We start from the raw sequence: 57,671 nt of genomic DNA, 5'->3' as shown, positions 1-57,671 counted from the left end.
AAGCCCATCTTACCGCTGTAGGTACCGTCATCATCCTGGGTGACATAGCCGATGATGTATGGTGCAAAGGCACCCATTGGATACACACGCTGGATGGAGTCGGTAAATTCGATGCCGGGAAGGTTCAGAGCTTCAATGGCGTCCTTGGTATCCTTGGACAGGTTTCTGCCATCATTGCCAAGTTCGGTCTGATAGACGCCATCCTGGCTTAAATAGCCAAGCACTTTGTCATAGTCCATGCCAAGGATTTCCGAGAGCTGCTTTGCTGTACCTTCTTTGTCTTTGACATAAGCAGGATGGTTTTCATCTGTGGAGGGACGGGATGAGTCAAGGATGCAGACAATGTTATATGTATGATTGTCTTCGGCCAGGGTAACGCCGTCCTTGTCATAGATATCGCCGCGGGTAGCCATGATGGTCTCGGTGACGACATTGCTTGTATCACTGTAAACAGAAAGATCTGTCCCGGAGCGGAAATGGACTTTGCGCACAGATACCAAAAAAACATCGGAAATAAGCACTGCAAATGCTACCGATGTCACTGCGGCAATATGTCCGATCGTATTGGGAACTCTTCTGTTATGTCTGTTTCTTTTCCTTCTTGCCATGTAAAACTAATCTCCAGACGCCGCCTGGTCTGTGCTGGCAGAAATGGTAATGACACTGTTGGAATCGCTGGTCATGCCATTGCTGGACGCAATCTGATCCACGCGTTCCTTCTTTTCCAGTGTCTGGATATCGACTGCCACGGCATCATTCTGCGTCTGCAGAACAGCAGTTTCGGAATTCCGCTGCTGAATTCGTGTGCTCAGTTCGTTGTTATAAGAGCGCAGAAACAGAGAGGAAGCCAGATATGCAAGACCGGCCGTCACCAATAGTACCATTGAAAAGTTCAACAGGTTCAGCTTTCTTCTGCGTCTTGCGGTTTTTCTTGTCTTTCTGATCTTCTGCATCTCTCAAACACCTCGTATTCTTTCAATCACCCGCAGCTTTGCACTGTGGCTGCGGTGATTTTCTGCCAATTCCTGTTCATCTGCCACCACTGGTTTTTTATTTACCAGAAGGAAGGAGGCCTGCTCCATCTGATCAGCCTTCAGTGGAATTTTGGGCGCCACAAATGGAGCAGAGGACAAATCTTTAAAGGTCTTTTTCACCAGCCGGTCTTCCAGGGAGTGGAAAGTAATGACGGCGCAGCGGCCATGCACATTCAGCATGCCGCATGCCTCACGCAGACCCCGTTCCAGAGAATCCAGTTCGTCATTGACTTCAATCCGCAGAGCCTGAAATGTCTGCTTGGCGGGATGGCCCTTCTTGTGCAGTTCCTTTTCCGGAAGTGCGCTGCGGATGACATCGACCAGCTGGAAGGTTGTATCAATCGGTCCATCCTGCCGGCGGCGCTCAATCGCACGGGCAATCTGTACAGCATACCGTTCCTCACCGTATTCACGCAGAATGCGGACAAGTTCCTGGTATGGATATGTGTTGACAACCTGCCATGCATCTTTGGACTGTTCCTGGTCCATACGCATGTCCAGCCTTGCATCATAGCGGTAGCTGAAACCACGCGCGGGATCATCGAACTGCGGTGAGCTGACACCAAGGTCCATCATGACCCCATCCACATGTTCGATGCCATATCTGGAAAGTTCTTCCTGCATATAGCGGAAATCGTTGTGGATGAATGTCACTTTATCCAGAGCCTCTTTCAGGTTCTCTCTGGATTCGGCAATGGCCTGCTCATCCTTGTCAAATGCATACAGGTGTCCGGTTGTCAGTTTTGAGATCAAAAGGCCGGCATGCCCGCCTCTTCCCAGTGTGCCATCGACGTAGATGCCGTCTGGTTTCACATTGAGAAGATCAACGGTCTCATGAAGAAGTACGGAAACATGTTTCATACATCTTTCTCCAGGAACTGGGTGAGCTCTTCTGCATCTTCTTCGAAGGATACCGAAGCCTCTGCATTCTGCTTGTCCCAGTTTTCTTCAGACCAGATCTCAAAGTAGTCTGATACGCCAACGATGACGCAGGCTTTCTGAATGCCTGCACCGTCGATCAGATACTGTGGCAGCTGCAGTCTTCCCTGACTGTCAAGACTGCCTTCTATTGCCTGGGAGGTAATACTCCGGATGTAACGGCGGGCTTTCAGGTTTGTCCGGGGAAGCTTTGAAAGCTGGGCGATCTGATCGTCCCAGCTTTCCTGCGTATAAACCGCCAGACAGCCATCTAATCCCTTCGTAACATAAAAAGTGTCGCTTAGTGAATCCCTGAACTTTGCGGGAATAATCAATCTGTTTTTAGCATCGAGACAGTGCCTGTATTCACCGAGGAACGATGCCTTTCTCCCCACTTTCATCCACTTCGCTCCACTTTCTGACACAAGTATACCACTTTTACCTTCTGCAACAAGACACACAGGGAAATTTCACATTGTTTTATCTGAAAATTGTCAACGGAAATGCTCGGAAAGAAAAAAGTGCCCTGCCGTCAGGGCACAAAAAAAGGAAGATTGCTCTTCCCTGTTTTCAGAATGATTTACTCAGCAGCAGAAGCTGTCTCTTCATCCTTGCCAACCTTGCCGCAGGACGGGCAGGCATGATGAGGACGCTTCATGGCACCGCATACCGGGCACTTTACCAGTGTCGGTCTGTTCAGTACATAGTGAGTTCTTCTCTTATTCTTTCTTGTCTTGGAATTTCTTCTCTGCTGTACAGCCATCGTCCGTTACCTCCTGTTTATTCACTCTTGAATTCTTTCAGTTTGGCCAGACGCGGATCGATCCGATTCTTCCGGCTTTCCTGATACTCGGCTTCCGAGATTACCCGCCAGCCATCACCAGATGGGTAGGCATCCTCTTCCACTTCCGTCACAGAAATCGGCACTTCCAGCATGATTGCATCAATCACTGCCGGAAGAAGATCTATGACTTCATCCGTAACGACCCGGACATCTTCTTCATCAGTCTCCTCGAAGGAGTAGACTTCATGACTGTCTGTCTCCAGGGGAACCGCAATCTGTGCACCGGTAATTGCATCCGGCAGAAGCATATCGCCAGTCAGATGAATGTCACATTCAAACAATCCTGTTTCATCATCCAGCCAGCCGGTCCCGCTGATGTGAACATCACGGACGGCATTGATCAGCTTGTTCTCAGCAAATGCAGAATCATTAATTTCCACATCTTCATCAAACGAAACAGGGCTCTCATTCCGCTCCAGTTCTTCCCTAGTCCACTTCACGGCAGTTCTCCTCTATCGTTAACGCTCATCCATTATAGCAAAGCGTTTTTCAATGTCAACGAAATTTACTTGACACCCGAATCACCCTTTGTGCGCATGGATTCCAGGCAGAATACGATATCCTCATAGACTTTCTGTGCATCGGTTTCATGCAGGATTTCATGGCGCATATGCGGATACAGCTTTGTACTGATATGGGTGTATCCAGCCTGCTTCAACGTACTTACGGTAGAGGCAAAGCCTTCTTTGCCGCCAATGCACGGATCATCTTCGCCGGCAAACAAAGCAATTGGAAGATCCGGCTTTTTGACATGGTACAGTTTGACATTTCCCATCCGCTGCATGCCGTCCATCAGGTCCATATATCCCTGGATGGTAAATGGCTTGCCGCAGTCAGGATCATTGACATAGGACTGTACGTTATCCGTATTCCAGCTGAGCCAGTCCACTGGTGTCTTTGGATTTTCAATACCTTTGTTAAACCCACCGGTCATCAGTTTATCCAGTGTCTTGGAATGTCCCTTCTTACCTTTGTTCAGCCGGATGATGGCACCAATGGCCTTGGCCACGCCAACCGCACTGTTATAGCATGGTGCCCCGGTCAGGATCATGCCATCGATCATATCATCGTGATCCATTAGGAAGCATCTGCCGATCATTGTACCCATGGAATGTCCGAAGTAATAAACCGGTACATCCGGATATTCCTCTTTCAGTTTCCGGATACCGGTCACAGCGCTGTTGATCAGCACATCCCAGCCATTCTGATCGCCAAAATAGCCATAGGTGCCATCCTTGCGTGACTCCGGCCCGTGGCCTGGCAGATTATAGGTCATCACCACATAGCCATTCTGCTGCAGAAACTTTGCAAAGTCCTCATAGCGGGCCTGATGTTCCTGCATACCATGCACAACCAGTACTGTTCCCTTCACCGTTCCAGTTGGACGGTACACCACTGCATTTAATTCTTTTGCCATGATTCTTTTACCTCTGAAATTCTTTCTTACTGTTTATTTTAGTCTTGATGTAACCGGTTACAATTGTCATTAAAGTGCATTTGTCTGAATCTAAATCATGTTGCACTATTATGAAAAGACGGTATCATCACTTCCGTACAGATCAGAATATATAAGGAGAGAGCGTGATGAAGACTTGTGGCATTGTGGCAGAATACAATCCGTTTCATGCCGGCCATCAATGGCAGATTGAGCAGGCCAGGAAATTATCGGGGGCGGATGTCATCATTGCTGTGATGAGCGGCAATTTTGTGCAGCGCGGTGAGCCGGCTGTCATTGATAAATGGAAGCGTACAGAATGTGCATTGCGCAATGGCGTGGATGTTGTGATTGAGCTTCCTTATATTTATGCCACCCAGAGTGCTTCCCATTTTGCCAGCGGTGCCGTGGAGCTGCTGAAAATTGCGGGTGTGGATGCCATCTGCTTTGGTTCCGAATGCGGCAATCTGGAAAATCTGAAAGAGATTGCGGATACGCCTGTCAATCCTGATCATCTGCATGTGGCAATGGGCAAAGGCCTCTCCTTCCCGCGGGCTTATTCCCTTCTGACAAGTTCGATGGCACCCAATGATATCCTTGCCGTTTCCTATCTGAAAGCATTGCAGGGAACAGATATCGAACCCATTGTTGTGCAGCGCACCACTGGCTATCTGGATGATGCCATGGGGCCTGTTGCCAGTGCCTATGCCATCCGCAAGGCATTGTATGAACATCAGGATCTCCTTGGTTCCACGCCCATGGAACAGGATCTGAGGGATGCTGAGATTCCCTGGCCAGAGAAGTATTATCCGTATCTGCGCACCTTCCTTCTGACAAGTCACAGAGAGGATCTGGAAAGACTGTTTCTGTTTTCAGAAGGAATTGAGAATCATCTGGTATCACATGCAAAAGATTGTGATACTTATGATGCTTTCCTGGATGCCTGCACGAATTACCGCTATACAAGCGGACGGATCAGAAGAACGTGCCTGCAGGCGATGAATCAGGTAACCAAAGAAGAGGTAAAGAAGCTGTCGAAGATGGATACACTGCGTATCCTTGGCTTTAATGATATGGGCAGGCAATGGCTGCACAGTATGCGCAAGAAGGATGTGCGGATTTCTTCAAGATTTGCGGATGTGCCGTATCCCTGGCGGGTGATTGAATATCGTACTTCCCTGCTGTATACAAGTGTATTGTCAGAAAAGAAGCGGAAAGAGATTCTGGACAATGAGATCCGCGGTGCCCATTACATCAAAACAGAAGCATAAGAAAAGACCAGTTGAGCAATTCAGCTGGTCTTTTCATACTTACATTACTTTGTGAATCCATCCCTCAGGTGCTTCCACCGTGCCATTCTGGATGCCGGTGATGGTTTCATACAGTGCAGCGATATGCTTGCCTGCATGTTCCATGCCGGACGGGAATTCAATGACATCATCATGGTCGACGATTCTGCCTACCGGTGAGATGACAGCGGCTGTACCGCACAGGCCGCATTCAGCAAAGCCCTTGACTTCCTCGAATTTGACTGGTCTTTCATCGACTTCCATATGCAGATAGTGCTCGGCGATATAGACAACCGATCTTCTGGTGATGGAAGGCAGGATGGAATCGGACTTTGGTACGACAAGCTTGCCTTCACGGTCAACGAAGATGACATTGGAGCCGCCGGTTTCTTCAACATAGGTGCGGGTTGCCGGATCAAGATAGAGGTTCTCGGCAAAGCCGGCTGCATGGGCCATGACGCTTGCATGCAGGCTCATGGCATAGTTGAGGCCTGCCTTGACAGCACCGGTGCCTCTTGGCGCAGCTCTGTCAAAGTCAGATACCTGCAGGGCAATCGGAGTTGCCCCGCCCTTGTAGTAAGGGCCAACTGGTGTGGTGAAGATTCTGAACTGGTAGGTATCGGCTGGTTTGACGCCGATGACAACGCCGGTTGCAAATTCATATGGACGGATATACAGCGATGCACCGGAGCCGTATGGCGGCACCCAGTCCACATTTGCCTTTACAACCTGGTCAATAGCATCCCGGAATCTGTCCTTGGGGAACGGCGGCATTTCAATCCGCTTGGCCGAGTTGTAAATACGCTCGGCATTCAGATCAGGACGGAAGCATACAACCGATCCATCTTTCCATGTGTATGCCTTCAGTCCTTCGAATACCTGCTGGCAGTACTGCAGCATGCCGGCAGATTCATTCAGGACGACATTGGGGTCGCTTGTCAGAGTTCCCTCATCCCACTTTCCGTCTTTCCAGTTGGATACATAGCGGGCATCCGTTACCCGGTAATTGAAACCAATGTTTTTCCAGTCAAGATCTTTCTTTGCCATGCATATTCCTTCTTTCTATCAGGCAGCCTCTTTATTGCTGTCAGGATATTTACGCTCTGCAGGCGTGCGGCCTGTTTCCACGAGCGTCTTGATACATGTTACCGCGACGACAAGGCCAAGTACAATCAGGAATACAGCCATGATCAGCTGCATGCCATTGACAAGGAATACAGCGGTGCCAGCCATGTATGCCTTGACGTTGTTGATGACGTTGAGAACGATTGCTGTGAAGGTGACAGCCAGCATGGTTGCCATCGGTGCATAGAGCATCCAGCCCTTGCGGTTTGTTGCCTTGAGGAAGACGGCGATACCGATCAATACGAGGGCAGCGAGCATCTGGTTGGCAGCGCCGAACAGTGCCCAGATGTTCTGATAGCCGCCCAGGCAGAGGACATAGCCAAGTACCAGGGTAACGGTTGTAGCAACATAGCGGTTGGTGAGCAGTTTGCGCCATGCCGGCATTGTTTCCTCATCACCGGAGAAGAGTTCCTGGAAGCTGAGACGGCCGATTCTACCGACGGAGTCCAGTGTGGACAGAGCAAGTGCAGAGATGCACATGGTCATGAAGACATTGGCTACGCTTGTCGGGATACCGAACTTCTCAAGGAATCCGGCAACACCGGCGGAGAAGATCTGGAATGGTGTCATATCAGCAGGTACGGTGCCATTGACGGCAACGGCACCTACGACGATCAGGGAAACAACGCCAAGCAGTGTTTCGGTGACCATGGCGCCATAGCCAACCGGCAGCATGTCTTTTTCATTACTGATGGTCTTGGAGCTTGTGCCGGAGGATACCAGAGAATGGAATCCGGAGACAGCGCCGCAGGCAATGGTGACAAACAGAGTCGGGAACATATAGGACTTTGCACCGGTGGATGATGTGAGAACGAAGCCGTTGAAGGCGTTGAGCTTCATGGTCGGATGGCCGACGATGACGCCAAGGACACCGCCAAGGATCATGCCCAGCAGCATGAAGGTTGTCATATAATCACGCGGCTGCATGAGGATCCACATCGGCATAACTGCAGCGATGAAAAGATAAACCATGATGACAAGGTTCCACTGGGAAGCTGTCAGATAAGCCGGGAGTTTCATGCCGGCTGCGAACATGAAGACGATCAGGGCGATGGCAAGAACGAATCTGTGCCATTCCTTCATCTTGTTTCCGGCTGCTTTTTCAATGAGGCCGAAGACAATTGCGCAGACAACGAACAGAATGGAGATAGTAGCGGCAGCTGCACCGTTGAAGTTCTTTGTGACGGTGCCATCGCTTGCTTTCACGAAGCCATTGAATGTAGAAGATGTCATGGATGTGAAGGCAGCGATGACCAGGCAGCTGAACAGCCAGCAGAACAGTGTGAAGAACTGACGGCCTTTGCGCCCAATGTATTTTTCAATGACCATGCCAATGGATTTGCCATCATTCTTGACGGAGGCATACAGGGCACCAAAGTCCTGTACGGCGCCGAAGAAGACACCGCCGATCAACAGCCACAGCAGTACCGGAACCCAGCCGAAGACGGCTGCCAGAATGGGTCCCTGTACCGGTCCTGCACCGGCAATGGATGAGAACTGGTGTGCAAATACTGTCAGTCTGCTGGATGGGACATAATCTTCCCCATCATTGTGAACAACGGCAGGTGTGTCCGCTTTGGGATCGACACCCCATGTTTTGGCGAGCCATCGGCCATAAAACAAATAGCCACAGGCAAGTACGACAACTGCAAACAACAAAATGAATAAACTGTTCATACCCTCTACGTGATCCGTGTGTGTTCCGGATCTCCCCTTTCTGCACTAGAAAATGAGAAGGCGCAAAAAAGACTTTCGCCTCAGCATATTAAGCAAAGACGAAAGTCTGAACTTCCGCGGTACCACTTTGCGTTCCGCACTTGTGCGGCTGCTCTTCGCGTCCAACTACCATTGGACCCCCGGATAACGGCGGGTGCCGACCCTTTCCTACTCACTTTCGCTTTCAGGGGGCTGCTCACAGATGAGGCTGACAGACGCTTTCCCTGCTGCCCTTCCACCAACGGCAGCTCGCTTGAGGTACTCGTTAAGTCTGCAGTATGTTCTGTTCACTGCATCTCATTTCCTATGCGAAGATATTAGCTTTGCAAGTCATCTAAGTCAACACATTTTCAGTAACTTTTTAAATTATTTTCATGATCTTCAGAAACTATTTACATTTCTTACATTTGAGCGTTTTCATTGCTTGACATAAGAAAAAGCAGAGCTTTCACTCTGCTTACTCTTCCTCACTTGGAATTCTGACGTTGGAATAAACCTTGTTAACATCCTCAACATCATTGAGCATATCCATCAGCTTATGATAAGACTCAATATCTTCCGGATCGGTCAGCTCAACATACTCATTCGGCAGCATTGCTGTCTCGCATCTGGAGAATTCCACACCCGGAATCAGCTTTTCAATGGCATCCTGTGCCTTGCCGAAATCAGCGAATGTTGTCTTGACTGTCATGACACCGTCATCTACGCTCACATCCTGAACATCAACATCTGCTTCCATCAGTGCTTCCAGCATCTTATCCTCATCGGTATAAGGGAACTCGAAGATACCGTCGTTCTCATAGTTGTAAGATACACCGCCGGCATTGACAAGCTTGGCGCCGCGGCATCTGTTGAAACATGTCTTGACGTTGGTGTAGGAACGGTTTGTGTTGTCAGTCAGGCAATCAATGATTACCGTACTTCCACCAGGGCCAAATCCTTCATAGCGTGCCTCATCATAGTTCTCATCACTGCCGCCCTTTGCCTTTTCAATGGCTCTCTTGATGACGTCAGCCGGAACCTGATTGGACTTTGCTTCAGCAATCTTTCTTTTCAGTGTGAGGTTCATATCCGGGTCAGGAACACCACTCTTGGCTGCAATATACAGCTCTTTGCCAAACCTGGAATACAGCTTGGACTTGATCGCTGCCGTTTTAGCCATTGAGGCAGCGCGTACTTCATGTGCTCTTCCCATGTATACTTTCCTCCTGTTATTTTTTACCGAACCATTATATCACGCACTTTTTATATGGGAAGCATATTTGCATGTTCACCCAATGTTCAGCCCATGTCCACATATCAAAGAGATTTTTCTTCTATCATTAATGCACAACAGGAAGGAGGATCCTTATGGCAAACAGACTGTCAGCCGTGCTGGCTGTGCTTGTGCTGGCCGGATGTGCTTCGGTAGAGGCAGAAGATGAACCACAGAGCTATACCACCAGAAATGTCTATGGTACGGTTACGGCCATCAGCGGTAACGATCTGACGGTACAGAGTCAGCAGGATGGTACAGATTTCACCGTTTCCATGGACAGTTCTCTTGTCATCTATGAAGATAATGAGACGATCCTGCCTTCCCAGATTCAGATCAATGATGAGCTGCTGTGTACGTATACAGATGGTGAGCTGACTGTCATTGCAGTCATCAAAAAGGCTTCCTGATTGCTTTGTGCTACAATACAGACATAGAGGGCAGTAATGATATGTCAGTATATGTAATGAGTGATCTTCATGGCTGTAAGGATGAATTTGATCAAATGCTGAAGATCATTGATTTCACAGATTATGATGAACTGTGGATTGATGGTGATGTATGTGACCGGGGCAGGCATTCGATTGCCCTGCTGCAGGAAATCATGCACCATGACAATATGCATCTGATTTTTGGCAATCATGATGTCTGGCTGGCCCGCTACACCCAGGAACTGATCGATGCAAAGAAAGATTCGGCATCGGTTGATATGACCAATGATCTGCTGTGCTGGCTGCACTATAATGGCGGCTACAGGACAGCAGATGAATTCATGGATCTGTCTTTTCCGGAATGCTATGACATCAAGCTGTATCTGGAAGACAGGCTGCTGTACAAGTATCTTGATGTACACGGTAAAAAATTCCTGCTGCTGCATGCCGGCCTTTCCGAGGACTATATGCATGCGGACACAAGGCTGTCAGAAGTACCGGCTCAGATCCTGGTATGGACCCATGCTGAAATCGATGCCAATCCATTCCCGGACTGCACAATGATTCTCGGACATGTTCCAACCTTCATGTACCACCCGAAATATGACGGTAAGATCATCCATGGTAAAGATAATAAAACTATTCATATTGACTGCGGCTGTGTCTATGGCAGAACCCTTGGCTGCATCCGTCTGGATGACATGAAGGAATTCTATGTGCCAAGCACGTATCCTTATCTGCAGTATTATCCTGACAGCTATTTAAAAGAGTGCGGCATACAGCCGCACGCATCATCAAACGAATCAAACTGACTGTGATGCATGCCATCACAGCTTTTCTTTGGCCTGCATGTCAAGATAGACACGTACCGTAAATTTCTGCAGGATCTGAAAGTCAGCTTCACCATGGTACTTTTCCGCCATTGAGCGGATGGAACGGGTACCGGTGCCATAGGCGGGCCGCTTGCTGGAAAGAAACTGGCCGTTTTTCAGATGCACAGAAGAAGGATGATAGGGATTGCGGCAGGTAATCATCAACATTTCCCCGTGCACACCGGCATGGAAGGAAATCTCCCTTTTCCCTTTCAGCTTCTCACACCCTTCCACGGCATTTTCCAGAATGTTGCCGATGATCACGATCAGATCTGAATCTGCAATACTGCCACAGTCAGAAGGAATGTTCCCCTGAATCTCCAGGGTGATCTTTTTCTGCTGGCAGATGGCGGCATAATGCATCAGCAGTGCATTGACAGCATAGTTGTCACAATAGTGTGTCAGCTGGGAAGATGGTATTTCATTGGAGATTTTCTGCAGATAGTGTTCCAGAGCATCATAGTCCTGTACCTGCAGCATCTGCTGCATGAGCGCGACATGGTGGCGCAGATCATGGCGCTGCCGGCGCAGTTCTGCCTGGTTCTGCAGCATGATATCAGCCTTCTGTTTCTGCATCTCAATGGCATTGTTGACAAGATATACTTCATTGGCCAGCTCATCTGCCTTCATCTGCATCATAAAGGCATTTTTTGCCCTCAGCATGGCAATCATGGAGATCGCAACAACAAAGACAGACAGGGCAATCTCAAAAAGAGAGCGGGCAAGCTCTGTTCTGCCATCCGCATACAACACTGCCTGTGCGATCTCAGATAGCAGCAGGATAAATAAAGCGGTTGAAAACAGAATCTGCGGCATTTCCTTTGAAGAAACAGCTGCTTCAATCACAAAGCATACAGCAAGAGACAGAATCATAATATACAGCCGCTGGCATGGGATCATTGTCGCTGAAAGCGGAATGATATGCATCATGGCAGCGATGGCACAGCCAATTACCCAGATTTCTGCAGCAATTGCCAATAGTCCAATCCATTTCTGTCTCACTGGCTTAACCATGCTGTCTGCCAGAACTAGAACCGGCAGAATCATCAGATAAAAGCAGCAGTTTTTCAAAACATACATGAGAGTAGGCCGGCCAGCCAGATAGCAGATCATGGGATTTGCCGCCAGACAGAACAGTCCGCTCAGGATAAAAAGAATCCCCGGCCATCTGACAAGTTTTCCCCTTTCTGCCACTTTCAGAAAGAAAAAGGATGTGAAAAGAAGAAAGATGCCAATGGTCATAAAGGCAATGGAAACAAGTGCAGACAATCCATACCTGTGCATCAATGTATGCAGGATGGCATTCTGACTGCCCACAAGAAATGGTCTGATCTGTATCGGATGAAACGAGGAATCTGCTGTAAAAACAGCTTTGATTTGAGTATATCCATTTTCTTTTTCAGGCAGAGCAAGTGAATAGGAAGTACATGGTGTATCCCATCCGGATTTTTCCGGTTGCACGTTTGAAACAAGCTGTCCGTCCGCATAAATATTGAAGGATGTACCATCAGTACTGACATACAGATACTGATTGAATCTGGCAGGCACTGCAAAGGACAGAATGATGGTTTCTTCTTCATGAGAAGCACGCAGTGCTTCTGGCAGGTCAATGGAAACAGATGCTCCGCTGCGTACCATTCGAACCGATGAAATCTGTATGCTGGTTTCATCATGATACAAATCATCATCTGAGATGTGCCAAGCCACAATACCACAGACAAAGCCCAGCAGTAAAAGTACAGCAAGAATCCACGATACAATTTTACCTCCAGGCTTCATACGTGCTTCTCCAGGCTGGAAAACATGAAGTTCTTCCAGGCATTCTTCGCATCTTTCATGGATGTACGGCGTATGTAAACAGTGTCATCATTTGCCATGACAAAAACATTCAATTCATCATCAATTCGTTTCGCATGGGAAAGATTGACAATATAGCTTTGATGGCAGCGCAAAAACAAATCAGCAGGCAGTTCTTTCATCAGATCATCCAGACGCATCTGTACTTCCACATTCTCTCCGGAAGTCAGATGAAAGACGGTTGTACGGCTCTGGTGTTCAATATACAGAATATCATTCAGAAAGATGTGTTCCGTTTCAGCATGTGCTTTTACATCAATGGCAGGCCGCAGTGCTTTCTGCTTCATGGCAAATTCCAATACCTCATACACTTCCTTCTGTACAAGAGGCTTATGCAGATAACGGCCGACATGAAGCTTGTAGCCATCCAAGGCATGATCCAATGATGTTGTAATGAAGGCAGCAGGCGTATCAGGATCGATCTTGCGCACCTTTTCCAGGACTTCAACACCGCTCATACCATTCATATAGATATCCATCAGAATCAGATCATACTTACCGGGAAAGTAGGACTGCAGGAAAGATTCACCATCCTGAAAAGAGGTGATCTCACACGTAAAATTGCTTTTCTGAATTAATGCCAGTAAAGCATCATACTCCTGCGGTTCATTTTCACAGATACCTAAAACAAGTTTCTCACTTCCTGCCATACTTCTCACCCACCCAAAGTATAGCACCTGGCAGTCCTGTCCAAACCACCCTTTCGTACCTTCCGCCAACGAAAAAAGGCAGAGTGTGTTGCTCTGCCTCATTTACTTCCCAGGGGAACATTTTGTTGGGAAGCCCTTACTGCCGGGTATTGCAGTATGGGTTATCATCACTTTGATTCTTCTTTTCTCCGGCGAAGAATCAGCGCAATGAACAGTGCCAGAAGACTGGAGGAGCCAAGCCATACCCATGTCGTTACATCCGAGCTCACCCCAGTCTGGGGTGTCTTGGAAGAATTGGAAGGCTTGCCGCTGTCACTTGTATTCGGGACAGCAGGAACCGGACTAGGATCAGAGGACGGTGTCGGTGTAGGTGTTGAAGGTGTAGGAGATGGTGTAGGATCATCATCCGTACGCGGAACCGGTGGTTCATAAGTATTGTTGAACACTGCTCCATCTTCATCATAGGCAACCTCAATTTGAAGTGTGCCATCACCGTTATCGCTCACATTTACTGTAACTTTCTCTTCATGAGAGTCGTATACAATATTTCCATCATTTCCGGCTGTTTCGCGGATCGTGTAAGTATAGGTGCCAACTTCATCCATTGTCCAGCTGATTGGTCCAAAGACGACGCGGCCATCTTCGTTAACTGCAGTTGCGACAACATTGCCATCCTGCAGAAGTTCGAAGCTGAATTCACCATTCACTGCTTCTCTGCCAGTCAGATTCTTGACTGCTTCAATGACAGCGGAACCATCCTGTGCATTGTAAGTGTTGGTGAATACAGGCATTGTCTCAGGCAGTACAGCCTCAAGAACTCCATCCTGCTCCTTTACTTTCACACTCACTTCATATGCATTGTCATCATATGTCATGCCGCCAAGACCCTGATTAACTTCCTTCAGAGTGTAAATATGGCTGCCATACGTGACATCGTGAATCGTACTGAAGACGATGTTTCCATCAGCATCATTTGTGCCAGTTGCAACAAGCTCATCACCTTCATATGCTTCGAAGTTGAATTCGCCTGCCTTCAGATCACGTCCTGTCAGGTTCTTAGAAGCAGTCAGGACAACATCTGTCTTCTTCAGGCTGTAGGTATTGACGAAGGAGACGTTGTTATTACCTGTGCCAACCTTCAGCAAAGTGCTTGTGCCTTCACTGCCATTGACAGTTGATGCAGCATCATATCCTTCAGCCTCATAGCCTGTTTCAGCAATGTTCATCTGGGTGCCAAACTTAGCTTCAACATTCCAGACATATGGATCATCAGTACTGCCAGTGCCAGAAACTGCATTTGCAGTTGTCAGATCATTTTCGCCTGCACCTGTAATTGCGAAGTTTTCAGGCAGCTCATCAATACCGCTGAAGCTCTTTGAGACTGTTACCGTGTAGGTATTTGGCTCATAGTTGTTGACGAAGGATACATTGTTATTGGATATACCGATTGTCAGCTGAGCAGATGTACCGGCATTATTGTTTGCAATTGCTGTTACACTGTAGCCATTTACCTGGTAATTACTTTCTGTAAAGGTAACTTCAGTACCATAGTCAGCTTTGCCTGTCCATGTATAAGCACCATCAACCACTTTCGCGTCATCCAGTGTGTACACATTGCCAAGAGAATCTATAATCTGGAAATCCTCAGGCAGTGCTTCTACACCAGTGAAGCTCTTTGTGATTGTGAAGTCATAGCTGTTCACCTGGTTGGTTACGGTCAGAACTTTCTTTTCCTGATCGTAGTTCTCATCAAACTTCTTGCTGATCAGCCAGTTGTAGATCTTGTGGAAGAAGTCTTCGTTTGTCTCTTTTCTTAGAGTAACGATGCCATCATCCTCACTGACTTCTACTGTCCAATCGGATGCACCTGTGTAACCTGTTGGTGCCTCTTCGTGCAGTGTGAAGCTGTGCTTTACACTTGCATCTGTACCGAAGTCGAAGTTTTCAAAGTCTGCTGTCAGATCACTCTGTTCGTCTGTTGTAGCTGTCCAGATGACATTGCCATCTGCGTCACTCAGTGTGAACACTGCACCAGCTAACAGCCTGCCATCCTGATCAACCTTGTGGATTGTGAAGGTTGGCTTTGTAATATCGTTATCGTCACTGTACTTCTTGTCGTAGCTGTTGACGAAGGCAACGGTATTGCTGTCTCCAACTGTAAGCTGTGCACTCACGCTTGGCTTACCATCAGCTTCTGTAGATAACTGATAACCAGATACTGCATATCCAGATTCACTCAATGTCAGCTGCGTATCGTAAGTCACATCACGTGTCCACTGGTATGTGAAGTCAGACGTCTTTTCACCATTTGTCAGTGTCAGCGCTTCACCAAGACCATTGATCGCAAAGTCTGCAGGAATTTCTTCTGTGCTCAGACCGTTGAATTGCTTGGTAACAGTCACGGTTTTGGTCTGTGCTGTGTAGTCATTGCTGAAATTGGTGTCATTCTTTTCTGTGCTGATTGTCAGCTTTCCGGAAGTACTGTCAATGCCATTGACCTTCGCAGCAACATCGTAACCATGAATCTGGTAATTGCTTTCTGTGAAGGTAACTTCTGTGCCATAGTCAGCCTTGCCTGTCCATGTGTAAGCACCATCAACCACTTTCGCATCATCCAGTGTGTACACATTGCCAAGGGAATCTGTGATCTGGAAGTCTTCCGGCAGTGCTTCTACACCAGTGAAGCTCTTTGTGATCATGAAGTCATAGCTGTTAACCTGGTTGATTACGGTCAGAACCTTCTTTTCCTGATCATAGTTCTCATCAAACTTCTTGCTGATCAGCCAGTTAAAGATTTTGTGGAAGAAGTCTTCGTTTGTCTCTTTTCTTAGAGTAACGATGCCATCATCCTCACTTACCTCTACTGTCCAGTCTGCTGCACCTGTGTAGCCTGTAGGTGCATCTTCGTGCAGTGTGAAGCTATGCTTTGCACTTGCATCTGTACCGAAGTCGAAGTTTTCAAAGTCTGCTGTCAGATCACTATGCCCGTCAGTCGTTGCTGTCCAGATGACATTACCATTAGCGTCATTCAGTGTGAATACTGCACCAGCTAACAGCTTGCCATCCTGATCAACCTTGTGGATTGTGAAGGTTGGTTTTGTGACATCACTATCGTCACTGTACTTCTTTTCATAGCTGTTAACGAATGCGACGGTATTGCTGTCGCCAACTGTGAGCTGTGCACTCACGCTTGGCTTACCATCAGCTTCTGTAGATACCTGATAACCGGATACTGCATATCCAGTTTCAGTCAATGTCAGCTGTGTATCGTAAGCAACATTTCTTGTCCACTGATATGTGAAGTCAGATGTCTTCTCAGCATTACCCAGAGTGAGAACTTCACCCAGGCCAGTGATTGCAAAGTCTGCAGGAATTTCTTCTGCGCTCAGACCGTTGAACTGCTTGGTAACCGTCACGGTTCTGGTCTGTGCTGTGTAAGCGTTGCTGAAGACAATCTTGTTTTCACCAGTTGTGATCCTCAGTGTACCGGTTGTGCCGTTCTGATCATTAACTGTTGATGCAAGATCATAGCCATGAATTGCAGCGTTGTTTTCACTCAGCTGGAACTCAGTACCAAAGTCTGCATTACCAGTCCATGTGTAGGTATTGCCCTGCTTTGCAGCATCGTTCAGTGTGTACTGCTTGCCATTCTGATCTGTGATCACGAATGTCTCAGGCAGTGCATTGACACCGTTGAATGTCTTAACGATTGTGTACGGATATTCAATGGCAGTATTTGTAACTGTCAGAATCTTGTTTGCTGCATCGTAGTCATTGCCAAGTCCATCTGTAATGACCCAGTTATAAACCTTGTGGTAATAATCCTCACCATCTTTCTTGGTAAGATCAACCTTCTGATCATCTTCTTTGACAGTGATCGTAAGATCAGAAGCACCCGTATATCCTTCCGGAACAGTTGTTTCACGCAGTGTGAATGTGTGAACTGCCTTTTCGTTTGTACCAAAGTCGTACTCATCAAAGTTGACTCTCAAGACACCATCAGCTGCTGTTGTGCCAGACCATACAACATTGTTGTTCTGATCGTACAGTGTGAAGCCTGCACCAGCAAGTGCTTTACCATTCTGGTCAACCTTATGCAGGATGAAGCCAGGCCTTGTCACATCATCCGTTTCGCTGAAGTTCATCACATAGCTGTTGATGAATGCGGCAACGTTATCTTTTGTCTTAACAGTAATTTCTGTACTGTCATTTGTTGCGCCATTCACTGCAGCAATTGTCTGATAACCACTGACCTTATAGCCGCTTTCCTGAATCTTAAGCGTTGTTCCATATACAGCCTTGGCTGTCCAGACATACGGATCATTCAGTGTGCCTGTTCCACTTACAGCATTTCCAGTTGTGAATACTTCATTGCCAACACCTGTGATCTTGAAGGTATCCGGCAGTGCATCCACACCAGTGAATTCCTTTGTTACAGTGACATCGTAGGTATTCGCTGTATATACATTGTTGAATGCCATGACATTCTTTGCAGAATCTGCAGAAACTGTCAGCTTATTGCTTGTACCATTGGCTCCATTCGCAGTTGACTTGACACTGTATCCATCCACATCGAAGTTATGCTCGGTGAACGTAATTTCTGTCTTATACGGAGCACTTCCTGTCCATGTATAAGCACCATCAACCACTTTCGCATCATCCAGTGTGTATACATTGCCAAGAGAATCTGTAATCTGGAAATTCTCAGGCAGTGCTTCTACACCAGAGAAGCTCTTTGTAACCGTGAAGTTGATTTCAGCTTCTGTGTAAGTATTAGTGAAGTTAACGAAGTTATCTTTTTCAACTGCACTTACTGTCAACGTAGAGTTTGCACCAGTAGCAGTATGTATTTCTGCTGCAACGGAGTAGCCTGCAACCTTATAGCCACTTTCTGTAAAGGTCAGCTGTGTTCCATAGTCTGCAGATTTAATCCATGTGTATGTCAGTTCGTCATTGCTGATAACATCTACATTGCTCTTATCGTAGACAGCACCTTTGGAGTCTGTAATCTTGAAGTCAGCAGGAATTTCATCCTTTGTAATACCAGAGAATGTCTTCGTGACTGTGAAGTGATAAGGATTCAGTTGATATTCATTGCTGAAGGCAACGACATTCTTTTCCTTATCAGTGCCAATTCTCAGTGCTGCAGATTCACGCTCGACACCATTTGCCTTTGCAGTAACGTCATATCCAGTTACTTCATAGTTCTCTTCTCTGAAGGTGATCTCTGTGCCATAGTCAGCTTTGCCTGTCCATGTGTATACACCATCAACTACTTTCGCATCATCCAGTGTGTACACATTGCCAAGAGAATCTGTAATCTGAAAATCCTCAGGTAATGCTTCTACACCAGTGAAGTTCTTTGTGACTGTGAAGTCATAGCTGTTAACCTGGTTGGTTACGGTCAGAACTTTCTTTTCCTGATCGTAGTACTCATCGAACTTCTTGCTGATGAGCCAGTTGTAGATCTTATGGAAGAAGTCTTCGTCTGTTTCTTTTCTAAGAGTAACGATGCCATCATCCTCGCTGACCTCTACTGTCCAGTCTGCTGCACCTGTGTAGCCTGTTGGTGCATCTTCGTGCAGTGTGAAGCTGTGCTTTGCACTTGGATCTGTACCGAAGTCGTAGTTTTCAAAGTCTGCCGTCAGATCGCTCTGTCCATCTGTTGTTGCTGTCCAGATCACATTGCCATCCGCGTCACTCAGTGTGAACACTGCACCAGCCAGCAGCTTACCATCCTGATCAACCTTGTGGATTGTAAAGGTTGGCTTTGTGACATCACTATCATCACTGTACTTCTTTTCATAGCTGTTAACGAATGCAACAGTATTGCTGTCTCCAACTGTGAGTTGTGCACTCACACCCGGCTTGCCATCAGCTTCTGTAGACACCTGATAACCAGATACTGCATATCCTGTTTCACTCAGTGTCAGCGGTGTATTGTAAGCAACATCTCTGGTCCACTGATATGTGAAATCATCTGTCTTGCTACCATTGTTCAGAGTGAGGTTTTCACCCAGGCCAGTAATTGCAAAACTATCAGTAGGAATCTCTTCAGCTTTCAGGCCATCAAAATGCTTTGTCACCGTAACAGTGCGTGTCTGGGCTGTGTAAGCGTTGCTGAAGACAATCTTGTTTTCACCAGTTGTGATCCTCAGTGTACCGGTTGTGCCATTCTGATCATTTACTATTGACGCAAGATCATAACCATAAATTGCTGCGTTGTTTTCGCTCAGCTGGAATTCAGTACCAAAGTCTGCATTACCAGTCCAAGTGTAGGTATTGCCATGCTTTGCAGCATCGTTCAGTGTGTACCGCTTGCCATTCTGATCAGTGATCACAAATGTATCAGGCAGATCAGCAATGCCGCTGAATGTCTTGACGATCTTGTACTCGTACTGATTGATCGAGTTAACAACCGTCAGTGTAGAAGTTGCTGCATCATAGGAAGCAGTTGACTGATTGCCAACGATCCAGTGGTAGAACTTATGGAACCAGTTATTAGCGGAATCATATTTGATTTCCGGATCGCCATCTTTGAGATTAACAGTAAATGTATAAACCTCATCAGAAGCCGTATAGCCTTCCGGAGCATTTGTTTCTTTCAGTGTGAACTGATAGGACTTCTGATCTGCAGAGAATTTGTAGTTAGAGAAATCTACAGTTACTTTGCCTTCTGCATTTGTGACATCATGCCATACCGGCTTGCCATCCGGTCCATACAGAGTAAATTCTGCCTGGGAAAGAGCATTGCCTTTGTTGTCTTTCTTAAGAATGTTCAGTGTCGGAAGCTCATTAACATCCTTACCTGTATTCTTCTTATAACTATTTGTGAAGGAAACCTTATTGCTATCATTGGATGCTGCAACTGTAATTGACTTTTCCGTTGCATCATCGTTTGTACGGGTGAAGCCCATTATCTGATAGTTGGCTTCGCTTATAGTTACAGTTTTCTTATACGGAGCTTCAAATGTCCATGTGTATGGACTATTTGTCGTTCCATTACCTGTAGCTTCAGAAATCTTCTTTACAGTAACAACACCATCTACGCTTGTCTGAATTTCAAACCTGCTGAAATCTGCATCACTGTCAAGGCCTTCAAATACTTTAGTAACCGTTACAGAGTAATTCAAAGGTGTATAAGTATTTGTGATTTCTGCTGTATTGCCAGAAGACTTGATCTGAATGGTGGCAGTGCCATTATTGCTGGCAGTTAAGTGATATCCATCAACTTCAGCGTTTGTTTCTGTGAATGTCAGAGTGTCACCATATTGTGCAGAACCAGTCCATATGTATGTCAGACCATCTTTGCTGACAGTATTTTTGTTATTTAAATCATATGTCGCACCATTGGAACCTGTGATCTTGAACCCAGTAGGAATCTCATCATTAGTGATGCCAACAAATTTCTTGACCAGAGTAAAGTCATAGCTCTTTGGGACGTAGTGGTTCGCAAATTCAACGACGTTGCTGCCGAAGCCAATTGTGACCTGCTTTGATGTTTCAGTACCATCTGCAAGCTGATAATTGTCAGTTTCGTATCCACTTTCAGTGATAATCAGAGTACTATTGTAGGCAACATCTTTAGTCCAGTAATACGGATCTTCAGCTGTACCGGTACCACCTTCCTTGTTGTTAACAGTGAACACCTCATCACTACCATTAATCTTGATCTGGAAACTGGATGGCAAACTCTCAATACCATCAAAACTCTTCTTGATGATTAATGGATATGTCTGTGTTCCATAGTTATTGGCAAAGGAAACTGTTACATCACCATCTCTCAGAGAGATAACCGGAGAAGTTGTATCACCATTGGTACCATTGACAGAAGAGACTGTGTCAGTATAGCTGTATGCAGCGGTGCTTCCATTCGTCTCATTTGTCACATTCTCAATGACTCTGTACTGACTTCTTGGATCAAGCTGGCTGAATGTATAGGAGCCATCCTGGAAGCTGCTGTAGGAAATGGTATACAGATCAGTCCAGTTAGCACCATTATCTTTGGATTCCTGCAGTTTAAATGATGCATTCTGGAAAGCATCCATATTGATGGAACCGGAAACATCCTGTCCATTCATGAGGAACTGCTTTGTGATTGTCAGATCCTTGGTATGCTGCGTTGCATTGTTCTTTACGGTTACAGCAACATGTCCTGCACTTGGTACAGTGATCGTATCCTTGCTGTCAGTGATTTCATCACCATTTGAATCATATCTCTTATATGAAACACCATAGATTGTATCTGTACCAACAATCTCGTTAACCTTAACTGCTTTACCAGCTCCAACTTTGCTGAACAGAGCGGTCTGCCCTGCTTTCAGATTGAACTGGCCATTCTCATCTGTATACCGGATAGTATTCGGATCATTAGACAGTGTGTAAGCTCTATTTGCCGCAATACTACCATCAATGATCAGTTGCATTGTATATGTTTCATTAGCAGCCTGAGTAGCGTCAAGTCCCTCAACCTTCTTGGATACAGCAACCGTTCCATCCGGTACAGGCGGAATGTTGACCTTCATCTTCAGATTGGAGGCACCTGCTCCCCGCTCAAAATAGAAGATATCAATTTTATGGACAGTACCTGCGGCAAATGTATTACCTACCCAAGTCGTAGTTCCTAGTCTGCCAGCATCAGAATACTGCTGGTAAATCGTTGTAGACGATCCATAATCAACTTTATCTGATTTATTTATATTCGTGAATGTCACAATACCAGTACGGAAGTTGATTGAACCGCTCTGAGCGTCATGAATACCACCAAGATCCAGGACAAGCACGCCATCAATATAGACAAGCATGTCATCATCTCCAGTGAACTCATAGACCATATCATTGCCATTTACCTGGCCATTGACAGGCTGATAGAATTCTGCGGTTGCATGCATGCCAAACCCATAGTCCACTGGTTCATTCATTCCATAGAGAGCTTCATTGTAACGATCAGAACCTGTAGAAAGTTCATTGCCCTGATCATCATACAGATTGTGATTAACCACACTGTTGAGATTCAGACTATTATATGGAAGAAAATTTCCTCTTTGATAAAAGAAACTACTGCCACTATTGGGAGATCCTAGCTGTGTTGACACAAGGAACGTATTGTTGCTCTGCAGTGAAGCAAACCTCTCTGCACTGTTATAATAGAAATATCCTGTAGCATCATAGGAATCCTGATTGAACAAATGATTAACTTCCACTGCCTCTGAAAACTGTGCGCTCAGTGAGGCGTTGGAGTGTAAGAAATATGGATAGCCACTGGAATTCAATGTATTTCCATAAATTCTCTGTGACAGCATTCCTGTATTGTTGTCATAACTGCCGATATTGCTGTTCCATCTTTCGTCCATATTTACCATATAAATATGGAAACCTAACGCTTTACTGTCGACAGTATCCGTTGTTGTTAATGATGTTTCAACCTTATCATAAACAATATAAATATTATTAGAAGATAGCTCTTTTCCGCTATTCCTGGACGTATACCATTTATTTCCGGAATAATAAACAGCATTAGTGATTTTTGTACCAATGTATGAATCCAAATGAACTATAGGATTTTGATAACCAGAAATTGAAATAGCCTGCTGTGATAAATCATAGCTGGTTTTATTAGTCCCAGTTAATGTTTTGGAATCTGCAATGCTCTTTCCCTTATTGTCTACATAGTTAATAGTTAATGGCTCAGCTATCTTTTCATAAACTACATAGATCGTTCTGGAAGACATATAGTTCCACTGATAATAATTACCCGAGTAATACCAATTGTTGCCTCTGTAATATACAGTTCCATCAATTTCTGTACCATTGTAAGACCCCACATGAATCGTAGGATTCTGATAGCCATCAATTGATTTAGCATTAGACAGGTCATATGTCGTATCTCTTGAGCCATCCAACGTTTCAGAACTTGCAATATTGTTTCCGCTCTGGTCAACATAGTTAATCGTTAGCGTAGATTTATTGTCATAGGCCATCACATACGTTGAGAAACTATCAGCCTTAAAATCCGCCTCAATGTCATTTCCAGATGTACGGATATAACCTTCTGTATTCTCATCATTGTCCGCAACCTTTTCCGGTGTAAGAGATCCATCCTCTTCTTCCCTGAGGTGAGTTACCTGAAGAGAAGACTGGTCAATGTCCTCATTGGCTGCATCTTTCATGACAACAGAAACGGATACCTGGCCGTTTGGCTCTACTTCCTGGCCATTGCTGTTTTCAAATCTGATATCAAGAGCGAGCATGCCATCCTGACTGCTGCCGTTCTGGTCCATTGTTTCCTGGACCTTCTTATAATCGTCTGAGTCTTCTTCAAGCAGTGATACGACAAGTGTCACTGACTCACTGAAGGCACCTTCTGCTGTTTCCACATGGACTTTGATATTGTCCTTTTCAGCATCGAAGGATGTCGGTGAAACATAGGCCTGTTCTTTCGCCGGTGTTTCTGTGACTTCCTGTACTGGTGCTGCCTGCTCTGCTGCAGGTGTGCTTTCTGCCTGTGGCTCTTCTGGCTGTACCGCAGGTTCTGCTGTTTCAACTGTTTCAGTTGTCTCTGCTGCTTCTGTAACAGTTGTTTCTGAAGCGGCCGGTGTTACTTCAGCTTCTGCTGTTGGCTGTGCTTCAGGCGTTGATGCTGGCGCTTCCTCATCAATCACTTCTGCAGGATCGACGCTGCCTTCATCCGCCATTACCACACTCTGCTGAATCATGGTAGTGAACATGACGGAGAATGACAGCAGGAATGCCAGGAATCCTTTCATCCATTTACTGATTTTCATTTTGTCCTCCCTGGTTGAATCCGTTTTGAATTGCTTGGGCGCTGGCAGCGAGTTCTGATGCCTTTCCACTGCTCATTGCCTGCGCCGGAATGACGCTTCCATCTGGCAGTTTCATCAGCAGGGTACCCTCCCCGCTGGCTTTGATCGAAGCAATGGCACGGCCACTGTCTTCTGATGCAAACATCCTCCAGAAACTGCTGGACGCATCGCTCATCTGTGTTTCCAGATAACTGGAGTATTGAAGCGATACATCCTGGTGCGTGTTGTCATAAGAAATCATCACTGCTTTATATCCGTGTAACAGAATCAGGGCATTGCTCTGCGTGCCGTTATTACCAAGCCATGCGTCCTGAATCTCTGCCGCTTGCACTGCCGCAGATGTTTCCTCACTTGTAAAAGGAACCTGCGGCGTTTGGTTGGCATGCAGATCAGCGCGCACAGCAAGAAATACAATGGCTGCCATGACGCCATAGACGATGACAATTGATAACTTTCGGATCATGAGCGTGAATCTTTCTCCTGGTTACATAATAAAAAGGAGTGGATTTTCACAACAGTGCCAAAAGCGTACGGAATTCGTACCACTTCCGTTGTTGACAAAAAGATATTATTAAACGGGTACAGACAAAGATTGAGTATCACAATCAGGTTATGGCTGCTCTTGAGTTGTAATAATATGTATGTCGAAGATACTCATCTGTGCAAAAGTACCATCATGCTATAATCAGGTCATCTCATAGAAAAGAGAACAGATTTGATACGGATTATCTGTCCTCTCTTTCTGATAAGTGAAATTCAAATGATGGAAAATTATCTGATGACATATTTTGCTGAAATTCATCTGGTCTGTCTTGGCATTCTGCTGCTGATGGCCGTACATACAGATCACTCTGGAAAAATGCTGACAGGACAGCTGTACAGCCGGATCCTGGCATCCATTGCCCTGGCCGGACTTCTTTATACTGTATTGATCATTCTTGTTCATACGGGCAGTGCTTCAGACTTCATCCTGTTACTGCTGCATTCCGGCTTTGTATTTCTATCCGTAACAAGTGTGTTCTGGTGGGTATATTACATGGAAAGCAAGCGGCACAGTCCCATTGTCTATAACCGCATTGCCTGCTATGCCTGTGCAAGTCCTACAGTAATACTTGGCATTCTGCTGCTTGTAAATCTGAAGGTTCCCTTCCTGTTTGTCTGGGACAACGCAGTTCTCGCATCCAATCGCGGGGCCTGGCTTGTTGAAGCAATTGTAGTTTTCTATTCGCTTGGTGAATCCATCCGCTATCTGCACTGGCTGCATCAGGAAAAGGATATCGGCTATCAGGATGCTTATGTTGTCCCAGCCCAGCTGTTGTTTGTGTTTATGCCGATGGCCGCTGCCTGCATTCAGACCATGCTGTATCAGGTACCTGTTTTTGTGCCGATCATGACGCTTGCACTGCTGCAGGAGTATCTGAATGAATCCGAAAGCAGAATATCGGCGGATCCATTGACTGGATTAAACAACCGGCTGGTGCTGATGAACCGCATGCACGGTATTCTCAGCCAAAGAACACCAGCAGATATGGCCCTGGTGATCATTGACATTGACCACTTCAAAAGCATCAATGATACGTATGGGCATGCCATTGGCGATGCGGCATTATGCCAGTGTGCGGATGGTCTACGAGCGGTATGCCATGGTGATTACCGACGGGCTTTGATCAGCCGCTATGGCGGGGATGAATTCATGCTTCTGCTGCCGCTTGAAAAATACAGTGATCTTGACAGACTGAAAAAGCTGATTCAAAAGGAAATGGATCATCAGTGTGAAATCCACCATACACCTTATGCACTGCAGGTCAGTATCGGCGCAGCTCTGCTGTCTGATGAAATCCATTCTGAAAAGCAGTGGATTGAAGCAGCGGATCAGCAGATGTATGAAGAAAAAGCACAGCATCATCAGAAAGAAAACAGAAAATAAGCGTTAAGGCAGATGAATCACAGCATGCACTGTAATTCAATCTGCCTTTCTTTGTTGCATAATGACTTTCATCTGTGGTAAACATGGTTGCAATAAAGGAGAACCGCCATGAAGAAGCCTTTTGTTTCAGATGAGAAAATCAGGGAAATTGCCAGTCAGTATCCAACTCCCTTCTATTTATATGATGAAGAAGGCATCCGGAAAACGGATTCTCTTGTCAAGCAGGCCTTTGCCTGGAATCCGGGATACCGGGAATATTTCGCGGTCAAGGCTCTACCAAATCCGTACATTCTGAAAATCATGCAGGATCTTGGCAATGGCCTGGACTGCTCTTCCTATACGGAACTATTGATGGCAAAGCGGCTTGGCTTTTCCGGCCGTGATATCATGTTTTCCTCCAATGATACCCCTGCCCAGGATTTTGTGCTGGCAAAACAGATGAATGTACTGGTCAACTTTGATGATATCGGCCACATCGCTTTCTTTGAAAATTGTGCCGGTTCTTTGCCTGAAACAGTGTGCTGCCGGTACAACCAGGGCGGTGTCTTTCAGGCTGGCAGAAGCAAGGAAGGCTTTCAGGTCATGGATACTCCGGGTGAATCCAAGTTTGGCATGACCAGAGAACAGATCTTCTCCTCCTTTAAAATTCTGCAGAAAAAGGGTGTCAAAGACTTCGGCCTGCATGCTTTTCTGGCTTCCAATACCCTTTCCAATGACTATTATCCTTCTCTTGCCCGCATCATCTTTTCCCTGGCGGTGGATCTGCACCGTCAGCTTGGCGTGCATATTGCCTTTGTCAATCTGTCCGGAGGCGTTGGCATCCCCTATCGTCCTGAAGACAAGGAAAATGATATTCTTGCCATCGGTGCGGGTGTCAAACAGGCATATGATGAAATTCTGGTGCCGGCCGGCATGAATGATGTTTCGATCTTTACGGAAATGGGACGCTATATGACCGGGCCGCATGGGTGTCTTGTCACCCGTGTGCTGCACAAGAAAAAGACATATCGGGAATATCTTGGCGTGGATGCCAATTCCTGCAATCTGATGCGGCCTGCCATGTATGGTGCCTATCACCACATTACAGTTGTCGGCAAGGAAGATCTGCCATGTGATCATGTGTATGATGTGACCGGCAATCTGTGTGAGAACAATGACAAGCTTGCTGTGCAAAGAAAAATGCCACAGACTGATGTGGGTGATCTGTTGATCATCCATGATACCGGTGCCCATGGTTTTTCGATGGGATATAACTATAATGGCAGGCTGCGCAGTGCGGAACTGCTGTTAAAAAAAGACGGATCTGTCATTGAGATCCGCCGGGCTGAAACACCTGAAGACTATTTTGCGACACTTCGCTGGCCAAAGTGATCCTCTTCTGTCAATCCTTTGTGAATGACTCTGATGGTCTTTTCAAAGTCTGCTTCGTTAACGCCGATAATTACATTGAGTTCACTGAAGCCAACATCAATCATACGTACGTTGATATTGGCATCGGCAATCAGGCTGAAGATCTTAGCCGCAAAACCAATGTGTCCCACAATGCCCTGGCCTACCACGGCAATCAATGCAATGCCATCTTCGATGAACAGTTTATCGGGATGCAGCTGATCCTGCAGATCATGCAATAGATCCTGACGGCAGTTCTGCAAATCTGCGGTTGGTACAAGCAGTGACATCGTATCTATTGAAGTCGGATTGTGCTCAAAGGAAACATGATGATCCGCCAATACCTGTAATACCTTTGCTCCAAAACCAATCTGTGTATTCATCATGGCTTTCTCGATCTGGATGTTCGAGAAGCCTTTTTTACCGGCAATACCGGTCATAGCCTGAGGGGAACCTGTCCGCTTTGCTTCAGAAACGATCCAGGTGCCTTTGATCTCTGGGTGGTTGGTATTGCGCAGATTGATGGGAATGCCGGCATTGCGGCAAGGGAAGACTGCTTCTTCCTGCAGCATGCCTGCACCCATATAGGAAAGCTCCCGCAATTCCTGATAGGACACCATGGCAATTGGTTTGGCTTCTGGCACAAGCTTTGGATCTGCGGTCAGAATGCCATCCACATCCGTCCAGTTTTCATATACATCTGCGTTCACGGCTCTGGCTGCCAGAGCACCCGTCACATCAGAGCCGCCTCTGCCAAAGACATCAATCTTTCCTTCTTCATCACTGCCATAGAAGCCAGGAATGACACCGTTTGGATGAGACAGCATTTCTTTCTTCATGAAGCGGTACGTCAATGGTTCAATGAGCTGATGGTGTTCATCAAAGAAGATCATTTCGGCTGCCTCCAGAAACGGCCATTCCATATATGCTGCAAAGATCTTTGCATTCAGGTATTCACCACGGCTGACAAGCCAGGCTGTACTGCCCGTGTCCAGCTGCTTCTCAATCTGATCAAATTCATGGTCCAGATCAAAGGAAATCCCTGTATCACTGACAATCTCTGCATAGCGTGCTTTGATCTTTGCAAGAATCACTGAAGCATGACGGTCTTTGTCCAGTGCATACAGCAGGTCTGTGACTTTGGTGTCCCCTTCAAACCGTTTCCCCGGCGCGGAAACAACCACATATCTTCTTTCGGGATCCGAAAGCAGAATGTCCTTCACCTTTTTCAGCTGGCTGGCATTGCAGCATGATGTGCCGCCGAACTTACATACGATCATTTCTGATGTTCCTTTCCATATGCTTCCACAATGGCAGCGTGCATCATTGCCCCGATCGCCAGACTGTTTTCGTCCGGATTGAACATAGGGCTGTGCAGGCCGAAACCGATGCCGGTGCCAAGATGGAAGAAACTGCCAGGTCTTTGTAACAGGTATTCCCCGAAGTCTTCGGTAGTCATAACAGTTTCTTCTTTGATGCAGTGCTCTTTGCCTAGCAGCTGCTGTGCAGTCTGCGCCACAAGCATTGTTTCATTGCTGCTGTTAACTACACCAGGATAGCCTGCATGCATCTGGATGTCTGCTTCCACAGAAAGTTCTCTGGCGATTGCCTGGATCTTCTGTTCAGCTTCCTGCATGAGCTGTTTTCTTCTTTGTGTACTGCAGACGCGGATGATGCCGCCAAAGGATACACAGGAAGGGATGACATTGCGGACCGTACCGCCCTGGAAGGTACCGATGGTGACGACCTGACGGTTTTCACCTGTACCCTTTGTCATTTCCTTCAGAGCACAGCACATTCTGGCTGCAGCATACAGACTGTCACTTCCCTTTTCCGGCTGGGCGCCATGGCATCCCTGTCCTTTCACGGTGACATCAAAGGTTGCGGCAGCCGCATAGAAACCGCCTGCCTTGTATCCGATGGTTCCTTCCGGAAGAGAAGGATCACAATGCAGACCAAAGACGGCATCCACATGATCCAGTGCACCGGCCGCAATCATTCGTTTTGCTCCGCCGTCTCCTTCTTCATCCGGCTGAAAGACAAAACGAACAGATCCTGTATACCAGTCTTCATGTTCTTTGAGCATTCTGGCTGCGCCAAGCAAGGCGGCCATATGGAGATCATGGCCGCAGGCATGCATGATATCCTTGTTACAGGAAGCATAGGGAAGATTGGTTTCTTCCTGGATGGACAGTGCATCGATATCACTCCGCAGCATCACCATGGGATTTCCTTTTTGGATCGTGGCAATGATGCCGGTTCCACATACCCTTGTATGCTGTATTTTCAGGCCATCCAGGACCTGTTCTATTCTTCCGGCGGTTTCCTGTTCTTGATTGCCAAGTTCCGGATGGGCATGAAACTGCCTTCGCAGATCAATCATCCATGGCAGCAGGTTTCTGGCTTCACTTTTCCAATCATGCATGCTTATTCTCCCGCAGTGTTTCAACAAACTGCTTCATGCGTACCATGGCCTCTTTAAGATCTGTTTCTTTTACACAGCTGGAAAGACGCACATAGCCTGCCATGCCAAAGGCACTGCCTGGCACCGCAGCCACACCTGCTTTCTGGATCATCCGGGTACAGAAGGTTTCATCATCCATGCCGAATTCTTTGATGCATGGAAACAGATAGAAAGCACCCTGAGGCTCCATGACCGGCAGGCGCATATCCAGCAATGCTTTATACAGGAACATACTGCGCTGCTCATAGACATCCCGCATGGAGGATGGATCATAGTCCAGTGCCTTGATACAAGCTTTCTGGAACAGAGATGGCGGACAGCTGATGGCATAGATATGCACTTTCAGCATGGCGTCAATGAATTCTTTTGCACCGCAGACATAGCCCATCCGCCAGCCGGTCATGGCATAGGGCTTGGAAAAGCTCTGCACCAGAATGCACTGATCCTGTATATCCGGATATGCCAGCAGCGAAGGCACACTGCCCTGAAAGCTCAGCTGTTCATAGACTGCATCAATGACGGCATACATCGGATGATTCTGCAGGATGGCATGTATGGCCTGGATACTTTGTTTGTTCAGAATGGTTCCGGTAGGATTGTTGGGTGAGTTAAGGATGATGGCCTTTGTTTTCGGGCTGACTGCCTGTTTCAGCATCTGTTCTGTGATCTGGAAATTGGCAGAAGACAGATCCAGAAAGACAGGCTTTGCCCCGCACAGATAGACCAGATTGACATAGGCGGGATAGGCTGGCAGTGGGATGATGACTTCATCTTCCGGATTCAGGATGGTATAGAACGAGGAAAACAAAGCTTCAGAGGCGCCGATTGTGATGACAACATTGTCCTTTGTGTATTGTGTCCCATGCCGGTTGTTTTCAAACTGGGCTGCTTTGGTACGCAGGGCATCACTGCCGGCATTGGGGCAGTAATGTGTTTCATTGTTGTCAGCGGATCTGATCAGTTCATTGGTAATGCATGCCGGTGTATCAAAGTCCGGTTCTCCGATTGTTAAAGAGATACAGCCGGGTGTCTGTTTGGCCAGGGTATTGAAGGCACGGATGCGGCTGGTACCGACTGCCTGCAGTCTGTTGTTCAACGTCAGGCTCATAGATTGCGCAGGCTTTCCTGCAGGGCAGTGGCACTGTCAGTCCTGGCATCACGCATCTTGACGATTTTTGCCGGGCATCCTGCCACAACCGCATTGGCGGGCACATCATCAATGACAACGGCACCTGCTGCCACAACGGCATTTTCGCCAACTTCCACCCCTTCAATGACAACGGCATTGGCACCAACCAGCACATGATCATGGATGGTAACCGGCTTTGCACTGGCGGGTTCAATGACACCTGCCAGTACGGCACCGGCGCCGATATGGCAATGGCTGCCGACAATGGCCCTGCCGCCGACCACCGCATTCATATCAATCATGGTACCTGCTCCAATGACGGCACCGATGTTAATGACAGCACCCATCATGATGACGGCATTATCACCGATTTCCACATGGTCACGTATTAACGCACCCGGTTCAATGCGGGCATGCAGGTCTCTGAGCTGAAGTAAGGGAACAGCAGAATTGCGGCGGTCTTCCAGCACTTCCAGAGAAAGGATCTTGTCTTTGTTGGCTTCCAGGATCCCCTTCAGCTCTTCCCAGTCGCCAAAAACCACCTTGTCACTCTCTCCATACACTCTGGCATTGCCATAATCGATAGGTTTCTTTTCTTTGACAAAGAGCTGAACCGGTGTCTTCTTCTTCGCTTCTGATATGAAGCGGATCACTTCTTCTGTATTCATCCTGCTAACATCTCCTTCATCGTATACAGGCCTGCTTTCTGGCGAACCAGGAATCTGGCTGCCTGCAGTGCACCTTTGGCAAACAAAGAGCGGTCATAGGCATGATGGCACAGCACAAGTTCTTCCTCACCATTGCGGATATGTACTTCATGGGTGCCGGTTTCATTGCCAATCCGCAGACTGTGAATGCCGATCTCATGGGGATCCCGCTTTCCGTTTTCATGTCTGCCGATGTTATACCAGGCATCCGGCCGTACTTCTTTGACAGCATCAGCCAGCATCAAGGCTGTACCGGAAGGTACATCCTGCTTGTCGTGGTGATGAACCTCAACGATCTCCACATCCGCATCCGGAAACATCTTCACAGCATCCTTCACCATGTTTGCAAGCAAGGCAATGCCAACACTTGTATTACCGGTAAAAAAGATGGGAATCTGCTTGGCAGCACTGGCAATCATTTCTTTTTCCTGTGGCGTGTGGCCGGTGGTAGCAATCACGGCTGGTACATTATGTGCAATGCACCAGTGTAATAAATCACTGACAGTGCTGTGATGGGAGAAGTCAATGACCACATCTACTTTTTCGCTTACCTTTGCAAAGCTGCTGTAACAGTGGGTTTCAGGATTGTCCAAACAGCTTCTTGATACCGCTGCAGCTAACTGTTCTGTTTCCTGCTGTATTTGATCCTGCAGGATCTTTCCCATTCTGCCATTGGCGCCGCTGACAATGATTCTCATCAAAGACCCACCTCCTGCATTCTTTGCATCAGTGTGTTTTCATGTTCTGGTTCCATTGGTACAAGCGGCAGCCGCAGAGTGTTGGTGCCATAGCCCATCTTTGCCATGGCAGTCTTGACGGGAATCGGGTTGGTCTCGCAGAACAGAGCATGAATCAATGGCAGATACTGCAGCTGCATCTTTCTTGCCTTCTGGATATCGCCGGAAAGGTAAGCATGAACCATGGCAGAGGTTTCCTTCGGCAGAAGATTGGACAAGACGGAAATGACACCCTGGCCGCCGAGGCTGAGGATTGGAATGATCTGATCATCATTGCCGGAATAGATCGTAAAGCCATCTGTGACAGAGGCAGCGATATCAGCAATGGCAGAGATATTGCCGGAGGCTTCCTTGATGGCATCAATGTGCGGATAGCTGGAAAGTTCTGCCACGGTGGCCGGTGCCAGGGAAATACCAGTGCGGCTTGGCACATTGTAAAGAATCAATGGCTTTGTGGACGCATCCGCAATCATCTGATACATCCTGATGAGGCCTTTCTGGGTTGTCTTGTTGTAGTACGGTGTTACAACCAGGCAGGCATCATAGCCAACCTCACAGGCATACTTGGTCAGATCACAGGCATAGGCAGTGTCATTGGAGCCAGTGCCGGCAATCATGGGAATTCTGCCCTTTGCCTGCTGAAAAGCAAACCTGAGTACTTCTCTGTGTTCTTCATCTGAAAGTGTGGATCCTTCTCCGCTTGTACCGGCGATTAACAAAGCATCGATGCCCTGTTCAATCTGCCAGTCAATCAGTCTGCCCATTGCCTGGTAGTCAACACTTCCATCTGTTCTCATCGGGGTGATCAGGGCGGTGGCTGCACCGCGGAATACTGGTTCTTTCATGCGTAATATCCTCCTTACCGCTGAGCTGCAAATGAGGATAAAAAATGCCGGTTTGCAGAAACGCAAGCCGGTATTCATCGCATTCTCCCTTTTGGGACTACAATCCGATAGTTCTCCGCTTACGCGACAGTCATACAGATCTTCTCTGTATGCCCAGATCAGAGTGCGCTGCTCTGTCTTCGGCAGTCTTTCCTTTCAGTCAGACACCCGGTACTGCGCATACCGCTTTGTGTCAGCCTACTCTTTCCGACTGCGCCTCTATCCTGCTGTTGCAGTATTCAGTTTTGAAAGAATTGTAACACCGCATGAATATATGTCAATATCTTTCAGAAAGTTTTCATATATGCATAAGAAAACCACACCGGCATACCAGTGTGGTCTTCAAAACAGTTATCAATTATGCACCAATGGTCTTCTTGACGAGTGCTTCAACTTCTTCAGCTGTATCCAGCTCAACTGCCTGGGCAGCCATCTTCTTCATTTCCTCATAGCTGAGGGCATTGATCATCTTTCTAGCACGCAGGATGGATGTTGCACTCATGGAGAACTCATCCAAACCAAGGCCGAGCAGTACCGGTGCAGCGATTTCATCGCCTGCCATCTCACCGCACATACCGCACCACTTGCCATGCTTGTGAGCACCATCGATGGTGTTCTTGACAAGACGCAGGATGGACGGATTGAGCGGCTGATACAGATAGGAAACAGCCTGGCTCATACGGTCAGCAGCCATGGAATACTGAATCAGGTCATTTGTGCCGATGGAGAAGAAATCAGCATACTTGGCCAGCTGATCTGCCAGCACAGCCGCAGCCGGGATCTCAATCATGCAGCCGACTTCGACATCATCACCGACTTTAACGCCTTCATTGATGAGCTTTGCTCTTTCTTCATCATAGAGTGCTCTTGCTTCCTTGAATTCGTTGACTGTTGCAATCATCGGGAACATGATGCACAGATGGCCAAAGGCACTTGCTCGAAGCAGGGCACGCAGCTGGGTGCGGAAAATATCCTTTCTCTGCAGGCAGAAACGAATGGCACGCACACCGAGGAACGGGTTCATTTCAGCCGGGAATGTATAATACTTCAGCTTCTTATCGCCGCCGATATCCAGTGTACGGATGACAACCGGCTTGCCATTCATGCCTTCCAGCACCTGCTTGTAAGCCGCAAACTGTGTATCTTCATCCGGGAAATCGTTCTCACTCTTCATGTACAGGAATTCTGTTCTGAACAGGCCGACACCTTCGCCGCCATTGTTCAAAACACCTTCTACATCGGCCGGAGAGCCAATGTTGCCAACCAGCAGAACCTTATGGCCATCCGTGGAAACGGACGGCTTGTCCTTCATGGCCTTCAGAGCTTCCTTTTCCTTCTGGAATTCTTCAGCCTTCTGCTTGTAGGCAGCCACTTCATCCTCGCTCGGGTTGACGATGACTTCACCCTTCAAAGCATCCAGGATGATCGTATCGCCGTTTTCAACGGAATCCAGGATTCCCTTGACACCGACAACAGCCGGGATTTCCAGAGATCTTGCCATGATGGCAGAATGGCTTGTGCGGCCGCCTACCTCAGTAGCGAAGCCCTTGGCAAATTCCTTGTTCAAAGAACCTGTATCACTCGGAGTCAGATCTTCAGCAACGATGATGACCGGCTGATCCAGGGTAGACAGGTTCGGGATTTCCTTGCCTGCCAGGTTGCACTGCAGACGGAAGGAAACATCCTTGATATCTGCAGCTCTGCCCTTCATGTATTCATCCTCCATAGCTTCAAACATGGCAACCATGTTATCGGAAACGGTCTTGGCAGCAAACTCAGCATTTTCCTTGTTGTTCTTGATCTCGTCCTCAATCATGGAACGGAAATCAGGATCATTTGCCATCATCAGATGGGCATCAAAGATGGCCAGTTCCTCTTCCTTGAGATGCTTGCTGGCAACTTCCTTGATGTGCTCAATGTCTGATACTGTCTTCTTGAAGGCAGCATCCAGTTTCTTCAGTTCTGCTTCCGGATCGGCATCCTTCTTCTGGATATCCAGTACCGGCTGTACAAGTTTGTAGGCTTTTGCAACGGCAATTCCCTGCGACGCAGCAATTCCTTTAAGCATTTGATTTCTCCTCCTTCAGGCATCGGTCAATGCGGTTCATCACACCCTGCAGGCATGGACCGGAAGATCATGTCATACGTCCGGCCTGTTCCAGACAGAAATATGCCTGTTGCAGACATTGAATACCCATTTTGGAAAAAGATGGATCAGATCGTATGGCAGCAGTGATTCCTGTCATGCGGCATGTGATGCAATGGACCATACCATACAAGAATATTAACACTCGTCAAATATGAAGGCAATGCAGGAATTCGCCGATTGCCTCCTTCCGCTTGCGGTAGAATGTCGTCCTGCTCCAGTAGCCAAGATACCAGTCTTTATCGGTTTTATGGAGAAACTCTTCGTTGATGATCTGCCGGGTGGATGGTGAGCAGTCAGCCAGTGCCCGCTCAATCAGACAGACATACGAATGGTCCGCATTATAGGTCAGCCTTGCTTCACTGATCCCCTCCATCCGGCACAGGTCCAGCCGCATCAGACAGCGGCGGTAATTGCGGGCCAGATATGCCATCATGATTTCTTCCTTCGGTTTCTGCTTTCTCTCACCCATGGCCGGCTCCTTTCCAACATGCCCCATTGTTTTTTCTCATCATTTTTCATGAACCTCCTGAAGGGATCATAGCGGCTTGACTTTTCAGATGGAAAGCGCTTCCGGCATCTCTGGAGAATGATCTGTCTCCATCTCCAGAAGGCATAGAAAAAGGAAGACGTCTGGGTCTTCCTGTGATGCCTCAGCGGCTGTTATCTACCTCAATGAGGCCATACTTGCCATCATTGCGGCGGTAGGCAACAGAAATCTTGCCGGTTTCCTCATCTGTATAGATGTAGAAGTCATGGTTGGAAAGTTCCATCTGCAGGATGGCATCATCCAGATCCATCTCATCTGCAGTGATGGACTTTGTCTTGACAAGTACTTCCTGCTGTTCCTCGTTCTGCTCATCTTCCTGGGCAAAGGCAACTGCAAGGTTTTCCTTGTGGCGTCTTGACAGACGTGTCTTCTGTCTTCTGATCTGATCTTCCAGCTTGTCAATGGCTCTGTCAACGGCTGCATAGAAGTCATCATCTACGACTTCTGTACGCAGAATGCCAACCTTGGTTGGAATCGTGACCTCAACTTTCTGTCCCTTCGGATATACCCTTGCCACAACTCTTGCAATCGTGTTGGGATCAATCAGAAGATACTTGTCGAGCGTTGAAAGCTTCTTCTCGATCTGTTCCCTCATCGCCGGGGTTACCGAAACATTCTTTCCAATAATTTCAAACCGCATATATGACACCTCCTGTCTATTGACGTATAGCGGTGCGCATGGCTTTTTAATGATAACTTGATACTTCCCTCTCTGTTTTTATTATAGCCATCATACCTTTTCTTGGAAAGAGTATGCATGCAGTGCCGCCATCAATTTTCTGAAATTGTCTATGCTTCTTTCACGATTTTTTTCAGCCAGTGGTATACCACAATCATGGCATAGGAATCCATGCCGCAGTATTTCTTCAGGCCGTCAATGATATCCTGATCATTTGCACTGTGTTCCTCATGGTCGAGATGGCGCCATTGAGACACTGCTTCCATACCCTGGCTGATGGCCAGGTCATTGTAGCTTTTATCGTTCATCATGGCCATGATCTTCTTCAAAGACCACTGGCCGCCCATACGTACATCATAAACGGTGCCGGTCACAAACGGCAGCTGCAGATCTTCCAGACGGTCGGCAATTGCCAGCAGTGTTTCTCCATATTCGGGGAAATCATGGGCCAGCTCCTGCAGACGGATTTTCTCTGCTGCATCAGCATTATAGGCAAGCACGGTGCCTTCTTCCGGAATGTCCTTCAGTAATCCTTCTACCATGGCCCTGCGGTCATCATGGATGCCCAGGAACACATTGTGGTGGATGGAGCCATCTGCCTGCTGTACATGTACGCTATATTCAAAAGGCAGCACATCATAGGGACGCATGCCTTCATAAGGCGGGATCGCAAAACGCTCCCATTCAAAGTCCAGAAAGGAAATCGGGTAATGGATGCGGGAAAGCCAGGTGGACAAAGCCGCTTTGTCTACAAACAAGCCGCCATTCTTGTCAGCAAGGATCTGGGCATACTGCATGCGGGTGCCTTCGATTCGCTCTGGATCGGCATCTTTCAGCCGGGTCCTGCCCTCCTTTTCCATGTCATATTTATACTTGGCAGCAGACAGAGTCAGAATAGATGTATCTTCCACTGCAATTTCATGCGGGAAACAGATGTCATAGAAGCGGCATTTTGTGCGGCCATTGCATTTTGAGGTATGCACCGGCGCGCCAGCAGTGGCAAAGCTGCAGGCATCCATCCCGTCCAGCAGTGGTGTCAGATCCCGCAGATGGGCATACACCTGTTCCTTTACCGGTTTGGTTGGATTGCGGCTGGCATTATAGAAACTGTCACTGATGATAAACAGTTTGTCAGGATCCAGTTCACCATGGCGGACATAGTCCGGATTGAGGTGGATGACATACATCTGTTTCAATGAGATGTTATTGTGTTCCAGCACCCACACCATGGCTGTATAAAACAGCATATCATCGGCCAGTGGATACAGGCCGGTATACAGGAAATACAGGTCCCAGCCATCGCCGTTGCGGTGCAGAAAGGGTGCTTTGACACGCAGGCGGTCATAGACAAATCTCGCTTTGATCAGCCAGTCATGATCTTTCATGGCTGCAAGTGCCAGAGATGGATCATCGCCCTTCTGGCCGATAAATGCATTTTCTTCCTGGATGCCCAGCTTTTTTGCAGCAATATCGCTGACCTGCATATCCAGGCGTACAAAAGGAATGAATGCCGGTTTCTGCGCATCCACCTGGTTTCTTTCCTGCTGATCACGCAGGAAGAGATGCGGGCAGCGGGCATATTTTTTTACATCAGAAATATGATAGATCTTCATGACAATCCCGTCGGTTATTGTAACACAGAGATGTATAGGCCACAAAAAGGAAAGCAGCAGCCCGATCGGACTGCTGCAAAACAACATAAATGATGAATTATAAGCCAGCGGATTTTGGCAGCATGGCTGCACCGATGATGCCCGGCTCATCCAGCTTGGAGATGACAAACGGTGTATCACGCAGTGCTTCATGTGAGAACTTCTTGTAGTTTTCAATGATGCCCGGCAGGAACTTGTCGGCACTCTTCATCATGCCGCCGCCCAGAACATAGATATCCGGGTCGCAGACACAGCCGACAGTCGCAAAGAACTGGCCCATGTCTTCTTCCATGGTCTTGACAATTTCCTGTGCCTTTTCATTGCCATTGGCAGCCAGATCGAACACAGCACCGGCATGCGGAATGGCATCATTGCCAAACACGGCTCTGCCCTTTCGGGTGATGGCGGTACCGGAGCATTCATTTTCAACCGCACCGGCATTGAGGTAGTTCACCTTCTCACGGTCACGGTCAATGATGATGTTGGCAACTTCACCGCCAAAGCCATGCTTGCCGGAAACGGTCTTGCCATTGACGATCAGGGCACCGCCGATACCGGTGGACATGGTCAGATAGAATACGGTGGAATAGCCTTTGCCGGCACCAACAAGTGCTTCGGCAAGGCCGGCAACGTTGGCATCATTGTCCAGGAATGCAGGCATACCGAACTGTTTCTGCATTTCCGAGGCAAATGGATAACCGGCAAAGCCAGGCAGATTGGTTGAAAGAACCATGGATCCCGCCTTTGTATCTACCGGACCCGGCACACCGATGCCGATACCTTCTGCTTCATTCCAGTCCGGAATCTCACGAACCATTTCTTCCAGGTTCGCCATGACTCTGGCTGGTCCTTCCTGACCATAGGAAGGCCCCTTTACCTGTGCAAGAACCTTGCCGTTTTCATCCACTCTGGCAACTCTGACATTGGTTCCGCCCAGATCAATACCGATATAGGTTTTCATGATATTTCCTCCCGTTTTTATGCAGCAGTCTCTCCAATGAGATTCTGTCCGCTTACTCTTGTTAATTTTACCATAACAAATGAACCTGGCACATATTCTTTCTCAGAGCGGAAACGAATCGTGCCATCCACATTGTCCGGTGCAAACTCCTCAGAGCGGCCAAAATACATTCCGGTCAATGGATCCCTGCCTTCCACCAGCACTTCCACCGTACGGCCGATCCTTTCTGCCAGCAGTGCCCTGCCGATTTCTTCCTGAACATCCAGGATTTCCTGACGGCGGCGGATCTTTTCATCCTGCGGCACATCATCTACCATCAAAGCAGCCGGTGTATTTTCTTCCTGGGAGAAAGTAAAGACACCAAGGCGGTCAAAGCGTACCTGACGGATCATATCCAGTGTTTCCTGATGATCCTGTTCTGTTTCCCCAGGGAAACCGGAGATCAGGGTTGTGCGCAGAATTGCATGCGGGAATGCTTCCCGCAGATCATGGGTTAAAGACAGGATCTTCTGTCTGCTTGTTTTGCGGCGCATGGCATGCAGGACATGGTCTGAGCCGGACTGGGAAGGAATATCAAAGTACGGCACGATGTGATGGCAGGAGCGCATGACATCAATCAGATGGTCTGGGATTTCATCCGGATAGAGATACAGCATGCGGATCCAGTGGATGCCTTCAATGGCATCCAGCTGCTGCAGAAGCTCTGGCAGATGGAGCTGGTGATCAAAGTCATAGCCATAGCGGGAACAGTCCTGGGCAACCAGGGTAATTTCTTTTACACCGCGGGAAACAAGATCCTTTGCCTCTTTCAGAATATCTTCCATGGGGCGGCTGTGCAGTCTGCCGCGGATCCCGGGAATGGCGCAGAAAGCACACTGGTTGTCGCAGCCATCCGCAATCTGCAGATAGGCCATCCACGGTTTGCCCGATAATACACGGGGCACCAGGCCGTAGTTATTGGCAATCGGAACACCTAATGTTTTGGTCAGAATGGCACCAAGAGAGGGATATTCATCAATCGAGATGACTCTGTCCACCTCCGGCAGTTCTTTTTCCAGCTGCAGTTTATAGCGTTTGGCAAGGCAGCCCATGACAATCAGCTTCTGCAGATGTCTCTGTTTGAGATCGGCCATTTCCAGAATGGTGTCAATAGCCTCCGTCTTGGCGCTTTCAATAAAGCCGCATGTATTGATGATGATAGCATCTGCCTCTTCATAGCTTGTGGTAATCTCCTGATGGGAAAACTTCAGCATGCCCAGCAGATTCTCTGTATCGACAAGATTCTTGGCACAGCCAAGTGAAATCACTCCAATTTTCATAGATATCAATCCTCGCGGTAACACATTTTATCTGTTAACAGCGAAAAAGAAAACCCTGCTTTTGCAGGGCTTTTAGGTTAATCAGCGAGGGTGCCGAAGGGATCCCATGGTGCCAGGACCTTCGGTTCTTCCTTCAGAGCTTCCTGATTTTCCTTTGAGAGGTATTTCTTTTCAATGGCAGCGACATAGACATACTTGTCAAACCAGGAATCACTGGCAATGAAGTATCCCTTGTTGGCAGTCTTGTCTCCCCAGGAGTTTTCAATCTTCCATCTATCCGGCTGGCCGTTTTCATCCAGGTTGACACCGGTAATGACCATGGCATGGTTCATGGCACTCTGTCTGTAATCCAGCATTTCGGCCTTGCTCATATCCAGGTGCATGTCAAAGGTATTGGCATAGTCATACTGTCTGTCATCCCAGAGACCCGTTTCACGGTCGCCATCCTTGCCGCAGTCACAGCCAAACCATACCGGCTGGCCATCTTCCAGCATATCAATGATGCCCTGTTTGAGCTCATCCATCGGGACATTGAGCAGTCTGACCGGACTGCCATCGGCGACATTGCCAAGATACTTGACCGTAAAGACATGATGATACGGCTTATCCGCGGTCGGGCCATTGATCACACTGATGAAGTCTTCCAGATCTTCACCAAGATATTCATGGTAGAAATCCAGCGGTGTGACATGGTAGTTGACATGATATTCATCCTTGCTGTCACGATAGGCAAAAGTAAACTCCTTTGGCGGCAGGCCGAAGCAGTCTGCCAACAGGCCATAGATTTCTCCAAGTGCCTGATCGTGCAGTGCACTCACCTTTTCCCTGTTTCCGTCATTTGCTGCCTTTCTGGCATCAGCCGCAAACTTGCGCAGGCGCAGGTTCAGAATGCCATTCATATTTCTGGTATGGGAAGAAGAATACGTCTCCTTCATGGCATCCTTCGGGCACAGGCCATACTTTCTGACAATGGAAACAAGCATATTCCACTGGCCGCCGTCACCCACGGCAAAGTCCAGCAGATAGCGCAGCTCAGGGCTGTTGAGATCGCTGTCCAGCTCATTTTCCACGCAGTCCATGAACCAGTTGGCTTTTTCCAGCTTGTCATAGAAAGCAATGAAGTTCTGAGACAGTTCAAATTCCTTGATGTCATACTTATGGCCGATCTTTTCACGCAGAACATTCATGGCGGAGAAGATCCAGCAGCGGCCGGACTGCAGCTGGTTGGTTACCGGCATCGTCTTCAGATCGACAGAAAAGATATTGGGATTGGCATTTTCTGCCTCAAAGCGGCGGCTGATGGTGCTGACATCATTCTTGACAAGTGCATTTCGAACAACTCTTGCCTTGTCATTTTCTGTGTACGTATTGCGCATTGATGCAAGTGCACTTTCACTGATTGATTTCATTGACATGATTCCCGTTTCTTACTCAGAAACAGATCTCCTCTCTAATTTTCAGCAGTGCTGATACCAAGAAGTTTACTCTTTTTAACTGTCAATGCCAACTGGCAGCTCTTCTGCCTTCAGAATTCCCTTTTCAAACAGATGGACAATGCTGCGGTAACAGCGGTGGAAGGCCGCATCCCTGCTCATGCCAAGGTTTTCCGCAGCCTGTTTCCAAGTCTTATGATCAATGTGCACCTGCCACAGCAGACAGGCTGAAGACGCATCCATCATGGACATCATGCTCTCAAAGGCATCGACCTGCCGCATGCATTCCGAGATTTTCTGCTGATTGGCCGTACTTTTCTCAATCCAAAGCAGTGGATCATATGTCTTTGTACTCTGGCTGTCATAGCGCACTGCATGCACACCGCTGGCCCGGTAGGCAATTTCCTTTCTCTGCTGCTGCAGATTATGCATCCGGTGCACGGCATCCTGATAGCGCTGCACAGCCTGATGAAACTGTCTGTTTGCCTCATTTGGCTTCATAGGCCAAAGCATCCTCCATCCAGGTATGAATGCTGCGCTGCATGGTCCGCAGGCAGATGCCGTATTCTTCTGACAGCACCTTCTGTTTTTCCTTTTCCACATACTGCAGATATACAATCTGCCGGGCAATCAGGCCATGTTTTTCCTCAATACGGTCCAGCAGCTGATCTACCTTGGCCATCTGTCTGCGCAAATACATATACTGCCGCCAGATCTCTGCCTGTGCTTTGCCATGCTGATAGCCAGTGTCCTTCACCTGATCCCCGCACAGCCAGGGATTGCTCTTTTCAAGCTGCCGCATCCACTTCCGGCAGATGTCATAGGATGCTGCCTGCCGCTTGAAGTCCTTCACTCTGTTGGCAACATATACTTCATTGATTTCACTTCTGTTCATATTCGCCTCCTGCCTCTCTATAGGCGGAAATGACGCAGATTCCCTGAAGAAAAACACACAGACAGGAATTTTTTCCCATCTGTGTGTTTTGTCATCTGATACTGGTTGGAATCATGGCCTGATAATCCCTGCCATCTTCTGCAGCATGAGCGATCACGATCTTTACGCCGAAGGCAGCTTCCATGTTTTCCTTTGTCAGGATCTGTTTTGAAGATCCATAGACTGCTCTGCCGTCTTTATGCAGCAGCAGTGTCTTATCACTGATCGATAACGCATGATCAGGATAGTGGGTGTTGAACACAATCAGCAGTCCTTTGTCATGGGCAAGCTTCTGCAGCAATTGCATGATGACAAGCTGGTTGCTTAAATCCAGTCCTGTTTCCGGTTCATCCAGAACCAGAATCTTTGGATTGGCTGCCAGTGCCCTGGCGATCAATACCAGCTGCAGTTCACCGCCGCTGATTGCTCCACAGGACTTATCCGCAAGATGTGTAACACCGGCCATGGCCATGGCCTTTTCTGCCTGTGCTTCATCGGTTTTTCCAGGTGAGGCAAACATGCCTAGATATGCACTGCGGCCAAGCAGCACTGTTTCTTTTACCGTATAGGGAAAGGCCTGGCTGTGGGCCTGGGGCACGTAGGCAAAGGTCTGCCAGAACTGTCTTGCAGGCAGTCTGTCTGCCGGTGTGTCATCCAGCAGCACCTGTCCCTGCCATTTCAGAAAGCCCAGGATACATTTCAGCAAGGTTGTCTTGCCGGCACCATTGGGACCAAGGATCGATACAATCTGTCCGGACTCTGCCGTAAAACAGATATCCTGCAGAATCGGATGATCCTTTTCATAGGCAAAGCTGCCATCTTTGACAAGCAGTTTCATGAGGCAATGCCTCCTGTCTTTTTCAGCAGGAAGATAAACAGCGGTGCCCCGATCAGGCTTGTCAGAATCGAAACCGGAATTTCCGCGGCGGTCAGTGTTCTGGCCACAGTGTCTGTGATCAACATAAACAGAGCACCGAAGAGGATACTGCCGGGAATAATGCGGGCATTGTTGTTGCCAAACAGCATCCGGCACATGTGCGGGATCAAAAGTCCCACCCAGCCGATCAGTCCGCATCCTGCCACAATACCGGCTGTCACACTGGCACTGGCCAGAATGACAAGTCCTCTTGTCAATGGCAGATTGATGCCCAGACTTTGGGCCTCCTCTTCGGGCAGAGACAGTGTGTTGAGCCGGTTGCGCATCAGAAACAGCAGGATTGTTCCGGCTGCCAGAACTGGTGACAGCAGTCTGAGCGAACGTACGGTAATACCGGAGAAGCTGCCCATCAGCCAGAAGGTAATCGATGGCAGTACATCGTTAGGATCCCCGATGTATTTGACAAAGGATACCATGGCATTGAACAGTGAGGATATGACCAGTCCGGCCAGAACCACCATGATCATGGAGCGGTTATTGTTTCTGGAGCGGCTGACAAGGAAGACCAGCGCAATAGCACCGATGCCTGCCAGCATGGCCAGCATTTCGATGCCGGCACTGTTTATCCCAAGCAGGATGCCGAGAGCTGCACCAAAGCTGGCACCGGATGCTGTTCCCAGTGTATCCGGGGTGGCTAAAGGATTGGCAAACAGGGACTGGAAGGCAGCACCAGAGGCAGCCAGTCCTGCCCCTGCCAGCATGCTGAAAAGAATTCTGGGCAGGCGCAGGTTCAGGATGACCTTTTCGGCATTGGCAAGATCAGAGCCCTGTCCAAGCAGGATGGAAATTACATCCTGCAGCGGAACATGGTACTGACCGATACCAAGGGCAATGCAGGCACAGATCACCAGCAGCACAATGCCGGCTGCCATGATCCATGGGTAGTTTTTCCTTCCGTCCCGTTTAAGCATCAGTTCCAGCTGCCGGCGTCACGGTTTGGTGTGTACATGGCAGAAACCTGATCATCTGTCAGTGTCACACCAAACAGCTTGTTGTAGTAATCCTTGACATCAGATGCCACATCCACATCAGAGAACAGATCCGGATAGACAGCCTGTGCCAGCCATTCCAGAGTCATCGGTGTATCAATGCCAGGGGTATAGGTGCGGTAAACACCAAGCGGCATCTTGTAGACACGCTTGTCCTGTACAGCCTTGACACTGGACCAGTCATCGGAACCAATGGCATTGTTGTACAGATCATCCGGTGTTGTCTTAGTGAAGTTGGTGATGATGATGACATCCGGGTTCCACTCATAGACCTGTTCCATGGTGATCTTGGCATTCATATTGTCAGCCGGTACATCCTGGGCAACGTTGGTGGCACCAACAGCATCACACCACCACTGGCCGAAGAATTTGGAAGAAGAGGTAACCATGGCAGTATCGTCATACTGATACAGGAACAGTACCTTCTGCTTGTCTGTGACATCCTTGACCTTGTCCTGGATCTCACTGTATACCTGGCTGGCAAAATCGCCTGTCTGGCTGCCGCGCTTGCCGGCATAGTCCGGATAGATCTGATCCAGCAGAGACATCCATTCCTGGTATGTCTTGATCGCATCATAGTTGAACTTGGTTGCCGAGATGCCTACGGCGGTCAGGCCGGCATCTTCAAGCTGCTGTGCTTCATCTTTCTTGGCGGCGTTATAGAAGACCACATCCGGTTGCAGAGCGGCCAGGGCTTCCATGTTGACAGCATCACCGTTCATGATATCCGTATTGACGTTGAGGATATCCGGATACAGCTGGCTGAGAATGCCTGCCTTGGCAGCATTCATGGATACCGGCTCCATGGCGACGATGGAATCCGCACTGTTAAGATACACTGTCAGCAGAGAAGGCAGCGGATAGATATCCAGAATCGCTACTTTCTTAGGATCGGTCGGCACCGTGACCGTGCGGTCAGCGTGGTCCGTAATGGTGACTTCTGCCGGAATTGCCGTAGCAGAAGCACTGGCAGAGGCACTTGCCGTACTCTTGGCGGTACTGGCTGTTCCACAGCCAGCCAGCATCGTGACTGCCAGTACGATGCTGCAGATTCGTTTCATGAGTTTCATTTCTACTCTCCCATCTCAAGTCTGAAAAAAGCCCTTCTGCGTCCCAAAGAGGCAGAAGAGCCATTGCTTGCTGGATTCCATCTCTTCTGACGCAGATTTCTCTTTGCCATCAGATCTTGCAGTCCTATTATACGTTGAAACCAGAGAAAGAAAAGCCGCACACCTTGGTCACGAGATGAAACTGCTATAATGAACAAGGAGGAAGTGTATGAAGAAAATACTTGCGGCTGCAGCTGTGACCTGTGATCTGTCCGGCCATGTCCACCAGCTGCCAAAAGGAAATGAAGATATTGAGCCTGTCTCTTTAAGTCAGCGTCTTGGCGGCACAGGCACATATATGGGCCGGGTATGGAATGGCCTGCATCTGCCCTATGAACTGCTGGCCTGTGCGGGCAGCGGTGTCTATGGCGATGCCGTCAAAGATATGGCCGAGAAAGAAAAACTGCCGCTTGTGCATGAAAGCGATGAGATTCAGGGCTGTACGTATCATCTGATTGATGATCAGGGCAGATCGGCGGAAGTGGATGTGCCCGGAGCAGAATACAGTTTTGATGAGGACTGGATGGCCTATGAAGATGGCAAGGATTACAACAGTCTGGTGCTGGCAGATGATCTTTTAAGCGGTCCGGATGCGGATATGATGCTGGAGACACTGAGCTGGCTGGAATGCCCGGTCTTCTTCAATGCCAGCGCGGGTCTTGACAAGATGGATGAGGATATTCTGGCATCGGTATGGGGCATGCAGCCGATGGTGTTTCTACAGGCAGCGGATCTGCTTTCCTGGGCAAAGACAGGCAGTGATATTGCCAAAGGGGCAAAACTGCTGCAGAAGAAAACCAATGCACCGGTTGTTGTCTATACAGGAAAAGAAGGCCTGTATGTGGAAGATGGCAGCCAGCAGCTGCGCACCCCGGATGAAGATGAAATGGCAGCCTGGAATCAGGAACAGCTGGATACATGTGCGGCAGCATTGGCAGCTGCCATGGCAAGTGGATCGGATCTGCGCAATGCGGTGATGTTTGCCCGTGATCTTACCCTGCGCTTTGTCAAAAACAAAGGTGTCATGGAAGACTTTGACTGGCAGGAACAGAAGCAGCGTCTGGTGCATATACTGACATGGAAAGCGTAGATACCCTGAAGCTGATGCATGCCCTGCACCAGTGTGAAAGAACGGCTGCCAGAAACAGAAAAAATGGAAAGAGAAAAATCTACGCCTTTCTGGATTTTGACGGTGTCATCAATGTGTTTTATCCACCTGGTTCACCCCAGTATGAACATCTGGTGGAATTGAGCAAACAGAATGTTCCCTTCCAGTTCTCTGATGAAGACTGTCTGAAACGGCTGTCTGGATTATGTATGGACTATGACATTGATCTGATCATTTCTTCCTCATGGCGCTATTCCGGTCTTGCCTATTGCAAAGATTATCTGATTAAAGGCGGCATGGACCCGGCTGTCAAAGTCACCGGCATGACATCAGATGTCATTGGCAAAACAAGAGAAGAACTGATTCTGCAGTATCTGCAGGAAAAACCGGATTATCAAGGTTTTCTGATCCTGGATGATATGAGCATGCCTCATTTGAGCAAATATCTTGTGCATTGTGATTCCATGCATGGCTATGATGAAGAAATGGATCAAAAAGCCAGGCAGATTCTGAAGGATCAGGGAATTTCTTCTGAGGAAAGGAAGTAAGTTTTACAAGTTTCTGACACGAAATTTGAAAAAAGTGCTGGACTTTGATTCAGGGCTATCGTATAATAGCGAAGCAATGCGGATATGGCGGAACTGGTAGACGCGCTGATTTCAGGTGTCAGTGGGGAGACTCGTGCAGATTCGAATTCTGTTATCCGCACCATGAAAAAGCTCTTCGAAAGAAGAGCTTTTTTGTTATATTCCAGGCCTTTTCAATACCTGCCCCTGTTTATCCAACTCATGATCTTTGCGCAGATTCACACCTCCGCAAAAAAAGAGGTGGAACAGTGCGGGTTCCACCCCTTTCTACAAAGGTATTCTGTTTTACTTACTTCTTTTCCAGAAAGGTGACAACATCACCATCCTGAATCAAATCCAGCATGTCCATTTCCCCTTCTGCCAGTTTTCCGACATGATTGCGGATACCATCATTTTCAATTGGCAGCCGTACAATCTGTACTTCACCGGCATAGTGGGCATAGTTGTTATTGACGACAAGGACATCACCTGGCGCAAACATCTTCTTTTCATATGTTCTGGCCGGGATATCCGGTTTCAGCATTCTGCCTGCTCTGCTGCGCCAGATCCATTCACTGCTGTCTCCCATGTCTGACTGGGGATACAGATCAAAGACCTGGTATCTCTCCTGCGCTGTCACATCGCTGTCCATGATGATACGCAGCTTTTTATCCTCACTGTACTGAGGCAGCGGGAAGCCATAGGATTCCAGTACCTTTTTCAATGGCGATTCACTGATGGGCCTTGGTGCGGCCATCACTTCCTGCAGGGATCTGAATTCTTCTTCAGAGGCAAAGGCATTGCCGATCCAGACCATATCCATATTGCCGCTGGCAAGGCATTCTCTTGCCTGCAGATCAATGGGGAGTTTCCGCATCTTTTCCACGGTTGGTAAGCCGTAGACGGCATCCCAGACACCATGTGCATCTGGTGCATGCGATGAGATAAAGCACTGCAGCGGATAGCCGTATTTTCTGATCGCTGCATTGTTCTGCAGGAAGTACTTCCATTTCAGGCCGGTATAGGGCTGAGGGTAGAAGTTGTGACCGAGCATGACTCTGTCTTCTGGCACATTGTGCTCTTTGAAGTAAGCAAGTTCCGGGATGATGTTTCCGGAGGCATTGAACATGATGGAAATCCCATAAGGATTCTGCACAAGTACAAGATCTTTTTCTCTGCCATAGGGAATATCCATGCGCATGACATCACAGCCGATCTTCTGCATCAAAGATACATCATCATAGCTGACACCCATCTTCTTCAGAAACGGCGGATTCAGATCCAGAACCGTTTTGATGCCGTTTTCATGGGCACAGTCACACAGTTCCTTGAAATAGTCGATGATTTCCTGCTTTGTGCCCTGAACGGAGAACATGCTGGAAAAGACATACTGACAGCCATACGTTGATGCCAGATGAAGATAGCTCTGGATCCTGTCCATGCTGTCCATATCCGGATAAACAGAAACACCAAATCCTTTCATGAAAATCCTCCTGCAATAAGCTTTACTGCATTTTACAGGTCTTCACCATTGGTTTCAATGACGTGTTTGTAGTAGTCAAAGGAGTCTTTCTTTTCGCGGTGGAAATCACCATGGCCTTCATCATCACGGTCGACGTAGATCACACCATAACGCTTCTTCATCTCACCGGTGCTTGCCGAGACAAGATCCGTGATGCCCCACATCGTATAGCCCATCAGATCAACACCTTCTTCAATGGCCTGCTTCATGGCCTTGAAGTGCTGTCTGAGATAGTCAATGCGGTAATCATCATGAATCTTTCCGTCGCTGCTCTTTTCATCAGCTGTGCCAAGACCGTTTTCTACGATCATGACCGGAATGCCATATCTGCCATAGACTTCATGCAGGTAAATTCTTAAACCTTCCGGATCAATCTCCCAGCCCCAGGCAGATGCCTTGAGATACGGATTCCTGACCCCGCGCATCATGTTGCCATTGGTCTTTTTCAAAGCCTCTGTGGAGACCACAGCAGACTGATAGTAGGAGAACGAATAGAAGTCAACGGTGCCCTTTTTCAGGATCTCTGCATCTCCTTCTTCCATGCGCACATGAATATCATGCTTTTTGAAATAGGACTGCGCATAGAACGGATAGGCACCTCGTACCTGCACATCACCGGCAAACCAGTTGGTCATTTCCATGGCTTCCTGTGCCAATGCCGCATCAGCGGGATTGCAGGAATATGGATATACCTGCATACCTGCAATCATACAGCCGATCTTGAAATCCGGATTGATCGAATGGCCAAGCACAACTGCCTTGGCACTTGCTACAAACTGGTTGTGCAAAGCTGTGAAGCGGTCATTGATCTCTTCTTTGGTTTCATGAGGATCAAACATTATCTGCCCCCCTTTGCCGCGCATGCCAAGCGACATAAGGCGGCCATAGAATTTAGCACCGATGTTGATCTCATTGAATGTCAGCCAGCACTTCACTTCATCCTTGTATTCTGTAAAGATCGTCTTTGCATACTTCAGGAAACAGTCAATCACCCTGCGGTCAGTCCAGCCGTTGTATTTCTCACTCAAGGCAAACGGCAGCTCATAATGAGACATCGTGACAAGCGGCTCAATGTGATACTTATGCAGCTCCTGGAAGACACTGTGATAGAAGGCAATGCCCTTTTCATTTGGATGTTCATCTTCACCAGTTGGATAGATACGTGCCCAGTTGATGGACATCCGGAATACCTTCATGCCAAGCTCGCCATATAATGCAATGTCTTCTTTGTAGTGGTGATAGAAGTCAGATGCCATGTGGCTGGGATAATAGGTGTTGGGCTCAATGTTCCGGGTAAAGTGGCGCGGCATTTCTCTGGTGCCGCCGGTGATATGATCCGGTACGGATTCACCTTTGCCATCTTCGTTCCAGCCGCCTTCAAACTGATTGGCTGCGGTGGCACCGCCCCACAGGAAATTCTTAGGGAATGGCATTACTTTGCCTCCGCAGTTTCTTTGGCAGTAGCTGCCTGTTCCTGCTTGAGAGCTTCATTGTCTGCCATCTTGAAGAAAGGATAGTACAGAAGTGTGGAAACACCTGTTATGATCAGGCACATCAGAGCATACTTCCAGCCGCCCTGCAGGAAGCAGGTGATGACAGTCGGCATTGCCCAAGGTGTCTGAATGACCGGGTTCAGGCTGTTGCCAAGTCCGGCCACTGCCAGCAGCCAGGCAATTCCGCCACAGACCGGAACAGAAAGAATCATTGGAAAAAAGAAGGTTGGATTCATCACAACCGGGAAGCCAAACATATTCGGCTCCGAGATGTTGAACAGAGCCGGTACAAAGCTGAGCTTGCTCAAAGACTTATAGCGTGCAGACTTTGCTGTTAACATACTCAGAGCAAGACCGATCAGAATACCGGAGCCGCCCATGCTAAGCAGATTATAGATGGCTTGGAAATGCAGGTAAGGCAGCGGCTGGCCGGCCAGGAAGGCCTGTGCATTGCCGGCAACGGCGATGCCGATGGCACTGCCATAGACACCAAGGATAGCAGCCGGATGAATACCGAAGAACCACAGCAGTGTAGAGAACCAGTAAGCAATCAGTAAGCCTGCCGGGGAAGCACCAAGTTTCATAACCGGACCGGCAACGAAGGTATTCACGAAGTCAAACAGGTTGCCAAATGGTGTCAGGCTGAAGATCCAGCGGACAAGGAAGGCGCCGCCAAACAGGATCATGGCGCAGAAAGTCGGAGACAGAGAATCGGTAACCATCGGCGGGATGGAATCCGGCAGCTTGATGCCGACATGCTTCATCAGATGGCTGTAAAGGAACGGGATGAAGATACCGATGACCATAGCCAGGAAGATGCCGCTGGAGCCAAGGTATGTTGTGGAAATGGTATAGGAGTTGCTGTAATCACCCTTGATGACATTCAGCGGGCACAGAATCATGAACGTGCCCAGGGCAAGGATAATGCTGTTGGTTGCGGAAATCTTCTTGATGCCTGCATAGGCCTTGGAAATACTGACAACCATGTAGATGGCCAGCAGGTTCAATGTGACGGTCAGAACTTCCAATCCTGCTTCGGAAAGACCGGAATTGGAAAGGAATGTCTGCCATGCCGGGATCGGCAGGTAAATCAGAATTGCCAGGATGGACACGCCAAGTGAAATTGGCATCGTGCCCATCATACCGGTGGTAATGGTACGGATGACATCGCTCTTATTGAGCTTTTCGGCCAGCGGACCCAGATGGGCCTGCAGCCAGTCTTGTAATTTGTTCATATTCCCTCCTGTAATGCAGTCTTAACTGCGACAAGGAAAGAATAAAAAGAAGTGTAAGTGCTTACAACAAATCTTCTTCATTCTGAAAATCAGGTTCAGAGAATCAACTCATGCAAAGAAAAAAGTCTGAACTTCAGGTTCAGACTGATTCTATTTCTGCATTTTATCAATGTAGAGATCCGCTCTCTGCCGCATGAGATGGTCCACTTCCTGCTTGTGTTTCTTGACCTTCTCATATTCCATGGCAAAAATCATACTGTAGATGGAATCCAGCAGATAATTCTCTGCTTCGGTAGAATAGAACGTCGCAGAATTGTCATCATCCGATTCAATATACGGATACCGGATAATCTGAGAAAAAGGATGGTTCGGCGTGACACCCGTCAATAACACGGTTCTCACTTTGCGCTGCTCCATCAGAATCATATCGTCGCGGAACCGGATGATACCCTTGCCCGAATAGCTGATAAACAGTGCTGCATCCTTAGCTGTCAGCTGATCTGTGAAGGCAAGAGATTCCGTTGTAGAAGAGATGCACATGCAGCGGTGGCCGATGCGCATCATCCTTCTGGCAAATACCTGTCCCGCCAGATCTGATTCTCCGGTCGCATAGATATAAATATGCTCTGCCCGTTCCAGGATGAAGGCAGCGTTCTGCAGATCCACGGCAGAGACAGCTGTATAACATGTACTTACGGCATACTTGTGCACTTCGGCCAGACTCTTCATGACAATGGCCAGGGACGTACGGTCATAAACCGGATAGTCCACATTGCCCTGATAGTCCTCATCTGGTATTTTTTCAATTTCCCGCAGAATGGAAATTCGGAAATCACGGTATCCCTTGGTGCCAAGTCTTCTGCAAAGACGGATGATCGTCGCATTGGAAGTATGGGACTGGTCCGCAATCTCACCTATGTTGAGATCGGCAATCTCTTCCAGATGGTCCAGGATATACTGGGCAGCGGCCTTTTCTGCCTCTGTGAAATTTTCTTTTTTCTGCAGATCAAACAGAATACTCATGTGTATGTTCCTTGTTATGAAACCATGTCAGCGGCCATGTTGGCAAACTGGCGGGTATACAGCTCATAATAATAGCCCTTCTGTGCCATCAGCTGCTTATGTGTGCCTCTTTCCACAATCCTGCCATCTTTCACTGCCAGGATGACATCCGCATCCACAACCGTGGACAGACGATGGGCAATCATGAACGAAGTTCTGCCCTGGATGATCTTATTGACCGCATTCTGGATTTTCTTTTCGGTAACCGTATCAATGGAAGATGTGGCTTCATCCAGAACAAGAATTCTGGGATCACAAAGCAGTGCTCTGGCAAAAGAAAGCAATTGCTTTTCACCAACTGACAACAGGTCTCCGCCCTCACCAACATCGGCATCCAGGCCCTTGTCCATTCGTTTGACAACATCCACGGCATCCACTGCTTCTAATGCCTTCCAGATTTCTTCATCAGTGGCATCCGGCTTGCCATAGCGCAGATTGTCACGGATGGAACCAGAGAAAAGATGAGGCTGCTGTAAGACATAGCCGATATTGGCATGGAGCCAGAGCTGGGATCTTTCCCTGGCATCTCTGCCATCAATCAATACCTGTCCTTTGGTTGGCTCATAGAACCGGCAGACAAGATTGACCAGGGTGGATTTGCCAGCACCAGTTTCACCAACAATAGCCACATTGGTGCCTTGGGGCACCTTCAGGTTGAAGTGCTGCAGGATCCACTCCGTACCATCCGGATAGCGGAACGATACATCTTTGAACTCCACATCGCCATACAGCGGTTCCCAGTTTTCCTTCTTCGGATGGAACGTATCACCATACTTTGCGATGACTTCCGGACTGTCTGCCACATCTGACTTTGTCTCCATCAGATTGACAAAGCGCTCTATGTTAACCTGAATGGAAATCAAAGCCGAGATCGTCTCGATGATGATCTGGACTGGTTCGACCATATTCAATGCATACGACATGAATACAGACAGCGTTCCCAGCAGCATCACGCCGCTCTGGGTCAGCTTGCCTCCTTCTGTCAACACCACTGCCAGCACAAGCGAGCTCATCATCGTTAACAGTGAAATCAGAGCAGAACTGTATCTTGCCGTATGCACGCTCTGGCGGAACATGTTGTCCGTATCCTTGTCAAAATCAGAATTCATCAGATCTTCAATGACAAGTGTCTTGATGGAGCGGGCACCGGTAATGCCTTCATTGAAGTCACTGGTGATGGTGGAATTCAGCTCACGGATCTTCCGGTTGCCAGCCAGCAGATGTTTCTGGAACCAGGCAATGACAAGCACGGCAAACGGCACCATAATCACTACCAGCAGTGCCAGCTTTGCCTGGATGGTAAACATGACAATCACAACAAACAGCAGATAGCTGCCATTCCATGCCAGGTCCATCAGCCGCCAGGCAACCATCTCACCGATCTTGCCGGTATCACTCATGACCCGGGCATGCAGATAGCCGACATTGTTCTGGTTGAAGAAGGAAAATGACAGTGTCTGCAGGTGTGCAAAGGAATCGTTGCGCAGATCACGGTCGACATGCATTTCAATGCGGCCGGTATGATACAGCGAAATGAAGTTCAGCAGAATCTGAAACAGCAGTAAGCCGACATAGGCAGCCACAAAATACCACAGGGTATCCATCGTCTTTTCGCCGATGAAATGGTTCAGGGCATAGCGGTTGAACAATGGCCAGGCGGCATCAATGACGGTAGCCAGAATGGTCAGTGTCAGCGTGATGATGATTTCATTTCTGAACTGGTGGATATAGGGCCACAGCCGGACAAGACCAAACCATGGCAGTACTTTGGTTTTCTTTTCACTTTTTTCTTCCATGATTTACTCCTGCTGCATCTGCAGATCATAGATCTTTTTATAGATGCCATTTTTTTCAAGCAGCTGCTGGTGGCTGCCCTCTTCCACGATGCGGCCATGGTCCATGACGATGATGTCATCGGCCTGCATCAATGTAGTAATACGGTGGGCAACCAGAATGACGGTGCTGCCTTTGGTATTGCGGGAAAGCGCAGAGCGGATCTTGGCGTCGGTTTCTGCATCCACGGCGGACAAAGAGTCGTCAAAGATCATCAGCGGCGGTTTCCGTATGAGCATCTGGGCAATGGCAGTACGCTGTTTCTGACCGCCGGAAAGGGTCATACCGCGCTCACCGACATAGGTATCGTAGCCTCTGTCAAAGTGCTGTACGGCCTCATCCAGGCTGGCTTCTCTGGCTGCCAGAATAACATCCTGCATGGAGGAAGCGGGTCTTGCAATGCGGATATTGTCAGATAAAGAACGTGAGAAAAGATAAGGTTCCTGCAGAACCATGCCGATCTCTTTCCGCAGGGAATGCCGTTTGATATGGCGGATATCCTGGCCGGAAATGGTGATGGATCCACAGCCTTCAGGCACGTCATACAGACGGTTCAGCAGGCAGACAAGCGTTGATTTGCCGCTGCCAGTACCGCCCAGAATACCGACGGTTGTCCCCTTCTTAATGGTCAAAGATACATCATTGAGCACTTCCGTCTCTGCATTTTCATAGGCAAAGGACACATGGTCAAAAACAATATCGCCGCTCATGTCCGCTTCTTTATCATCCGGTGCATCCACTTCTTCCTGGGCATTCATAATCTGCGCCAGACGGTCAATGGAGACACCTGCCTTGGACATGTTGGCAATAATGCGGCCAAGCATTCTGACCGGAGTTGTCAGCATCGCATTGTAAGAGACAAAAGCAATGTAATTGCCCGGGGTCATCTGTCCGGATACGGTGAAATAGCAGCCAAAGCAGATCACCAGCAGCACCTGCAGGCCGGACATCAGATCGCCGGTCATCCAGAACTGGGTTAACAGCCACATCATTCTGACCCACATGTTTGTATATTTCTCATTCTGGGTATGGAAGCGCTGCTGTTCATAGGATTCTCTGCCAAAGGCACGCACCACCCGCACACCGGTCAGATTTTCCTGTGCGATGTCGGACAGTTTTCCCTCTTCCTCATCTGCCTTGAGAAAGGCACTGCCGATGCGGGAATGGAAATAATAGCTGTACCCGATGATAATCGGAATAAAGGCAGCCGAGACAAGCATCAGTTTCAGATGGATGGATGCCATGAAAACCAGTGACAAAGCAATCATGACGACCACCCGTAACAGAGACGTCAGCTGCTCTGACAGGAAGACCTTGACCGTTTCCACATCGCTTGTGCAGCGCTGGATGACATCACCGGTGTGGTTTTCAGAGTACCAGGAAAACGGCAGATTCAGCAGGTGCTCATAGAGGCTGTTGCGCATATGGCGAACCAGTGACTCAGCGCCTCTTGCATTTGAGATGCGGAATACATAGCTGATCAAAGCATTGACAACAGCCACAAAGCACACTGTCAGGCCGATGATCCAGAGATGGCTGCGCAGATAGGATATTCCCCCTGCCCGCTGAACCAGTACGGCCGTGATGCCGGAAAGCTTCACAGAGGATTCATCGATCAATGCATCAACGGTAAAGCTGATAATTTTCGGATTGATCAAAGAGACGGCCTGCATGGCAACAGCTGAAACAGCCGCTATGACAAACCACTTTTTTGATCCTTCGGCAAAAAAGGCAAGCATCTTGCCTCTTGTCGGATATTTCTTGTTGTTTGACATGTCAATATTATATACGCGAATTCACATTGCGCAAAAAGTACAGTTTCATGCCTGCCTCAATTGTTTTTCAAAGTTCCTCTTTTGCCTTTATTCCAAGACAAAGGTCCCTTTTTCAGTAATAATGTAGTTAGAGGTAGTACTGGCATTGGTTTGTTAGTTTGTGAAAGGAGGTTTCTAATATGCCTGCCAGTGGTTACCGGCATTTGAGCATTGAAGACAAAAAGACTATTGAGTCACTCTTGAATATCTCTGATGTTTCACTGAAGCAGATTGCATTATCTATTGGCCATTCATCAAAGTGTGTCCGGCAGGAAATCACAAGCCATCGTACTATTAGAATCAGAGCCAATCAAAGGAACAGATGCGGACGGCAGAATGTTTGTGAGCAGCAGCGCTTATGCACACACTGTCAATCTGGATTCTGTAAACATTGCACGCATGATAATTGCAATGAGCTGTGTGAAGAATTTATTCAGACGCCAGTTTGTCCGAGAACCGAAAGGTTTCCATTTGTCTGTTCAGGTTGTAAGAAAATTGAGAGGTGCAAGCTCCCAAAGTATTTCTACATTGCCGCGCATGCCCAGGCTGATTATGAGAATGCCAAGCGAGAATGGCGAACCGGGCCAAGAAAAACATCAGCTGAAATGAAGCAGATCTCTGAGGTGCTGAGAGAAGGCATTAAGCGCAAACAATCAGTAGACGCAATTATTCAGGCTAATTCCCTGCCTATTGCGACCTCTACTGCATATCGATACATTGCCAATCATAATATTTCCGGCATTTCAAACATTGATCTTAAGAGGCAAGTACGATATTCACCACGCGGAAGTTCAAAGCCGCAGCCTGTACCAATGGATTATGACTATCTGGATGGACGGCGAT

General features: G+C 47.9%; 45 protein-coding genes, 1 tRNA gene, 1 pseudogene and 1 riboswitch (1 of these 48 running past the window's edge). Of the genes and pseudogenes, 9 read left to right on the top strand and 38 right to left on the bottom strand.

Annotation, left to right across the window (positions count from 1 at the left end; genetic code table 11):
* The 7 genes from SOI44_RS03200 to SOI44_RS03170 form a co-directional block, all read right to left on the bottom strand.
* Window positions 1-608 carry the start of a penicillin-binding protein gene (locus SOI44_RS03200; protein ID WP_331347797.1) on the bottom strand. 1,624 nt of this gene lie to the left of the window's left edge, so the window shows 608 of its 2,232 coding nt (coding positions 1-608); the start codon lies at window positions 606-608; its stop codon lies off the left edge, out of view.
* Between the two features lie 6 nt (window positions 609-614).
* Window positions 615-953 carry a hypothetical protein gene (locus SOI44_RS03195; RefSeq protein ID WP_331347796.1) on the bottom strand — a complete coding sequence of 113 codons (339 nt, stop codon included), beginning with the start codon at window positions 951-953 and terminating at the stop codon, window positions 615-617.
* A gap of 3 nt (window positions 954-956) precedes the next feature.
* Entirely contained in the window at window positions 957-1,895 is a 939-nt protein-coding gene (rsmH, locus tag SOI44_RS03190) for a 16S rRNA (cytosine(1402)-N(4))-methyltransferase RsmH (protein ID WP_331347795.1), read from the bottom strand.
* Window positions 1,892-2,353, bottom strand: coding sequence for a division/cell wall cluster transcriptional repressor MraZ (gene mraZ, locus SOI44_RS03185; protein ID WP_331347794.1), 462 nt, complete (start codon window positions 2,351-2,353; stop codon window positions 1,892-1,894). The genes rsmH and mraZ overlap by 4 nt, the downstream gene beginning before the upstream one ends.
* Window positions 2,354-2,532: 179 nt before the next feature.
* Window positions 2,533-2,715, bottom strand: a complete 183-nt coding sequence (gene rpmF, locus SOI44_RS03180) for a 50S ribosomal protein L32 (RefSeq protein WP_108774092.1) — start codon at window positions 2,713-2,715, stop codon at window positions 2,533-2,535.
* A 17-nt stretch (window positions 2,716-2,732) separates the two neighbouring features.
* On the bottom strand, window positions 2,733-3,236 hold the full coding sequence (locus SOI44_RS03175) for a YceD family protein (RefSeq protein ID WP_331347793.1): 504 nt from the start codon (window positions 3,234-3,236) through the stop codon (window positions 2,733-2,735).
* A gap of 65 nt (window positions 3,237-3,301) precedes the next feature.
* Window positions 3,302-4,213, bottom strand: coding sequence for an alpha/beta fold hydrolase (locus SOI44_RS03170; RefSeq protein WP_331347792.1), 912 nt, complete (start codon window positions 4,211-4,213; stop codon window positions 3,302-3,304).
* 167 nt (window positions 4,214-4,380) lie between these two features.
* Between SOI44_RS03170 and SOI44_RS03165 the strand changes: the two genes are divergently transcribed.
* Complete coding sequence (locus tag SOI44_RS03165; protein WP_331347791.1) at window positions 4,381-5,502, top strand: tRNA(Met) cytidine acetate ligase; 1,122 nt, start codon at window positions 4,381-4,383, stop codon at window positions 5,500-5,502.
* Window positions 5,503-5,541: 39 nt separating this feature from the next.
* Here the strand turns inward: SOI44_RS03165 and SOI44_RS03160 are convergent, their stop codons facing one another.
* The 3 genes from SOI44_RS03160 to SOI44_RS03150 all read right to left on the bottom strand — a co-directional run bounded on the left by SOI44_RS03160 (window position 5,542) and on the right by SOI44_RS03150 (window position 9,556).
* Window positions 5,542-6,567 (bottom strand): branched-chain amino acid aminotransferase, encoded by a 1,026-nt coding sequence (locus tag SOI44_RS03160; protein WP_331347790.1) that lies wholly within the window; start codon window positions 6,565-6,567, stop codon window positions 5,542-5,544.
* Window positions 6,568-6,585: 18 nt separating this feature from the next.
* The gene (locus tag SOI44_RS03155; protein WP_331347789.1) at window positions 6,586-8,322 is read right to left on the bottom strand and encodes a carbon starvation CstA family protein; all 1,737 of its coding nucleotides are present in this window, start codon (window positions 8,320-8,322) and stop codon (window positions 6,586-6,588) included.
* Between the two features lie 496 nt (window positions 8,323-8,818).
* On the bottom strand, window positions 8,819-9,556 hold the full coding sequence (locus tag SOI44_RS03150; protein WP_331347788.1) for a YebC/PmpR family DNA-binding transcriptional regulator: 738 nt from the start codon (window positions 9,554-9,556) through the stop codon (window positions 8,819-8,821).
* Between the two features lie 155 nt (window positions 9,557-9,711).
* Between SOI44_RS03150 and SOI44_RS03145 the strand changes: the two genes are divergently transcribed.
* On the top strand, window positions 9,712-10,026 hold the full coding sequence (locus SOI44_RS03145) for a hypothetical protein (protein WP_331347787.1): 315 nt from the start codon (window positions 9,712-9,714) through the stop codon (window positions 10,024-10,026).
* Between the two features lie 41 nt (window positions 10,027-10,067).
* A complete protein-coding gene (locus tag SOI44_RS03140) occupies window positions 10,068-10,859 on the top strand; it encodes a metallophosphoesterase (RefSeq protein ID WP_331347786.1) in 792 nt (263 codons plus the stop codon).
* A 15-nt stretch (window positions 10,860-10,874) separates the two neighbouring features.
* On the opposite strand, the gene SOI44_RS03135 is transcribed toward SOI44_RS03140, so the two are convergent.
* From SOI44_RS03135 to SOI44_RS03120, 4 genes are all read right to left on the bottom strand, one after another.
* Window positions 10,875-12,698, bottom strand: a complete 1,824-nt coding sequence (locus tag SOI44_RS03135) for a sensor histidine kinase (protein ID WP_331347785.1) — start codon at window positions 12,696-12,698, stop codon at window positions 10,875-10,877.
* A complete protein-coding gene (locus tag SOI44_RS03130) occupies window positions 12,695-13,426 on the bottom strand; it encodes a LytR/AlgR family response regulator transcription factor (protein WP_331347784.1) in 732 nt (243 codons plus the stop codon). The genes SOI44_RS03135 and SOI44_RS03130 overlap by 4 nt, the downstream gene beginning before the upstream one ends.
* A 167-nt stretch (window positions 13,427-13,593) precedes the next feature.
* The gene (locus SOI44_RS03125; RefSeq protein ID WP_331347783.1) at window positions 13,594-24,210 is read right to left on the bottom strand and encodes a SpaA isopeptide-forming pilin-related protein; all 10,617 of its coding nucleotides are present in this window, start codon (window positions 24,208-24,210) and stop codon (window positions 13,594-13,596) included.
* Entirely contained in the window at window positions 24,197-24,712 is a 516-nt protein-coding gene (locus SOI44_RS03120) for a hypothetical protein (RefSeq protein ID WP_331347782.1), read from the bottom strand. The genes SOI44_RS03125 and SOI44_RS03120 overlap by 14 nt, the downstream gene beginning before the upstream one ends.
* A 297-nt stretch (window positions 24,713-25,009) precedes the next feature.
* Between SOI44_RS03120 and SOI44_RS03115 the strand changes: the two genes are divergently transcribed.
* On the top strand, window positions 25,010-26,176 hold the full coding sequence (locus SOI44_RS03115) for a GGDEF domain-containing protein (RefSeq protein ID WP_331347781.1): 1,167 nt from the start codon (window positions 25,010-25,012) through the stop codon (window positions 26,174-26,176).
* A gap of 108 nt (window positions 26,177-26,284) precedes the next feature.
* Window positions 26,285-27,547: a diaminopimelate decarboxylase gene (locus SOI44_RS03110; protein WP_331347780.1), complete on the top strand. Its 1,263-nt coding sequence runs from the start codon at window positions 26,285-26,287 to the stop codon at window positions 27,545-27,547.
* Here SOI44_RS03110 and SOI44_RS03105 read toward each other — a convergent pair.
* From SOI44_RS03105 to SOI44_RS03020, 18 genes are all read right to left on the bottom strand, one after another.
* Window positions 27,517-28,845: an aspartate kinase gene (locus SOI44_RS03105; RefSeq protein ID WP_331347779.1), complete on the bottom strand. Its 1,329-nt coding sequence runs from the start codon at window positions 28,843-28,845 to the stop codon at window positions 27,517-27,519. The two genes, SOI44_RS03110 and SOI44_RS03105, sit on opposite strands and share 31 nt — an antisense overlap.
* Window positions 28,842-29,990, bottom strand: coding sequence for a M20 metallopeptidase family protein (locus tag SOI44_RS03100; RefSeq protein ID WP_331347778.1), 1,149 nt, complete (start codon window positions 29,988-29,990; stop codon window positions 28,842-28,844). The genes SOI44_RS03105 and SOI44_RS03100 overlap by 4 nt, the downstream gene beginning before the upstream one ends.
* Window positions 29,983-31,137 carry a pyridoxal phosphate-dependent aminotransferase gene (locus SOI44_RS03095; RefSeq protein WP_331347777.1) on the bottom strand — a complete coding sequence of 385 codons (1,155 nt, stop codon included), beginning with the start codon at window positions 31,135-31,137 and terminating at the stop codon, window positions 29,983-29,985. Before SOI44_RS03095 ends, SOI44_RS03100 begins: the two co-directional genes overlap by 8 nt.
* Window positions 31,134-31,826: a 2,3,4,5-tetrahydropyridine-2,6-dicarboxylate N-acetyltransferase gene (dapD, locus tag SOI44_RS03090; protein WP_331347776.1), complete on the bottom strand. Its 693-nt coding sequence runs from the start codon at window positions 31,824-31,826 to the stop codon at window positions 31,134-31,136. Before dapD ends, SOI44_RS03095 begins: the two co-directional genes overlap by 4 nt.
* Complete coding sequence (gene dapB, locus SOI44_RS03085) at window positions 31,823-32,563, bottom strand: 4-hydroxy-tetrahydrodipicolinate reductase (RefSeq protein ID WP_331347775.1); 741 nt, start codon at window positions 32,561-32,563, stop codon at window positions 31,823-31,825. Before dapB ends, dapD begins: the two co-directional genes overlap by 4 nt.
* The gene (gene dapA, locus SOI44_RS03080) at window positions 32,563-33,447 is read right to left on the bottom strand and encodes a 4-hydroxy-tetrahydrodipicolinate synthase (RefSeq protein ID WP_331347774.1); all 885 of its coding nucleotides are present in this window, start codon (window positions 33,445-33,447) and stop codon (window positions 32,563-32,565) included. The genes dapB and dapA overlap by 1 nt, the downstream gene beginning before the upstream one ends.
* Before the next feature lie 100 nt (window positions 33,448-33,547).
* A riboswitch (Lysine riboswitch) is annotated at window positions 33,548-33,716 on the bottom strand.
* 128 nt (window positions 33,717-33,844) lie between these two features.
* Complete coding sequence (gene ptsP / locus SOI44_RS03075; RefSeq protein WP_331347773.1) at window positions 33,845-35,554, bottom strand: phosphoenolpyruvate--protein phosphotransferase; 1,710 nt, start codon at window positions 35,552-35,554, stop codon at window positions 33,845-33,847.
* A gap of 226 nt (window positions 35,555-35,780) precedes the next feature.
* Window positions 35,781-36,131 carry an MG284/MPN403 family protein gene (locus tag SOI44_RS03070; RefSeq protein ID WP_331347772.1) on the bottom strand — a complete coding sequence of 117 codons (351 nt, stop codon included), beginning with the start codon at window positions 36,129-36,131 and terminating at the stop codon, window positions 35,781-35,783.
* 154 nt (window positions 36,132-36,285) lie between these two features.
* Window positions 36,286-36,822 (bottom strand): ribosome hibernation-promoting factor, HPF/YfiA family, encoded by a 537-nt coding sequence (gene hpf / locus SOI44_RS03065; RefSeq protein ID WP_331347771.1) that lies wholly within the window; start codon window positions 36,820-36,822, stop codon window positions 36,286-36,288.
* Window positions 36,823-36,971: 149 nt separating this feature from the next.
* On the bottom strand, window positions 36,972-38,474 hold the full coding sequence (locus SOI44_RS03060; protein ID WP_331347770.1) for a DUF2779 domain-containing protein: 1,503 nt from the start codon (window positions 38,472-38,474) through the stop codon (window positions 36,972-36,974).
* A 97-nt stretch (window positions 38,475-38,571) separates the two neighbouring features.
* Window positions 38,572-39,474, bottom strand: coding sequence for an ROK family protein (locus SOI44_RS03055; RefSeq protein WP_331347769.1), 903 nt, complete (start codon window positions 39,472-39,474; stop codon window positions 38,572-38,574).
* A 17-nt stretch (window positions 39,475-39,491) separates the two neighbouring features.
* Window positions 39,492-40,793 (bottom strand): 30S ribosomal protein S12 methylthiotransferase RimO, encoded by a 1,302-nt coding sequence (rimO, locus tag SOI44_RS03050; RefSeq protein ID WP_331347768.1) that lies wholly within the window; start codon window positions 40,791-40,793, stop codon window positions 39,492-39,494.
* Between the two features lie 77 nt (window positions 40,794-40,870).
* A complete protein-coding gene (locus SOI44_RS03045; RefSeq protein WP_331347767.1) occupies window positions 40,871-42,208 on the bottom strand; it encodes an aminopeptidase C in 1,338 nt (445 codons plus the stop codon).
* Between the two features lie 75 nt (window positions 42,209-42,283).
* Entirely contained in the window at window positions 42,284-42,727 is a 444-nt protein-coding gene (locus SOI44_RS03040) for a hypothetical protein (RefSeq protein WP_331347766.1), read from the bottom strand.
* Window positions 42,714-43,121 (bottom strand): hypothetical protein, encoded by a 408-nt coding sequence (locus SOI44_RS03035; protein WP_331347765.1) that lies wholly within the window; start codon window positions 43,119-43,121, stop codon window positions 42,714-42,716. Before SOI44_RS03035 ends, SOI44_RS03040 begins: the two co-directional genes overlap by 14 nt.
* A 91-nt stretch (window positions 43,122-43,212) precedes the next feature.
* Window positions 43,213-43,998 carry an ABC transporter ATP-binding protein gene (locus SOI44_RS03030; RefSeq protein WP_331347764.1) on the bottom strand — a complete coding sequence of 262 codons (786 nt, stop codon included), beginning with the start codon at window positions 43,996-43,998 and terminating at the stop codon, window positions 43,213-43,215.
* Entirely contained in the window at window positions 43,995-45,008 is a 1,014-nt protein-coding gene (locus SOI44_RS03025; protein ID WP_331347763.1) for a FecCD family ABC transporter permease, read from the bottom strand. The genes SOI44_RS03030 and SOI44_RS03025 overlap by 4 nt, the downstream gene beginning before the upstream one ends.
* Window positions 45,008-46,156, bottom strand: coding sequence for an ABC transporter substrate-binding protein (locus tag SOI44_RS03020; protein WP_331347762.1), 1,149 nt, complete (start codon window positions 46,154-46,156; stop codon window positions 45,008-45,010). Before SOI44_RS03020 ends, SOI44_RS03025 begins: the two co-directional genes overlap by 1 nt.
* A 208-nt stretch (window positions 46,157-46,364) precedes the next feature.
* Here SOI44_RS03020 and SOI44_RS03015 point away from each other — a divergent pair, with 208 nt between their 5' ends.
* The 3 genes from SOI44_RS03015 (at window position 46,365) to SOI44_RS03005 (ending at window position 48,014) form a co-directional block, all read left to right on the top strand.
* Window positions 46,365-47,285, top strand: a complete 921-nt coding sequence (locus tag SOI44_RS03015; protein ID WP_331347761.1) for a PfkB family carbohydrate kinase — start codon at window positions 46,365-46,367, stop codon at window positions 47,283-47,285.
* On the top strand, window positions 47,273-47,851 hold the full coding sequence (locus SOI44_RS03010) for an HAD domain-containing protein (protein WP_331347760.1): 579 nt from the start codon (window positions 47,273-47,275) through the stop codon (window positions 47,849-47,851). Before SOI44_RS03015 ends, SOI44_RS03010 begins: the two co-directional genes overlap by 13 nt.
* 78 nt (window positions 47,852-47,929) lie before the next feature.
* Window positions 47,930-48,014, top strand: a tRNA-Leu gene (locus tag SOI44_RS03005).
* A gap of 165 nt (window positions 48,015-48,179) precedes the next feature.
* On the opposite strand, the gene SOI44_RS03000 is transcribed toward SOI44_RS03005, so the two are convergent.
* From SOI44_RS03000 to SOI44_RS02975, 6 genes are all read right to left on the bottom strand, one after another.
* Window positions 48,180-49,352 (bottom strand): MupG family TIM beta-alpha barrel fold protein, encoded by a 1,173-nt coding sequence (locus SOI44_RS03000; RefSeq protein ID WP_331347759.1) that lies wholly within the window; start codon window positions 49,350-49,352, stop codon window positions 48,180-48,182.
* A 32-nt stretch (window positions 49,353-49,384) separates the two neighbouring features.
* The gene (locus SOI44_RS02995) at window positions 49,385-50,824 is read right to left on the bottom strand and encodes a glycoside hydrolase family 1 protein (protein ID WP_331347758.1); all 1,440 of its coding nucleotides are present in this window, start codon (window positions 50,822-50,824) and stop codon (window positions 49,385-49,387) included.
* Window positions 50,824-52,119: a PTS sugar transporter subunit IIC gene (locus SOI44_RS02990; RefSeq protein WP_331347757.1), complete on the bottom strand. Its 1,296-nt coding sequence runs from the start codon at window positions 52,117-52,119 to the stop codon at window positions 50,824-50,826. Before SOI44_RS02990 ends, SOI44_RS02995 begins: the two co-directional genes overlap by 1 nt.
* A gap of 150 nt (window positions 52,120-52,269) precedes the next feature.
* Entirely contained in the window at window positions 52,270-53,142 is an 873-nt protein-coding gene (locus SOI44_RS02985; RefSeq protein ID WP_331347756.1) for a MurR/RpiR family transcriptional regulator, read from the bottom strand.
* Between the two features lie 14 nt (window positions 53,143-53,156).
* A complete protein-coding gene (locus SOI44_RS02980) occupies window positions 53,157-54,977 on the bottom strand; it encodes an ABC transporter ATP-binding protein (RefSeq protein ID WP_331347755.1) in 1,821 nt (606 codons plus the stop codon).
* A 3-nt stretch (window positions 54,978-54,980) separates the two neighbouring features.
* The gene (locus SOI44_RS02975; protein WP_331347754.1) at window positions 54,981-56,789 is read right to left on the bottom strand and encodes an ABC transporter ATP-binding protein; all 1,809 of its coding nucleotides are present in this window, start codon (window positions 56,787-56,789) and stop codon (window positions 54,981-54,983) included.
* A gap of 179 nt (window positions 56,790-56,968) precedes the next feature.
* Between SOI44_RS02975 and SOI44_RS02970 the strand changes: the two are divergent.
* Window positions 56,969-57,671, top strand: a pseudogene (locus SOI44_RS02970) (IS30 family transposase); the annotation flags it as partial.

Source organism: Lactimicrobium sp., from assembly GCF_036453465.1.
Taxonomy (GTDB): domain Bacteria; phylum Bacillota_I; class Bacilli_A; order Erysipelotrichales; family Erysipelotrichaceae; genus Bulleidia.
The sequence above is the reverse complement of the archived record's forward strand: the minus strand, read 5'-3'. Positions and strand labels throughout refer to the sequence as shown.

Coding starts and splice junctions, on each gene's coding strand:
- SOI44_RS03195 (WP_331347796.1), bottom strand. CDS start 953: ATGCAGAAGATCAGAAAGACAAGAAAAACCGCAAGACGCAGAAGAAAG.
- rsmH (WP_331347795.1), bottom strand. CDS start 1,895: ATGAAACATGTTTCCGTACTTCTTCATGAGACCGTTGATCTTCTCAAT.
- mraZ (WP_331347794.1), bottom strand. CDS start 2,353: ATGAAAGTGGGGAGAAAGGCATCGTTCCTCGGTGAATACAGGCACTGT.
- rpmF (WP_108774092.1), bottom strand. CDS start 2,715: ATGGCTGTACAGCAGAGAAGAAATTCCAAGACAAGAAAGAATAAGAGA.
- SOI44_RS03170 (WP_331347792.1), bottom strand. CDS start 4,213: ATGGCAAAAGAATTAAATGCAGTGGTGTACCGTCCAACTGGAACGGTG.
- SOI44_RS03165 (WP_331347791.1), top strand. CDS start 4,381: ATGAAGACTTGTGGCATTGTGGCAGAATACAATCCGTTTCATGCCGGC.
- SOI44_RS03160 (WP_331347790.1), bottom strand. CDS start 6,567: ATGGCAAAGAAAGATCTTGACTGGAAAAACATTGGTTTCAATTACCGG.
- SOI44_RS03155 (WP_331347789.1), bottom strand. CDS start 8,322: ATGAACAGTTTATTCATTTTGTTGTTTGCAGTTGTCGTACTTGCCTGT.
- SOI44_RS03150 (WP_331347788.1), bottom strand. CDS start 9,556: ATGGGAAGAGCACATGAAGTACGCGCTGCCTCAATGGCTAAAACGGCA.
- SOI44_RS03145 (WP_331347787.1), top strand. CDS start 9,712: ATGGCAAACAGACTGTCAGCCGTGCTGGCTGTGCTTGTGCTGGCCGGA.
- SOI44_RS03140 (WP_331347786.1), top strand. CDS start 10,068: ATGTCAGTATATGTAATGAGTGATCTTCATGGCTGTAAGGATGAATTT.
- SOI44_RS03135 (WP_331347785.1), bottom strand. CDS start 12,698: ATGAAGCCTGGAGGTAAAATTGTATCGTGGATTCTTGCTGTACTTTTA.
- SOI44_RS03130 (WP_331347784.1), bottom strand. CDS start 13,426: ATGGCAGGAAGTGAGAAACTTGTTTTAGGTATCTGTGAAAATGAACCG.
- SOI44_RS03125 (WP_331347783.1), bottom strand. CDS start 24,210: ATGAAAATCAGTAAATGGATGAAAGGATTCCTGGCATTCCTGCTGTCA.
- SOI44_RS03120 (WP_331347782.1), bottom strand. CDS start 24,712: ATGATCCGAAAGTTATCAATTGTCATCGTCTATGGCGTCATGGCAGCC.
- SOI44_RS03115 (WP_331347781.1), top strand. CDS start 25,010: ATGATGGAAAATTATCTGATGACATATTTTGCTGAAATTCATCTGGTC.
- SOI44_RS03110 (WP_331347780.1), top strand. CDS start 26,285: ATGAAGAAGCCTTTTGTTTCAGATGAGAAAATCAGGGAAATTGCCAGT.
- SOI44_RS03105 (WP_331347779.1), bottom strand. CDS start 28,845: ATGATCGTATGTAAGTTCGGCGGCACATCATGCTGCAATGCCAGCCAG.
- SOI44_RS03100 (WP_331347778.1), bottom strand. CDS start 29,990: ATGCATGATTGGAAAAGTGAAGCCAGAAACCTGCTGCCATGGATGATT.
- SOI44_RS03095 (WP_331347777.1), bottom strand. CDS start 31,137: ATGAGCCTGACGTTGAACAACAGACTGCAGGCAGTCGGTACCAGCCGC.
- dapD (WP_331347776.1), bottom strand. CDS start 31,826: ATGAATACAGAAGAAGTGATCCGCTTCATATCAGAAGCGAAGAAGAAG.
- dapB (WP_331347775.1), bottom strand. CDS start 32,563: ATGAGAATCATTGTCAGCGGCGCCAATGGCAGAATGGGAAAGATCCTG.
- dapA (WP_331347774.1), bottom strand. CDS start 33,447: ATGAAAGAACCAGTATTCCGCGGTGCAGCCACCGCCCTGATCACCCCG.
- ptsP (WP_331347773.1), bottom strand. CDS start 35,554: ATGCTTAAAGGAATTGCTGCGTCGCAGGGAATTGCCGTTGCAAAAGCC.
- SOI44_RS03070 (WP_331347772.1), bottom strand. CDS start 36,131: ATGGGGCATGTTGGAAAGGAGCCGGCCATGGGTGAGAGAAAGCAGAAA.
- hpf (WP_331347771.1), bottom strand. CDS start 36,822: ATGCGGTTTGAAATTATTGGAAAGAATGTTTCGGTAACCCCGGCGATG.
- SOI44_RS03060 (WP_331347770.1), bottom strand. CDS start 38,474: ATGAAGATCTATCATATTTCTGATGTAAAAAAATATGCCCGCTGCCCG.
- SOI44_RS03055 (WP_331347769.1), bottom strand. CDS start 39,474: ATGAAAACCTATATCGGTATTGATCTGGGCGGAACCAATGTCAGAGTT.
- rimO (WP_331347768.1), bottom strand. CDS start 40,793: ATGAAAATTGGAGTGATTTCACTTGGCTGTGCCAAGAATCTTGTCGAT.
- SOI44_RS03045 (WP_331347767.1), bottom strand. CDS start 42,208: ATGTCAATGAAATCAATCAGTGAAAGTGCACTTGCATCAATGCGCAAT.
- SOI44_RS03040 (WP_331347766.1), bottom strand. CDS start 42,727: ATGAAGCCAAATGAGGCAAACAGACAGTTTCATCAGGCTGTGCAGCGC.
- SOI44_RS03035 (WP_331347765.1), bottom strand. CDS start 43,121: ATGAACAGAAGTGAAATCAATGAAGTATATGTTGCCAACAGAGTGAAG.
- SOI44_RS03030 (WP_331347764.1), bottom strand. CDS start 43,998: ATGAAACTGCTTGTCAAAGATGGCAGCTTTGCCTATGAAAAGGATCAT.
- SOI44_RS03025 (WP_331347763.1), bottom strand. CDS start 45,008: ATGCTTAAACGGGACGGAAGGAAAAACTACCCATGGATCATGGCAGCC.
- SOI44_RS03020 (WP_331347762.1), bottom strand. CDS start 46,156: ATGAAACTCATGAAACGAATCTGCAGCATCGTACTGGCAGTCACGATG.
- SOI44_RS03015 (WP_331347761.1), top strand. CDS start 46,365: ATGAAGAAAATACTTGCGGCTGCAGCTGTGACCTGTGATCTGTCCGGC.
- SOI44_RS03010 (WP_331347760.1), top strand. CDS start 47,273: ATGGAAAGCGTAGATACCCTGAAGCTGATGCATGCCCTGCACCAGTGT.
- SOI44_RS03000 (WP_331347759.1), bottom strand. CDS start 49,352: ATGAAAGGATTTGGTGTTTCTGTTTATCCGGATATGGACAGCATGGAC.
- SOI44_RS02995 (WP_331347758.1), bottom strand. CDS start 50,824: ATGCCATTCCCTAAGAATTTCCTGTGGGGCGGTGCCACCGCAGCCAAT.
- SOI44_RS02990 (WP_331347757.1), bottom strand. CDS start 52,119: ATGAACAAATTACAAGACTGGCTGCAGGCCCATCTGGGTCCGCTGGCC.
- SOI44_RS02985 (WP_331347756.1), bottom strand. CDS start 53,142: ATGAGTATTCTGTTTGATCTGCAGAAAAAAGAAAATTTCACAGAGGCA.
- SOI44_RS02980 (WP_331347755.1), bottom strand. CDS start 54,977: ATGGAAGAAAAAAGTGAAAAGAAAACCAAAGTACTGCCATGGTTTGGT.
- SOI44_RS02975 (WP_331347754.1), bottom strand. CDS start 56,789: ATGTCAAACAACAAGAAATATCCGACAAGAGGCAAGATGCTTGCCTTT.